We start from the raw sequence: 57671 nt of genomic DNA, 5'->3' as shown, positions 1-57671 counted from the left end.
ATTGCAGGCCCGGATCAGGGCGCGGTGGACCGTCAGGTCTGCATAGCGGCGGATCGGCGAGGTGAAGTGCGCATAGCGGTCCAGGTTGAGACCGAAATGGCCGAGATTGTCGGTGTCGTAGATTGCTTGGGACTGGCTCCGCAGGACCACTTCGTTGATGGTCTCGTAGTGTTCGCTGCCCTTGGCCTGTTTCAGCAGTTTGTTGAAGCGGCCGGTCTGTACGCGCTCGCCGCGGGTCCATTTCAGTCCGACGGTTGGCAGGAAGCTGGAGAGCGATTCCAGCTTCTCTGCGGAAGGCTGCTCGTGAACCCGATAGATCAGCGGCGTGCGCTTCTGCTCCAGCGTTTCGGCCGCACAGACGTTCGCCTGGATCATGAATTCCTCGATCAGGCGGTGCGCGTCGAAGCGTTCGCGGATCTCGACGCCGGAGACCCGACCGTCCGGACCGACGCGCACACGTCGCTCCGGGCTATCGATTTCCAGCGGCTCGCGGCGGTTCCGCGCCTCGCGTACGGCGAAATAGGCGCCCCAGAGCGGCTTGAGCACGCTGTCGAGGAGATTGTTGGCCTTTTCCTCGCCCTTGCCGTCTATCGCGTCCTGGGCCTGCGTATAGGAGAGCTTGGCGGCAGAGCGCATCCAGCCGCGCAGGAAGCGATGGCTCTTCTTGTTGCCGTGCTTGTCGAACACCATGCGTACGGCGAGGCAGGGCCGGTCCTCCAGCTCGCGCAGCGAACAGAGATCATTGGAAAGGCGTTCGGGCAGCATCGGCACGACGCGGTCCGGCAGATAGACGGAATTGCCGCGCTTGAAGGCGCCTCGGTCCAACGCGCTGTTCGGCTTCACATAGGCGGCCACGTCGGCGATGGCGACGATGACATGCCATCCGCCCTTGTTTTTGGGATCCGTGTCCGGCGCCGCCCACACCGCATCGTCATGGTCGCGTGCATCGTCCGGGTCGATGGTGATAAGCGGCAGGTCGCGCAAGTCCTCGCGGCCTTTCTCGGACCCGCGCGGTGCGTCGTCCGCCTCTTTCTGCTCTGTGTCGGAGAAGCCCTGGGGTACGCCGTGGGAATAGAGCGCGATAATGCTGCCCGCGCCCGGTGACGAGGCGTCGCCGATGACTTCCACTATGGATGCGGTCTTGAGGCCGTGCCGGCGCTCCTTGGCGATCTGGCAGAGGACGAGATCACCGTCATCCGCCTTTTCGGCTTCGCCGCGAACCGGTACAAGCTCGTGCCGCGAGCGGCGGTCGACAGGAACCAGCCGCATCGGGCCGGATTTTGGCTTTCGCAGCACGCACAGGAGCTTGTGAGCGCTTTGCCCGAGCTTCTTTATCAGGCGCGCTTCGTAGCCGCCTTCGCCGTCCTCGTTCAGGCGGACCAGAGCACGATCGCCGATGCCAAGTGCGGGCTGACCCTTGCCGCCGGCGCCCTCGCCTGGGGCGAGGCGGATGACGGGAGTATCGCGGTCCTTGCGGACCGGTTCGGCGAGGAGTTCTCCATCCGTGTCCCGATCGGTGATCTCGATCACGGTGACCGGCGGGAGCACACCGGCGAGCGCATAGCAGCGCTTGGCATCCTTGCTTATCGTGCCGTCTTCGAGCAGCTGGGCGAGGAGGGCATTGAGCGTGCGCTTGGCGTCGCTGCCCTTGAGTTTCAGGGCGCGGGCGATCTCGCGTTTGCCGAATTCGCCTTCACCGAGGCGGACGGCCTCGATCACCGCGTCGCGGGTGAGGCCGGCGGTTTCGTCGTCATGGCCGGCCATTGCGATCAATCCGCCTCGTCGGTCTTGGCTGTGGTCTTCTTCTTCGTCGTGGATTTCTTGGCCGCTGTCTTCTTGGCCGGAGCCTTCTTCTTAGGCGCGGCTTTCTTCTTGGCCGGGGCTTTCTTCTTGCCGCCCTTGGCGGCCTTGGCCTCGACCCATTCCATGGCCTGTTCGAGCGTCACGCCCTCCGGGTCGGTGCCTTTGGGAATGGTGGCGTTGATCTTCTCGTATTTTACATAGGGGCCATAGCGGCCTTCCATGATCCGGACGGGCTTGCCGTCATGTTCGCCCAATTCCTTGAGCGCGGTGGCGGTGGAACCGCGGCGTCCGCCGCTGGCGCGCTTGTCGGCGATGACCGAGACCGCGCGGTTCAGGCCGATTTCGAAAACCTCATCCACGTTCGGCAGGTTGGCGTAGGTTTTTTCGTGATGAACGTAGGGACCGTAACGGCCGATCGCGGCCGTGATGGGCTGGCCGTCATCAGGGTGCTCGCCGACCAGCCGCGGCAGGTCGATCAGCTTGATCGCCTGTTCCGGCGTCAGTTCCTTGGCGTCCCAGCCTTTCGGGATGGAGGCGCGCTTGGGCTTGTTCTCGCCTTCGATTTCCATCTCGAGATAAATCCCGAAACGGCCATCCTTCATGATGATCGGCTTGCCGGTTTCCGGATGGACCGTGATCTCGCCATCGCCCTCGATTGCGGGCTGGGCATCCTGCTCGCCCATCTGGCGGGTGAACTTGCAGTCCGGATAGTTCGAGCAACCCAGGAAGGCGCCGAACTTGCCGAGGCGCAGGCTGAGCGTGCCTTCGCCGCAAGACGGGCACTGGCGCGGGTCGGAGCCGTCTTCCTTTTCCGGGAAGATATGCGGGGCCAGCACTTCGTTGAGCGTGTCCAGCACCTCGCCGATCCGAAGATCGCCGATCTCGTCGATGGCCGCGCGGAAATCCGTCCAGAAGTCGCGCAGGAGCTGCTTCCAGTCGAGTTCGCCGGCAGAGACCTTGTCGAGCTGCGTTTCCAGCGCGGCGGTGAAATCGTATTCGACGTACCGCGCGAAGAAGTTCTCGAGGAAGGCCGTTACCACGCGGCCCTTGTCGAGCGGTTGGAAGCGGTTCTTTTCCATCACGACATAGTCGCGGTCCCGCAGTACCTGAAGCGTCGAGGCATAGGTTGAGGGGCGGCCGATGCCGAGCTCTTCCATCCGCTTGACCAGCGAGGCTTCGGTGAAGCGCGGCGGCGGTTGAGTGAAGTGCTGGTCGGCATGCGTCTTAGCCACGTCCGCACTGGCACCCTGGCTGATCTTCGGAAGGCGGTTCTCGCCTTCGTCCTCCTCGTCGTCCCGGCCTTCCTGGTAGAGCGCGAGGAAGCCGTCGAAGAGCTGGACCGAACCGGTCGCGCGCAGGGCGGTCTTTCCGTCGGCGCTGGCGATGTCGACCGTGGTGCGCTCGAAGCGGGCACTTTCCATCTGGCTGGCCACGGCACGGCGCCAGATCAGCTGGTAGAGACGCGCCATGTCGTCGTCGAGCGATAGATCCTTCGGCAGCCGCGAGAAACTGGTCGGGCGGATCGCCTCGTGCGCTTCCTGAGCGTTCTTGGCTTTGGTGGAATACATGCGCGGCGAGGAGGGCACGTAAAGCGCGCCGTGTTCCTTGCCGATCACGTCGCGGGCCTGGCTGATCGCCTCGGGCACCATGGAGACGCCGTCGGTACGCATATAGGTGATGAGACCCGTGGTCTCGCCGCCGATCGTCACGCCTTCATAGAGCTTCTGCGCCGTCTGCATGGTGCGCGTGGCGGAGAAGCCCAGCTTGCGGGCGGCTTCCTGCTGCAGGGTCGAGGTGGTGAAGGGCGGCGGCGGATTGCGCCGGGCCGGTTTGGCCTCGACAGCGCTGACGTTCAGGCTGGCGGACTTGATCGCCTCGACGGCCGCATTGGCCGCGGCGCGGTCCTTGATGGAGAGTTTCTGGAGCTTCTTGCCGTCCAGCGTGACCAGCTTGGCGCGGAAGGGATCGGAACCGGCCGTGATGTCGGCATCGACGGTCCAGTATTCCTCCGCCTTGAACTTCTCGATCTCCAGCTCGCGATCGCAGATCAGGCGCAGCGCCACCGACTGGACCCGTCCGGCGGAACGCGAACCGGGGAGTTTGCGCCAGAGAACAGGCGAGAGCGTGAATCCGACGAGATAGTCCAGCGCGCGGCGCGCCAGATAGGCGTTCACCAGTTCCATGTCGACGGCACGCGGATGCCGCATGGCTTCCTGGACGGCCTGTTTGGTGATCGCGTTGAAGGCGACGCGTTCGATCGTCACATCTTTGAGGACCCGGCGTTTGGCCAGCGCTTCCAGCAAATGCCAGGAAATGGCTTCGCCCTCGCGATCCGGGTCAGTAGCAAGGATGAGCCTGTCCGACTCCTTCACGGCATCGGCGATGGCCTTGACGCGCTTGGTGGACTTGGCGTCCACCTCCCAGGCCATGGAGAAATCCTCATCCGGTTTTACCGAGCCGTCTTTCGGCGGCAGGTCGCGGACATGGCCGAAACTGGCCAGAACCGTGTAGTCGGATCCCAGGTACTTGTTGATGGTTTTGGCTTTCGCCGGGGATTCTACGACGACAACATTCATCGGGTTTCGCATCCAGACATGAGGCAGGGGCCGCCAGGCTGCGGCCAAGGCGCGCGAAAGTGTTCGAGGGGGAAGGTTGTGTCAACCGACCGGAAGATTCCAGTGCAACGCGCAGGAAAGCCCGTGAATTGCCGCGGATGCGGCAGCGATCAGCGTCCAGGTGCGACCGTGAAGCAGGGTTGCTGACGCGAATTCAGCTCCCGGCAGGCCTCGCGGGCCTCAGGTTCGGTCAGGGCTTCGAAACGGGCGCGCCATAGCTGCCCGCCATTGATGTCGACCGAGCGGGCCGCCGGTTCGGCGGCGCGAAGACCACCATGCAGCCCGAGTACGCGCTCGAGACGATCGCGCGCATCGTCGGCCGTATTGTAGGCACCGACCTGGACGGCCCAGTCGCCGCGGATCAGTGACGGTTCGACCGAGGCAGTGCGGAGTTCGCCGTTCAGTGCGCCTTCGTCCGCGAGAACGACACGAACCGGCGGCGTGGGCTCCGCGTCGCCCATCTCGGTCGGAGCCGCCAGATTGAGCGCGGCAACGTCGCGCGCGATCAGGTCCTGCTGGCGAACCGGGCTGATACGAGGCGTTTCCAGCGAAGCGAAGAGGCGCGTGTCCTCACGCTGCTCAAGCGTGCCGAAGGCGGCCTCGAGCAATTCCTCGGCATGGGCGTCGCGCGCCGCAGCGCTGGGACCGCCCATGACCACGGCGATTAGGCGATTGTCACCCCGCTCGGCCGACACGACGACATTGAATCCCGAAGCACGGATATAACCGGTCTTCAACCCGTCCACGCCGCGCACGCGGCCCACGAGCGAATTGTGGTTGCGATAGGTTCGGCCGTTATAGGTGAAACGCTCTTCCTCGAAATAGTGGTAGAATTGCGGGAAGTCGCGGTGGAGTGCGATGGCGAGCCGTGCCATGTCCCGCGCCGTTGTCGTCTGGCGCGAATTGGGCAGTCCGGACGCATTCCGGAACATCGTATTGGTCAGGCCGATCTCGGCAGCACGTTCGGTCATCATCTCGGCGAAGCGGGACTCGCCGCCGCCGAGGCGCTCGCCGACAGCGACCGCAATATCATTCGCGCTTTTGATAACGAGGGCCCTGATGGCGGTCTCGACCGAGATCGTGTTGCCGGCGCCGACTCCAAGCCGCGAGGGCGTCGCATTGGCGGCGTGGGCGGAGACGCGGATACGGTCCTGCAGGCCGATTTCCTCGCGCTCGAGGGCGTCGAACAGCATGTAGAGCGTCATCATTTTCGTCAGCGACGCAGGATAGCGCTCGGCCTCCGATCGACGCGAGTGCAGCACGACACCCGTGTTCTGCTCCACCACGAAGGCGGCGTAGCGAGACGATTGCGCCTGCGAACTCCCTGCAAAAACAAGGACTCCCAGGGCGAAGGCGGCGGTCGCGAGAATGCGGTGTAAACCATGCATGGCGAACAGCCTGCCTGCCGGCCGTTTCCAGCTGGTTAAGCCTGCCGAGACAGTCATACGAAATAATTGTGCGCTGCACAAAATACCGCTTGACCAGAGCGGTTGTGGTGGTAGGTTTGCTGCGACTGCGAAGTGCAGTTGCAACAATTGCTGGATTGATGAGCGACGTCAAAACACCCCCCACCCAAACGCCTGCGACCGCTGCTCAAGCGGACGCCACGGCAGCCGATAAGGCGCCGAAGACGGCGGAAGCGGTGAAGACGCCCGTCAAGACACGCGCAGCCCAGGCGTCAGCCCGCAAGGTCACGCCGAATACGGCTGGCGGCAAGAAGGCGGGTACGAAATCCGCGGCGCCGAAGGCGGCCGCGCGTAAAACCAAGTCTGCCAAGCCGGCCAAGAAGGCTGCAGCGAGCCCCAAGGTGAATACTATGAATGATACGATCGAAAGCATGACAGCCGCGAGCAATGAAGCGCTCAAGGAAGGTTTCGAGAAGACCCTGAAGTCCGTCACGGAAGCGACCAATTTCCAGAAAGAAACGGTCGATGCGCTGATCGAGTCCTCGACGATTGCCGGCAAGGGCATCGAAACGATCAACTCCAATGCCGCCGCCTACGCCAAGTCGGTGATGGAAGAGGGCGTGACCACATCCAAGAAGCTGGCCACAGCGAAGTCGGTCCAGGACCTCTTCGAGATCCAGTCCGATTACACGAAGACGGCGATGGACACCTATCTGGCCGAGCTGAACAAGTCGTCGGACCTTATCTCCGAACTCTTCAAGGAGTCGCTCAAGCCGCTTAATGCGCGCGTCTCGGCAGCCGTCGACCTGGCCCAGGCCCAGCGCTGACGGAATTACAAGTTTTCCTCCCCGACTGGGCCCGGTGTCGATCACCGGGCCCTTTTTTTGTCCGTTTTCCCCGCGCGGTCAGCGGGAGGCAGTGACCGGGTACTGGTCCGCCATCGGATGTCCTGGCCATTCCAGACGAACCCAGTTGCGGTGCACGTCGATCTGCATGCGCATATCCCGCGTTTCGTCGATCAGATAGACCGACCACTGGTCGCGATGGGTTTCCCGGAAGGCGTAGGTCGCCTGGCCCTGCGCGTTGTATTCGCGCCACTGGCCCGGGCTGACCATCCGGAAGGAGCCGCCATTATGGCCGACTTCGGTCACCAGTCGGCCGTTCACGCGCTCGTCCGCTTCGGTGATGCGGTATTGGTCCGCCATTGGATGGCCCGGCCATTCCAGCCGAATCCAGTCGCGATGCATATCGATCTGCATGCTCATCTCACGGCTGTCGTCACGGAAATAGATGGACCAGTCGTCGCGCCCGGTCACCCGCCATCGGAAGCGCGGCTCATTGCTGCCGTCGCCGAACTCCAGCCAGTCGCCGGACCAGGTCCGCTCGAAGGTACCGCCGTCGAAGCGCACGAAATTGGTGGTGTAGCCGTTCGGTTCGGCATGGGCCGTCGAGAACAGTCCGATCGTCAGAATGACGAGCGCGCCGAGTATGTGTGCCGGTTTCATGCTTGTTCCCCCTCTGCGCCAGGGTGCACCGGGCACCTGATGCGAGACCGTTCTGTGTCGTCTCCCGGGAGACCGCATCAGCGAAGCATTTTTCGAGCGCGGCAACCAGCATAAAGCAACCAGGCGTGGCGCACGCGGAGGTCCAGCTGTTCGGTGTGAGGACGATGAGGAGGTCGGTCGGCTGAAAGCGGCGGCTGTCCCGACGCTTGCGCATCGGGACAATCCACCATTGGTTCCGGGCATTATTCCGGACTGCCGCGATCCGATCTCGTGCGTCGGTGGCGTTTCGCCTTCAACGCGGCAGGCTTTTCTCCCCGACCGGGCCGGTTACGAGCCGGTGGTTTCCGCCACAGGGGCGGGATAATCTTCATATGCGTTCCACGGGGAAACGGGAAGAATGAATCGTCCTCCCGTGCTATATTTCGCCTCGAAGCCGTTAGCAGGACAGGTCTTTCCGGTGCCGATATGGTTACCTATCTGGGTTAACGGGGACGGCGTTTGGTATTTGGGCATGATTAAAAAATGACCGAGAAGAAACATCAGGATACGGGCATTGAAGAGGAAACTGGGCTGGCAACAAAGACCCGTCCGGCAACCAAGAAACCTTCGCTTTACCGTGTCCTGTTACTAAATGACGACTACACGCCCATGGAGTTTGTGGTCGAAATCCTTGTCGGGATTTTTCGCAAGTCTCCCGAAGATGCCGCGAGAATCATGCTGCATGTTCATCAGAACGGTGTCGGTATGTGTGGCGTGTACACGTTCGAGGTTGCCGAGACGAAGGTAGCCCAAGTGATGGACACGGCACGGCGGGCGCAGCACCCGTTGCAGTGCACAATGGAAAAGGAATAGACGGTGCCCTCTTTCTCATCTGACCTGGAAGACTCCCTGCACCGCGCTCTGGGCTACGCCAATGAGCGTGGGCATGAATTTGCCACTCTGGAGCACCTTCTTCTCGCCCTTGTGGACGACCAGGACGCAAGTGCCGTGATGAAGGCGTGCGACGTCGATCTCGACGAGCTGCGCGCCACCCTTATCGAGTATGTGGACAGCGAGCTGTCCGAACTGGTGGTGGACGACGACGAGGACGCGAAGCCGACCGCCGGCTTCCAGCGCGTGATCCAGCGTGCCGTAATCCACGTCCAGAATGCGGGCCGCGAAGAGGTCACGGGTGCCAACGTACTGGTCGCCCTGTTCGCCGAGCGCGAAAGCCACGCCGCCTATTTCCTCGCCGAGCGCGACATGACGCGCTACGACGCGGTGAACTTCATTTCCCATGGCATCGGCCGCAAGCCGGGCGCCTCAGAGGAGCGTGCGGTTCGCGGTGTCACTGACGAGGCCGAGGAGCCGCAGAAGGATGGCGACGCGCTCACCGCCTATTGCGTAAATCTGAACGACAAGGCCCGGAAGGGCGGCGTCGACCCGCTGATCGGCCGTGAGGCCGAGGTCGAGCGCTGCATCCAGGTCCTGGTCCGCCGCCGCAAGAACAATCCGCTTCTGGTGGGCGATCCGGGCGTCGGCAAGACCGCGATCGCGGAAGGCATTGCACGCAAGATCGTCGAGGACGATGTCCCCGAGGTTCTGGCCGGTGCCACCATCTACTCGCTCGACATGGGCTCGCTGCTGGCCGGTACGCGCTATCGTGGCGATTTCGAAGAGCGTATCAAGCAGGTCGTCAAGGAACTCGAGGACAAGGAGAACGCAGTTCTCTTCATCGACGAGATCCACACGGTGATCGGTGCCGGTGCGACTTCGGGCGGCGCCATGGATGCGTCCAACCTGCTGAAGCCGGCCCTCCAGTCGGGCGGTCTGCGCTGCATGGGATCGACGACCTACAAGGAATACCGTCAGCACTTCGAGAAGGATCGGGCTCTGGCTCGCCGCTTCCAGAAGATCGACGTCTCCGAGCCGTCTGTGCCGGATGCGATCAAGATCCTGCAGGGGTTGAAATCCTACTTCGAGGACTTCCACGATGTCCGCTTCACCAATGACTCGCTGAAGTCCGCCGTCGAATTGTCGGCGCGCTATATGGGCGACCGCAAACTGCCGGACAAGGCGATCGACGTGATCGACGAGGCCGGAGCCCAGATGCGCCTGCAGCCCGTCTCCAAGCGCAAGAAGACGATCGGCGTGAAAGATGTCGAGGCGGTCGTGGCCACCATGGCTCGCATCCCGCCGAAGACGGTCACCAAGGACGACGAGCAGTCGCTGAAGAATCTGGACGCCGACCTGAAGCATGTCGTGTTCGGCCAGGACGAGGCGATCGCCCAGCTGGCCACCGCGATCAAGCTGTCGCGGGCTGGACTGCGCGAGCCGAACAAGCCGATCGGCTGTTACCTGTTCTCCGGCCCGACCGGTGTCGGCAAGACCGAGGTTACGCGTTCGCTCGCCGATATCATGGGCGTCGAGCTGCTTCGCTTCGACATGTCCGAATACATGGAGCGTCACGCCGTATCCCGGCTGATCGGCGCGCCTCCGGGCTATGTCGGTTACGACCAGGGCGGCCTGCTCACCGATGCCGTCGACCAGCATCCGCATTCCGTGCTCCTGCTTGACGAGATCGAGAAGGCGCACCCGGACCTGTTCAACATCCTCCTGCAGGTGATGGACAACGGCACGCTGACTGACTCTAACGGCAAGAAGGTGGACTTCCGCAATGTCATCCTCGTGATGACCACGAATGCGGGAGCCGCCGACGCACAGAAGGAAGCGATCGGTTTCGGTCGCGGCAAGAAGACGGACGAGGCCGACAAGGCCGTGGAACGCCTGTTCACGCCGGAATTCCGCAACCGTCTCGATGCCATCATTCCGTTCGCGCCGCTCTCCGCCGAGTCGATCAGCCGCGTGGTCGAGAAATTCGTCCTGCAGCTGGAAGCCCAGCTCATCGATCGCGGCGTGACCTTCGAGCTGACGCCGGATGCGACGGCCTGGCTGGCCGAGCGCGGCTATGACAGCAAGTTCGGCGCTCGCCCGCTCGCCCGGGTCATCCAGGAGCACATCAAGAAGCCCCTGGCCGACCAGATCCTGTTCGGCGAGCTCAAGAAGGGCGGGCTGGTCAAGGTCGATGTCGATGAGGCCGATCCGGAACGGCTCGACTTCCATGTCACTCCGGGCGACCGGCTCCTGCCGCGCAATGCCAAGGGCAAGAAAAAAGGCAAGAAGGAAGAGGTCTGATCCTCTTCGTCTTCGAGCAAACGGAAACGGCGCCCCGCGGGGCGCCGTTTTTTGTTTGGGGTATTCGCTAGCCGGTGCGAAGGCTGGGTCAGGCGGTGCGGACAGCCGGGGCGGATGGGGCCGAAGCTAGAGCCTGCCGGCGATACTCGCGCGGCGTGGTGCCCGTCTCGGCCTTGAAGGCCCGGTTGAACGGGCCGAGCGAGGCAAAGCCGCTGTCCAGAGCGATAGTGAGAACCGGCTCGCGCGCATGCGCCGGATCGGCCAGTTTCCGCTGCGCTGCCTGGACCCGGTAGGCGTTGACGAAACGATTGAAATTGCTTTCGCCCAGCCCGGCCGTGATGGCCCGGGATACCCGGTAATCCGGCGTGTGAAGCCGCCGGGCGAGATTGCCCACTTTCAGCCCCGGGTCGAGATAGGGTTCTTCGGAGTCCATCAGGGCACGGATGCGCCGCGCCAACTGGCGTGTCTCCTCGTCGACCTCAACTGGTCGGGATCGCATATCGTCTGGCAGCTTGAGCGGGTGAAGTTCGCGATAGCGAACCGCGACGGAGGTGACGGTGAGGATGGACAGGGCGCAGGCCGCCTGGATACCGGCCATGAGTTCGGGCGACAGGTTTGCCTCGCCATGGTCCAGCAGCATCACGCAGGTCGAGACGCACAAGCCGAACGTCGCCAGATACAGGCCTCGCATCCGCTTCTCGTTGATGCTCAGCCCTGGGGTCCAGCCGCGTATGCCCTCCCAGAAGGAAAGAACCAGAACGGTCGAGCTGAGCAGGGTCACCAGGCCGCCGAGCGCTTGGTCGAGCCCGGCATAGCCGGCTGCTCCCATCCAGGTGTCGACGCCCGTCGATTCCAGCCCCTGGCGCAGGGCCGTAGGCGCGAAAATTCCGCCGACCAGTGCGATCTGGGGCAATCCGATCGACGCACCGGGCCGGAAAAGGGCGCGGGCGACCAGCCAGAACATGCCGCAGGTACAACAGCTAGCTATGACCAGCCATGGCTGGAAGACGCCCAGGCTGTCGCCGCTGATCTCGCGAACCATGAGCGTAGCCAGTCCGCCGCAGAACACGGCCCAGGTGAGATGAAGTGCCGATCTGCGCCGCATCAGGGTGATACGCAGGATCCAGATTAGCGCCACGCCGATGACGGCAAGCTTGGTGATCAGTGCGATGTCCGACATGGCATCCCGCGCTCCTCAGCTGTCTCCAGTTACACAAATACCGGTCGATTTCCAAATCGGCAGGACGACCGAGGGCGTGCTGCGGCAGGGGAATGTATCCGCTGGTGTCCCGCATGGGTTGGGGCGCCATTCAGACAGTGAAGAAGGATATATCGATGAGTGATGTTGCCGCCCCCGGCGCATTTTCGCCCGCAGCCGGCACTGGCCGGTCCCGCCTGCCGCATACGTTGCTTGGCGGTTCTGCCAAACTCTGGTTTCTCGCCGTCGTGGCGGGGCAGTGGCTGTTCGTTTACTACATCCTCCTGGCCTACGTGCCCCCGACTGCATCAGGGGACTGGGCGTCCTGGGATCGCGTCGGTCTGATCGAGGGGTATACGGAGGGCGATCTTCTGGGAAACCTCGGCTTCATCAGCCACGTACTGATGGCTGCAATCATGACCGTCGGCGGGACGATGCAGCTCACGCCCCCGCTTCGCAAACGTTTCCCTCTGGTGCACCGGATGACCGGACGGACCTACATGCTGGTCGCTGCCTTCCTGGCGATCGGCGGTATCTCTCTTGTCTGGATCCGTGGTTCGCGCATCAACGACATCGGCTCTCTCGGCGTCACCATCGACGGGATACTGATCCTCGTCGCGATCAGTTTTGCCCTGCGGCATGCCATTGCGCGACGGATCGACCAGCACCGTCGATGGGCCATGCGGCTGTTCATTTTCGCCAGCGGCGTGTGGTTTACCCGGATCGGCTATATGGGCTGGGCGATATTGACCCAGGGAGCTGGTATGAGCCGCGACATGAGCGGCCCCTTTGACCTGTTCATTTCCTTCGGAAGCTGGGCGGTTCCATGGGTGTTGCTGGAGCTCTACCTGAAAGCGCGCGACAGCAAGAACACCGCATTCAAGCTGACGATGGCGGGCATGGTGACGGCGGGTGCCGCATTCACTGCTCTGGGAGCATTCGGCGCCTGGATGATGATGTGGAGCCCCCACGTCTGATCTTGCCCTCGACGGCGAACGCGCGAGAGGCGCCGTTCTTTGGACACCGTCTCTGCACCGGGCGGGCTGCCGCCCGGTGCCGGGCGCGCTAGGGTGGGGCATGTCCGATTCCGCGCCCGACCAGATACTCCAGTCCATCTTCGGTTACCCGGAATTCCGCCCCGGCCAGCGTGATATCGTCGATCACATCCTGGAAGGAACCCCGACCCTGTGCGTCATGCCGACAGGGGCTGGCAAGTCGCTGTGCTATCAGGTGCCGGCGCTCGTGCTGGACGGTTTGAGCGTCGTCGTGTCGCCGCTGACCGCATTGATGGACGATCAGGTGGCGGCGCTCAAGGCGAACGGCGTCGCGGCAGTCGCGATCCACTCGGGCCGGGACCGGGAGGCCAATATCGCGGACTGGCGCGCGGTTCAGGCCGGTGAAATCAAGCTCCTATACATGTCGCCCGAACGACTCATGACGGGCCGCATGCTGGCGGCGCTCGATGCGGTTGCGCCCGCGATGTTCGTGGTGGACGAGGCGCACTGTATTTCCAAATGGGGCGCCAGCTTTCGCCCTGAATACGAGGACCTCTCCTTCCTGAAGGAGCGTTTCCCGAAAGCGCGTCTTGCGGCCTTCACGGCGACGGCGGACGCGGCGACGCGTAGCGATATCGCAGCCAAGCTTTTTGGAGAGGGGCGCGGCGAAATCGTGGTGCACGGATTCGACCGCCCCAATCTTTCCCTGGCCGTCTCGCCCAAACAGAAATGGAAGCCGCAGCTCCTCGATTTCCTCGATACGCGGCGCGATCGGTCCGGCATCGTCTATTGCCTTTCGCGCAAATCGACGGAGGAGGTCTCGGCCCTTCTCAATGCCGAAGGGTACAGGGCCTTGCCTTATCATGCGGGCCTGCCCGCCGAGCAGCGACGGGAGAACCAGGAGGTCTTCATGGCCGAGGAGGGCGTGGTCATGGTCGCCACGATCGCCTTCGGCATGGGTATCGACAAGCCGGATATCCGTTATGTTTTCCATCTCAGCCTGCCCGGCTCGATGGAAGCCTATTACCAGGAGATCGGGCGAGCGGGCCGCGACGGCCGGCCCGCCGAGGCGATGATGCTCTACGGGCTGTCTGACGCACGGATGCGGCGGCAATTCGTCGACCAGGACGGCGGCGCGGAGGATCACAAGCGGCGCGAGCACAAACGCCTCGACAGTCTGCTGGCTTATTGCGAAGCGACCCAGTGCCGCCGGCTGGCCTTGCTGGCCTATTTCGGCGAGAGCGATGGGGCGCCCTGCGGCAATTGCGACATCTGTATCGATCCGCCGGTTCTGATCGACGGAACGCGGGTCGCGCAAATCCTGTTTTCGGCGATCGCGCGGACCGGCCAGGTTTTCGGCGGAGCGCACATCATTGATGTGATCCGCGGTGCGGATACCGAGAAAATCCGCGAGCGGGGACATGATCAATTGCCGACCTTCGGCGTGGGTGCCGACAAGCCCAAAACCTTCTGGCAGAGTCTGATACGGCAATGCGTCGCCGGCGGGCATGTCGAGATCGATGTCGCCGGCTATGGCGGATTGCGCCTGACCGCGAGCGGCGAACGTATCCTGAAGGGCGGGGAGAGCCTGGAAATACGTGAGATCGACACACGTTCCGCCCGCGCAGCCAAACGCGAGCGACGTGTCATCGAGGCCGCGGCAGCCGATGCCGACCCAGAATTGCTGTCCGCCTTGAAGGCATTGCGTCGGGACCTTGCGGCCGAGCGCGGGGTGCCGGCCTATATCGTCTTCTCCGACGCGACCTTGCTCGACATGTGCCATCTGCGCCCGCAGAGCCTGGATGACATGGCGAATGTCAATGGAGTCGGGCCGAAAAAGCTACGCGAGTACGGCGATCCCTTCCTCGAAGTCCTGCGGAATTGAGATCAGGACCTGTCCGTCAGTGCGATGTCTTGGCTTTTTGCTTTCGCGATACGTCATTATGAGGATATCGCGAAGAATCGTAGTTTTATTGAACCTGTCCCTGGAGGCTGTTAGCGGGAGTAATGCACGGCGTGAAGACGAGCTCGAAAGTCCTGTACTATTCGGCGGTCATTCTGGTGCTCGTCCAGGTCGCCTATAGCTTGGGTTGGGCGTGGCATGACGTGTCCGCCCGTCTGGGGCTCTGGTCGAATCCCGACCTTGCCGACGCCTTCATCCGGTCGCTGACGCTTGTGCAGGAAGTCCTGTTCTTCTCGCATGTTGGGATGAATATCGTCACGCTCGGGCTCGTTACGATGCGTCGCTGGTGGGCCTTGCCGGCCTTCATCCTGTCCTTCGCGCTCGATCGGTTCGAATGGGTCATCATGAGCGGAAACGACATTTTTCAGATCCTGGTCGATACCGATCTGTGGGCGCTCTTTTCCTTTACCCTCCAAGGGCTGATCATCACCGTTTTGATGGTGATGGTGTTTAGCGGTGAATTGCAGGGCAGCCCTTGGCGGGACGTGAAAAACGAACGCTGACCTCGACGCCTAGAGCGCAGCCTTGATCTTGCCGGCGAGCACTTTCAGCTCCTCCACATCGGCCTGCCTGCCGGCATGTTCGCCCAACGGACGGCCCTCATAGCGCGGGATGATGTGAAAGTGGACGTGGAAGACGGTTTGCCCGGCCGGAGCGCCATTGAACTGGGTGAGCACTATCCCGTCGGGATCGAGGGCGGTCTTCACGGCATTGGCGATCCGCTGCACTCGCACGATAGCCTCTTTCAGCCCGTCCTCGGACATGTCCAGCGCGTTCCGGACGGGCTCCTTGGGAACAACGAGCGTATGCCCCGGCGATTGCGGGAAGAGGTCCATGAAACAGAAGACATGATCGTCCTCATGGACTTTCACGCAGGGCATCTCGCCGGCGATGATCTTGGCGAAAATATTCTCCGGATCGTAGCTGCCTTCGAGGCTCATGGCGTGTCTCCCGCGGGCTCTGGTACAATGATCTTCAGGCCGGCAACGCCGACCCGCTATTGGTAACGACTGGCAAACAGGTTCGCCAACCACTCATTCATCCTGCTTCCGGATCGTACCCGAGTTCATCGGCAGTGAAGGGAACCGGGGCGGGGGGGGTGAACGTCAGCTTGCATGCCCCGCAGCGCCGTTTGCGCCGGAAGAAAGGGAAGAAGACATTGTACAGGACGTAGAACCCGAGCATCAGCCAGACACGTCGCTCCCTGCGGGTCTGGCCGCCGCACTTGGGGCACGGATAGCACGGCTCGACCTCGCGGGCTCGCATGTCGTTGATTAGCTTCTGGGCTTCATCCCGGCAGGCATGCGGAATCAGGATTCGCGGACGCGACGACCCGAATTCGAGGTTCGGAAAGGCATGGTGCAGATGGAAATCCGCCAGTATCGCGGGGATGCCGGCGGCGCGCAGTGCGGATACGGTGACCATGGCATGCCGGGTCCAGGGCTGCGACGAGCCGGAGGTAGCGGAAGAAGTATTCGTCACGAGCGGCCCAACGTCGCAAAGTTACATTATTCCTGATGCTTAAACGGCGTCTCTTCGTCCTGCAAGGCGATCTCCTGTTCGACCGCGGCGCGTTCCCGGTCGAGATAGTCGGCGATGGCGCTGCGGAAGCCGGGATCGGCGATCCAGTGCGCGGAATAGACCGGGGAGGGGCGATAGCCGCGCGCCAGCTTGTGCTCGCCCTGGGCGCCTGCCTCCACGCGCGATAGTCCGCGCTCGATCGCGATCTCGATGGCCTGGTGGTAGCAGAGTTCGAAATGCAGACAGGGATGGTCGTCGAGCCGTCCCCAATAGCGTCCGTAGAGCGCCTCCGAGCCAACGAGATTGAGCGCGCTGGCGATATAGCGCCCCTCCTTCTTCGCCATGACGAGTACGACCCGGTCAGCCATGCGCTGGTGCAGGAGGTCGAAGAAGGCGCGATTGAGATAGGGGAAGCCCCATTTGCGCGATCCGGTGTCCTGATAGCACTCGAAGAAGACGTCCCAATGCAAGGGCTGGAGGTCGGGACCGCTCAGGCGTTCGATCTCGATCCCGTCCCGGGCCGCACGCCGTTCCTTGCGGAGGGCCTTGCGCTTCCGTGAGGACAGGTCGTCGAGGAAGGCGTCATAGCTGGCGTAGTCGCGATTGTGCCAGATGTATTGCCGGTCCATGCGCTGCAGCAGGCCCTGACCGGCAAAGACGTCCCTTTCAGCGCGTGTGGGGAAGTTCACATGCCAGCCCGAGACGCCCCACTGCTGTGCGATCTGAATGGCGCCGGTCGCCAGCGCGCGCCGGATAGCCGGGTCGGGTGAGAGCAGGCGCCGACCCGTCACCGGCGAGAAAGGAATCGCGGTGAGCAGTTTCGGAAAGTATTGCCCGCCCGCGCGCTCCCAGGCGTCCGCCCAGGCGTGGTCGAAAACGTATTCGCCCATGGAATGCAGCTTGATGTAGAGGGGCAGGGCGCCCCGGATCATGGCTGTCGCGTCTTCCACCACCAGATGCCGCGGCAACCAGCCCGTATCCTCGCCCACACAGCCTGATGCTTCCAGGGCCTCGAGGAAATCCCAGCTGAGAAAGGGGTCGCAGGCGGCGCCGGGCGGATTGGCCACGGCGTCCCAGCCATCTCGGCTGATATCAGAGAGCTGTTCGACAGCCCGCAGAGACAGTGTGCCGGGCTCGTTTCCGTCATCGGCGGCTGGTGGCATGACGGCGGTCAGTTGCGTCGCTGCTGGCGGCGTTCGCGACGTTCCCGTCGCAGATCCTCGGCGGTCGGCTGCGACACGGACTCGATCTCGGTCGCACGGATCCAGGCCGGGCTGCCGGGCTCAAGTTCGTCGCGGGCACGAGAGGCGAATTGCAGCGCCCGGGCGCGATTGCCCGACGCGAAAGCGTGCTCGGCGGTCGCCAACTCGGCCAGCGCCGTATTGCCGTTGCGTTGATGGACGATGGCCATCTCGTACCAGCCGAAGCCGTTATGCGGTTCGATATCGAGGGCGATCCGCAAATGCTCCTCGGCCTCTTCGAGATAGTCGGGGTTTTCGGTCGCGATCAGGGCGCTGGCGAGATTGATGCGAAGTAGCGGCGCTGTGGGTTCCAGCTCGACCGAGCGACGGTGCGGCGCGATGGCGTCCTCGGCATGCCCGCTCTCGAACAGCATCTGGCCGTGCAGCTCGTGGAAATAGGGATTGTCCGGTTCCTCGCCGATCAGGCCGAGGATTTCCTCTTCGGCGCGTTCCAGGCGCGCATCATGATAATAGGCCACGGCCCGGGCATAGCGCGCCGCGATCGAGGTGTCGCTCTCCGGATATTGGTAGAAGACGTATTCCGGTTCCGCGAGGAAGCCGTAAATCTTGGCCTGGACGCGCTGCAGACGTTCCATTTCTTCCGGCGTCGAGGTGACATCGGCATGGGGCGAGGTTGCAGCCGCCTCGCGCAGATAGCTGATCCGCTCGGAGGAGAGCGGGTGGGAGCGGAAATAGGGGAAACGCCGCGCCTGCGACATGACTTCCTGGTAGCGGAAGCGCTCGAAGAACTCGACCAGCCCGTCCGCCGGTTCGCCAGCCGTTTCGAGAAACTGGAGCGCGGCCTGGTCGGCCGAAGCCTCCTGGGCGCGCGAATAGGTGAGGAAGGAAAGGGCACCGAATTGCTGGCTCGAGGCCATCAGCGCACCGGCCGCACCGCCTTCGCCTGCAAGCGCCGCCAGCACGCCGAGACCGAGGCTGATGAACATGGGGGCCTGGGCGGCGGATACGCCGTCGCCGACGCGCGCGAGGTGAGCGCCCGAGATATGGCCGGTCTCGTGGGCGATTACGCCCTCGAGCTGGTTCGGGTTCTCAGCTTCGACGATGATCCCGGTATGCAGGAAGATGTTTTGCCCGCCGGTAACGAAGGCGTTCAGGCTGGGATCGGCAACGATGTAGATATCGACATCGGCCGGTTCGAGGCCGGCAGCCTCGATGAGGGGATCGGAATAATCGCGCAGCAAATGCTCGATTTCCGTATCCCGGATCAGTGACTGGCCCCAACCGGGAGCCTGGGTTGCCACCACGAGGCTGACGGCCGCGGCGACGGATTTCAGGACAGACATCCTGCCTCCACTACTCAACCCCCGCAGTCCCATGATAGCAGCGCGATCCCGTGACGCCACCGTCAAAGCGAAGCGGGCCGCCGTTCGCCACGGCGGCCCGTTCCGTTTAGTCAGTTGCCGAAGAGGCTGCGGTTCCACCAGCCCTTGCGTTTCGGCTTGCCGTCATCCTCGACCGGCTTCTTCTCGGCCCCGGCCTTGCCCGAATCCGTTTCGGCAGCGACCGGTTCCGGCTCACTCGGCTTGGCGGGTTTACGGGCGCGGGACTTCGGCTTCGCCTTGGGCTTTTCAGCCTTGGCGTCATCCTTGGAGTCTGCCTCCGCCGCCGGTTCGGTAGCGGGCTCGTCGGCCTTTTTGCGGCGCGTACGGCGTTTCGGCTTGGCTTCGGCTTCAGCCTCGTCGCCCGCCTTGGCCGTCTCCGGAGCCGGTTCGGCGAGAGCTGCGTCATCGGCCTTTTTGCGCGGACGGCGCGTGCGGCGCTTCGGCTTTTCTTCAGACTCGGCAGCTTCGGCAGCCGGTGCCTCGGCGCCGTCGGCAGCTTTTCCAGCCTCGTCCGATTCTGCGCCGGTCTCAGCGGCCGTTTCGGCTTCGATATCGGCCTTGCGGCGGCGCGGTGCACGCTTGCGCTTCGGCTTTTCTTCCTTGGCTTCCGTAGCGGCAGCATCCTCGGTCGGTGCGGTTTCAGGCGTTTCGGATGTGGTATCGTCGCCCTCTGCGGAATCCTCGGCCGGCGTTTCGGCCGGAGCCTCGCTACGGCGGCGACCACGGCCACCCCGGCGGCCGCGCCGCCGGCGTCGGCGCGGAGCCTCATCGCCATCGTCAGACTGATTGTCGGCGCGATCGCCGTCCTCGTCTTCGTCGTCGTCCGAGCTGCCCTCGACCTTGACCACATCCATGGCGGACGCGCCGTCCTCGGAGGACGGCTTGCGGCGCCGGCGGCGACGGCGGCGACGGCCGCCGCCTTCACGGGCTTCCGTATCGGTGTCGTCGGTATCGTCTTCCGGCTCGTCCGTGTCGACATCGTCCACCGACTCGACGGTCAACGGAGCCATTTCGATCTGGAGCTCCTGACCCGGCTCACGGCTTTCGACGGCCTCGATGGAGAATTCCGGCGCCAGGATCGTATCGTCGGCCGCGACCGAGATATTCATCTCGAAGCGCTGTTCGATCATCAGCAGATGGTCGCGCTTCTCATTGAGCAGGTAGAGCGCGACAGAGGTCGGCACGGAAATGCGGATGCGCTTGGCGCGACCCCGCGTGCCTTCCTTTTCCAGCCCGCGCAGAGCGACGAGAGCGCTCGATTCGGTGGAGCGGAGATGACCGGAGCCCTTGCAGGTCGGACAGGTCGTCGTAGAGCCTTCGAGCAAGCTGGTGCGGCGGCGCTGACGGGAGATTTCCATCAGGCCGAACTGGGAGATGCGCCCGACCTGGAGGCGGGCTCGGTCGCGCTTGAGCACGTCCTTCATCTTCTTCTCGACCGCGCGGTTATTCTTGTTCTCATCCATGTCGATGAAGTCGATCACGATGAGACCGGCGAGGTCGCGCAGGCGCATCTGGCGGGCCGCTTCCGCGGCCGCTTCAAGATTGGTCTTCAGGGCCGTCGCCTCGATATTGCGCTCACGCGTGGAGCGGCCCGAATTGACGTCGATGGAGACCAGGGCCTCAGTCGGATTGATGACGAGATAGCCGCCGGACTTGAGCGGTGCCACCGGCGAGTAGATCGCCTCGAGCTGGCTCTCGACCTGGAAGCGCAGGAAGAGCGGAACTTTTTCCTTGTAGTGCTGGACCTTCTTGGCATGGCTGGGCATCAGCATGCGCATGAAGGCCTTGGCTTCCTTGTAGGCGTCTTCACCTTCGACGAGGACGCTGTCGATTTCCTTGTCGTAGAGGTCGCGGATGACCCGTTTCACCAGGTTCCCTTCCTCGTAAATCATTGCTGGAGCAACGGATTTTAGCGTCAGCTCGCGTATGTTTTCCCACAGCCGCAGCAGATAGTCGGCATCGCGCCGGATCTCCGTCTTGGTGCGCTTGGCACCGGCCGTGCGGATGATGAGGCCGACGCCCTTGGGCAGGTCGAGCTCGTTCACCACGCTCTTCAGGCGCTTGCGGTCGGCTGCGTTGGAAATCTTGCGGGAAATGCCGCCGCCTCGCGGCGTGTTCGGCATCAGCACGCAATAGCGGCCGGCCAGGGAGAGATAGGTGGTCAGGGCTGCGCCCTTGTTCCCGCGCTCTTCCTTGGCGACCTGAACCAGCAGGATCTGGCGGCGCTTGATGACTTCCTGGATCTTGTACTTGCGGAACATCTGACGGCGGCGGCGGGCAGCCTGCGCGTCGTCGATATCGTCCTCGTCGGAATCGTCGCCGATCGATTCGGGCGCTTCGCCGGCAGCATCCTCGTCATTGGCGTCATCACCGCCATCTGCCTCGGTGTCGTCCTGTCCGGACTCTGCGGCTGCCGTAGCGGTCTCGTCTTCCTTGTCGTCGCCTTCCGCGTCCTCCCGAACGGCGCTGGCTTCCTCTTCTGCCAGCGCGAGCCGGTCCTCATGAGGAATCTGGTAGTAGTCGGGATGGATTTCGTTGAACGCGAGAAAACCGTGACGGTTTCCGCCATATTCGACGAAGGCGGCCTGGAGCGACGGCTCTACGCGCGTGACCTTGGCGAGGTAAATGTTTCCGCGAATGGGGCGGCGTGCAGCCGCTTCGAAATCAAAATCCTCAACTTTGGAACCGTCGACGACGACGACGCGGGTCTCTTCCGGATGACCCGCATCGATCAACATTTTCTTGGACATTAAAAGTGTCTCCTGCGCGCGCCGGCAAGCGCGTCCGGCCCGGGGGGGCGTGACGGATAGCGTGCGGCGGCGGGGGTGCGACGGACGAGGGGATGCCCGCTGTCACGGCGCTGACCGATTCCCGAAAACAGGAGATCGTCAGGGGACTTGGCATCAGGCGCTCCTCGCGCATCAGCAGTTACCATATGCGCCCCGGGATCGCTTCAGGATGGCGGGACGCGGCGGTCGGGGCCCCGGACAAATTGAGTTTCCAGGGCGGTGATCAATGAGTTGGCAGGTGTCGATAACGACCCTGCCTGCCTGCCCCGGCAGCGACTTTCAGCGATCGCTGATTGCGCGGATATGCCAAGGCGTTGGCAACATGCAACATTCGGATGCGGAAGAAAAGGCTCTCGCGCGGTGAATTCGCGCTGTTGATTTCTCCGCTGCGCATCAACCAAACGTCAAGTTCCGGCGTTTATGGTTACCGAAAAGCCGTGGACAGAATCACGGCGTATGCGATGGTGTAGCGATGCGAATTCCAGCGTTGATATCGGTACTGGCGGCAATGATTGCAAGCTCTGGCGCGGCTCTGGCCGACCAGGAAGTGCGCGATGTGCGCTTCGGTGTCGACGGCGTGCGCACCCGGGTGGTGATCGAAACCACGGAGGCGGCCGAATTTCGTGCGTTTACCCTGGAAGGTCTCGCCGACCGTCTTGTCGTCGATCTGCCGGACTCAGACTGGCGGGTTTCCGGTCTTGAGAGTGGCGAGGGCGTCGGTCATGGCCTGATCGAGGATTTCCGCTTCTTCAACAATTCCGCGAGCAGCTCTCGTATGGTGTTCGAGCTTGAGCATCCCGGCGTGATCGTCAGCCAGTTCGCGCTCGACCCGGCACAGCCCGGCGGCAATCACCGGCTTGTCATCGATGTCGAGCGGGCCAGCGGAGCGGCGGCAACCGCTGCCGTGCCGAGCAGCACGCAACATACTTCGGTGAGTTCGCTCGATTCGCTGATCGCCGAGCGCGTGGAAGCTGTTTACGTGCCGCCGCAGCGCGAGCGCCGCGTCATCGTGATCGACGCCGGTCATGGTGGTCGCGATCCGGGCTCTATCGGTCGATCCGGCACGCATGAGGCCGATGTGACACTCGCCGCGGCTCGCGAATTGCGCCGCCAGCTGGAGGCGACCGGGCGCTACGAGGTCCTGCTGACGCGCGATAGCGACGTCTACCCGTCCTGGACCGAGCGGGTTCAGGTCATGGCCGATGTGCGCGCCGACCTGTTTCTCTCCCTGCATTCGGATTCCTCGCCCAACGGCAATGTCCGCGGCGCGGCTGTCTACACACTCAACGACCGGGCCGAGAACCGGGCGCGTCAGCGTGCTCGCGAGGATTCGAACCACACCGAGCGCGCCGACGTGAACAACATCCTCGTCGAGCTCGAGCTGCGTGAAAAGCGCAACCAGTCCTCGGCCTTCGCAGAGGTTCTGCTGGAGCATCTCGACGATGCCAGCCCACTCCTGTCTAACCCCCATCGACAGGCTAACCTCTTCGTGCTGCTCGATCCGCGCGTACCGGCCGTCCTGCTCGAGATGGGGTTCCTGACCAATCGCACGGACGAGGCCAATCTGACCTCAGCATCCTTCCGGCGGCGCCAGATGGCGACCGTCACCAGTGCGATCGACGATTATTTCGCCCGCCGCGGCGATGACGGCGAGATCATGGCCGGCACGGCGATTGCATCCCGGGCACGCTGACAGGCTTTCAACTCATGCCATGGGCGGTCATAATGCGGCCCAGTTGGCATGGTTCCAATCAGGGCAGTCCTGCAGAAGGTGCGGCCAGAGGGCGTAATGAAAATTCTGACTTTGCGTAACATGATGCGTGCCGTCCTGTGGGGTGGTGCGGCGGCCGCCGTGCTGGCTGTTGCGGGCTTCATTGCCGTAGCGGTCTATGTCGTGCGCGTGACCGACGATCTGCCGGACTACCAGCAGCTCGCGGAATACGAGCCGCCGATCATGAGTCGGGTCCATGCCGGCGACGGCCTGCTGATCGCAGAATATGCCCGAGAACACCGCGTCTTTGTTCCGATCGACAATATTCCCCAGAACGTCGTCCACGCCTTCATCTCGGCCGAGGACAAGAATTTCTACGAGCATGGCGGCCTCGATCTGCGCGGTATCATGCGCGCGGCGCTGTCCAATGTGGGTAATGTCATCAATGGCCGGCGTCTCGAGGGCGCCTCGACCATTACCCAGCAGGTCGCCAAGAATTTCCTGCTCTCTTCCGAGCAACGCATCGAGCGCAAGGTGCGCGAAATGGTGCTGTCGCGCCGTATCGAGCGGGCTTTCACCAAGGATGAGATTCTCGAACTCTATCTGAACGAGATTTATCTGGGTAATCGCGCCTATGGCGTCGCGGCGGCGGCGTTGAACTATTTCGGCAAGTCGCTCGACGAGCTGGACCTGCATGAGATTGCCTATCTCGCCGCCCTGCCGAAAGGGCCGGCGAACTATCACCCCGAGCGTCACCGGGAGGCTGCGATCGCCCGCCGGAACTGGGTGATCTCACGGATGGCCGAGAACGGCTACATCACCGAGGCCGCAGCCGACGAGGCAGCCGCGCAACCGCTGGAAATGGTCGACCGCCTGTCCGGCGCGACCTACACGGCAGCTGAATATTTCGTCGAGAACGTCCGCCGCGAAGTCTTCTCCATTTATGGCGAGGATGAGCTTTATGATGGCGGCCTTTCGATCCGCACCACGCTTGACACGTCCATGCAGCTGTCTGCGCGCCGCGCGCTTCGCGACGGGCTGGAAGCCTATGACCGTCGCCACGGTTATCGTCGCGGGGCACTCGGTTCGATCGAGTTGGGCGAGGGGTGGGAAGAGCGTCTCGCCGATGCCGATATTCCGCGCGATCTCGATGAGGGCTGGCTTCAAGCGGTCGTGCTCGAGACAACGGCCGATGCGGCTCGTATCGGGCTGCTGAACGGCGAGGAGGGACGGATCCCGCTTTCCGCGCTCGCCTGGGCCCGTGAACCCCTGGAGGACGGGCGGACCGGCGATGCGGTCGAGCGTCCTTCCGACGTGCTCATTGCCGGTGACGTGATTCTCGTCGAGGCGATCGAGGAAGAAGAGGATTACCAGGAGGGCGATTACGGCCTGCGGCAGGTGCCCGCAATCAATGGCGGCATTCTCGCCATGGACCCGCACACGGGCCGCGTGCTCGCCATGGTCGGCGGCTATTCTTTCCAGCACAGTCAGTTCAACCGGGCCACGCAGGCTCGCCGTCAGCCGGGCTCGTCCTTCAAGCCCTTCGTCTACGCTGCTGCCCTGGACAATGGTTATACGCCGGCCAGCCTGATCTTGGACGCGCCTTTCGTCGCCGCTGGCGGTGCGGACGAGCGCTTCTACATGCCCTCGAACTATTCCGAGCGCTATTACGGCATGTCGACCCTGCGCCTCGGGCTGGAGCTTTCCCGGAACGTCATGACGGTGCGCCTCGCTCAGGAGATGGGCATGCAGCCTATCGCCGAATACGGCGAACGCTTCGGCATTTATGACGAGATGGATCCGGTGCTCGCCATGGCGCTGGGTGCCGGCGAGACGACTCTCTACCGCCTGGTCTCGGCCTATGCGACACTGGTCAATGGTGGCCGCCGGGTCGAACCGACCATTATCGACCGCGTTCAGGACCGGTCGGGCGATACGATCTACGCGCACGAGGTTCTGCCCTGCGAGACCTGCGACGTCGAAGAGTGGCACGACGCGCTGCTCGAGCCGATCTTCCCGGAAACGCGTGAAGAGGTCGTCGATGCGGTGACAGCCTATCAGGTCGTGCACATGCTCGAGGGCGCAGTCCAGCGCGGGACCGGCACGGCGCTGCGTTCTCTCGGACGACCGCTGGGCGGCAAGACCGGCACGACAAATGATTTCCGAGATGCCTGGTTCGTCGGCTTCGGCCCTGACATCATCGTCGGTGTCTATGTCGGATTCGACACGCCGTATCAGCTCGGCGCCGGCGAAGCCGGTGGCCGCGTTGCCGCGCCGATCGCCCGCGACTTCCTGAGCAGCGCCCTAGAGAATTATCCGGTCGCCCCGTTCCGCGTCCCGCAGGGGGTGCGTCTCGTTCCGATCCATCACGATACCGGTGAGCCGGGCGTGCTGGGTCAGCCGCGTGTCATTCTGGAAGCCTTCCGGCCGGGAACGGAACCGTCGCGCCAGACCGAGGAAGAGGAGAGCGGTCTCAGCTTCGCGCGTGACTCGGTCAGCGATGACCCGCTGGCTTTCCTCCTCGATGACGGCGGGGAAGACGGCGAGGGCGATAACGGGGATGATGCCCAGGAAGACGATGAGGAACTCGGGGGTCTGTACTGACCGGCTTGTCTCGGCGCAGCCCTCCCTCTATCTCACGGACATCACGATTTGAATCAGCAGGGGTCACGCTCGCATGCGCGCAGACATCCAGACCTTGTCCGACGAAATCCAGCAGGCAGTTGGCTTGCTGAGGAGGCGTCTTTGACTGGGATACAGCCAGTAAACGCCTAGACGAACTCAACGCCCGCTCGGAAGATCCCGACTTCTGGAACGATCCCCAGAAGGCGCAATCCCTGATGCGCGAGCGCAACCGCCTGGAAGCCTCCATCAAGACCATCGAGACGGCCGAACAGGAATTGGCCGATACGCTCGAGCTCGTCGAACTTGCCGAGATGGAAGACGACGGCGCGATGGTCGAGGAAGGCCATTCCGCGCTCAGGAAACTCAGCGAGACCATGCGCAGGGCGGAGCTGGAAGCCTTGCTGTCCGGCGAGGCCGACAGCAATGACAGCTATATCGAAATTCATCCTGGTGCGGGTGGGACCGAAGCCCAGGACTGGGCCTCCATGCTGTCTCGCATGTACACGCGCTGGGCCAATGCCCACGGCTACAAGGTCGAGGTGATCGAGGAGCAGGCAGGGGAAGAGGCCGGTCTCAAATCGGTGACGCTTCTGGTCAAGGGCGATAATGCCTATGGCTGGCTCAAGACCGAAGCCGGCGTGCACAGGCTGGTCCGTATCTCGCCCTACGATTCGAGCGCGCGCCGCCATACCAGCTTCGCCAGCGTCTGGGTCTATCCGCTCGTTGATGACACGATCGATGTGGAGATCGAGGAGAAGGATGTCCGAGTGGATACCTATCGCGCGTCGGGGGCGGGCGGTCAGCACGTCAACAAGACCGACAGTGCGATTCGCCTGACTCACGAACCGACAGGCATCGTCGTGCAGTGCCAGAACGACCGGTCGCAGCACAAGAACCGTGCGACCGCCTGGAACATGCTGCGTGCGCGACTCTACGAGCTGGAACTCCAGAAGCGCGAGGAGGCGGCCCAGGCCGAGGCTGAGAGCAAGACCGAGATCGGCTGGGGTCACCAGATCCGGTCCTACGTCCTGCAGCCCTATCAGATGGTCAAGGACCTGCGGACGAATGTGGAGACGTCCAATACCTCCGGTGTGCTCGACGGTGATCTGGATGCCTTCATGGCCGCGGCCCTGGCCGCGCGCGTTGGTGGCGACGAGGCCGTTAGCGAAGACTGAGCTTCACGCGGTGCGTGACGTCAGAACGAAAAAGGCCGGCGACACATGCTGTCGCCGGCCTTTTCCTGTCGATCAACCCGGGATCAGAAGCTGCCGGACTTTGCTGCAACCGGCGGCTCGAGCGATCCGAGATCGTCGGATTTCGGCGCGGGCGGCTTGCTATCAGCCTTCGCTGCGCCCTTGTCAGCGGACGCCGGCACTTTCGGCGCGTCCTTGAGCGGGTCGGACGAATGACGGCAATGACCGTCGAAGAAGGCACCGCTTTCGACGGAAAGGCTGGCATGCACGATGTCGCCGTCAATGCGGGCGGTCGAGGCGAGCTGTACCTGGCGGGCGCGAACGCTGCCGTTCACCTTGCCGCGGACCACGACGGTTTCGGCAAAGACTTCACCATTGACCGACGCGTCTTCGCCGATGATGAGCGAGCCTGCGCGAACATCGCCTTCGACCGTGCCGTCGAGCTGAATTTCACCGTCGGAGACAATGCTGCCCGTGAGGACGAGGTCACCGGAGAGGATAGAGGGGGCTTTCGATTTCATGGCAGTCCTTTTCGGTGCGGAGCTTTGCTGCCCCCCGGCTTCGGGAAGCGAGACGTCTTTATTACCCTTGTTGAACATATTGGCCGGCTCTCAGTAAGCGTTCGGGATCAATGGCGGTCCCGTTATACCAGACTTCATAGTGCAAGTGTGTGGCGGTACTGCGGCCCGTCGAGCCCATCCCCCCGATACGCTGGCCACGCTCCACGGTATCACCACGCCTTACCGCGATTTCGTGGAGATGGCCGTAGCGGGTCACAAGGCCAAAGCCATGGTCGATCTCCACGCAGCGACCATACCCGCCTCGCCAACCGGCGTAAATGACGCGGCCCGGACCTGTCGCAAGGATAGGCGCACGGCGATAGGCCGCGAAGTCCATGCCGCGGTGCGGTGTGAGACGTCCGTTGAACGGGTCGAGGCGTGGTCCGAAATCACTCGTTTCGCGATAGGTGTCGCCGATCGGTACGCCGAGCGGGCCGTTCTGGGCGAACTCCTCCAGCTCTTCCACTTCCAGCATGCGTGTTGCGATCCGCGCAATGCGTGCGGAAAAGTCCTGGTCGACGTCGATATCGGTCGAGAACAGGCCGCCCTCGGAAATCGGAATGAAAGGACCACCGCGTTCTTCGCCCTCGCGGTTCTCGGCGATCACGGTCTCGATATCGAGACCGGTCAGCCGCAGCACGGCGCGTAGATTCTGGAGGCGGGCCTCCGTGGCGTCCTCCGCCTGCGCCAGGACAGCGTCCTGTTCGCCCATTAGGTAGGATATCTGGTCTTCCGGTGCGTCGGACAGCGCAGCAATATTGACGAGCGGATCCCGAGCCTCGCGCGGTGTCGGATCGGCAGGCGTGGCGGCCATCAGGACGCTGCCGTCATCCAGCGCCGGCGAGGGTTCCATTTCCTGGCCGGTCAGCTGTTCGGCGAATTCGACAAGCTGGCGCAGCGTCTCGTGCCGCATCTGAAACTCGTAGGCAGTCCGGTCGAACTCCTCCATGCGCGATTCCATGAAGGAGCGCGCCGTGGCTTCGCTGGCCCGCGCTTCGGCAACCATGCGGTTATAGTTCACGCGCTCGCGCTCGAGCTCGGCATCCTTGGCGGCAAGCGCACGGCCATGGAAGGCGACCGAGACGGTCGAGAAGCACAGCCAGCCGGCCAGTACTGTCGCGCTGAGCAGCGCGCTTATCTGTATTCCGGTCGAGATCGCGAAATAGCGGACCTGCCCATCGCTGCGATGGTAGATCTGCCTGTCAGGAAACCAGCGCTGAGCCGTGCCCCAAACCGCGTCTTTCACTCGTGTGAACATGCGTAATGCCGCTCAGATTCAACTTGCCCCTGATCCCCGGACGGCATGTGACACAAAAGTCCGGGAAAATTCAATACAAACCCATGCAAGAGATGCGCCGCATCATGCTAATGGGCGATAAAAATCAGCGGGCAAATCCGCACGATTTCGGGCCTCGATATTGAAGGGTGGTTTGAGATTGCCCTTAAAGTGCGTCTTTACAAGGGCTTGGAAGTAGTCTGCCGGATTGCGGCTTTCTTGCTCGCAGAGTGCGTGAAACCAGCGGCACCCCGCTGCGACGTGACCGACTTCTTCCGTATAGATTATTTCAAGTGCGGCAGCGCTTTCCCGGTCGCCGGCAGATATGAGCCTCTGGATCATGGCCGGGGTCACGTCGAGCCCGCGGGCCTCAAGGACCATGGGGGCCACCGCCAGACGGGCTGCGAGATCATGGGACGTTGCGCGTGCGGCATCCCACAGGCCGTCATGTGCTGGCAGATCTCCATAACCCGCATCCATTGCGGCGAGTCGGTCGCTGACGAGCACGAAGTGCCGGGCTTCGTCGTCGCCGACACCGATCCAGTCTCCGACGAATGACCGCCGGTCCTGATCGCCGAGGCGCGAATCATGGGCGAAGCGGAGCACCAGGTCGAAAGCCAGATCGATCGCATTGAACTCGATATGGGCGACGGCGTGCAGAAGCGCAATCCGCCCTGCCGGCGAGCTCAGCCGTCGACGCGGTACCTCGCGCGGCGGCACGAGTTCCGGGGCGTCCGGGCGGGCTGGTCGATCCGGCGCGGCGGGAATTGCGGTGGGCGTCAGCTCGGTTTCAGCCTCGCCATCCCGCCATGCCCGCGCGGCTTCGTGCGCCGCGGCGACCTTGTCGGCGGGAGCGGCGCTCTTCAGAACGCGTAGGGCGAGGTCCTGGATAGAAGGCATGGAATCAGGCCCGACCGGTCAGGTCAGTCCCTGGACGACGCCGAGAACCTTTTCGACATGGCCCTTGACCTTCACCTTTCGCCAGATTTCGGCGATGCGGCCTTCCGGATCGATTACGAAGGTCGATCGCTCGATGCCCATATATTCGCGACCATAGAGCTTTTTGAGCACCCAGGCGCCATAGGATTCGATCATCTTGCCGTCCTCGTCTGAGACGAGCGCCACGGAAAGGTCATGCTTGGTCTTGAATTTATCGTGCTTTTGCACGCTATCTTTGGAGACACCGATCACGACCGCATTGGCCGCTTCGAACTGCGCGGCGGCTGCGGTGAAGTCGAGCGCTTCGGTTGTGCAGCCGGGTGTATCGTCCTTGGGATAAAAATAGAGCACAACAGTTTTCCCGCGCAGCGCCTCGAGGTCGATCTCGCGGCCGCCATCGGCAGGAAGTTTGAAGGTCGGAGCAAGGTCACCGGTTTTGAGTTCGCTCATGTCATCCCCTATTCGTTCCGGAAGGCCCGGCGGGCCGATGAGCGTTAATGTGCGACTTCACACCGTCGCGTCCAGAGGGGCGACTGCGGGAGGTCGTCTCCGATGATCCGGAAATCCCTCAAATGGAGCGTGATCTACACGCTTGAGGCCATCGCTATCGTGCTGGCACTCGCGATCTTCGGCATGGGCGCTGTTCTGTGGCGGCTGTCGAGCGGTCCCGTCGAGCTCGATTTTCTGCGGGAAGACGCTCAGCAAATGCTAGCCGACGCATTTGAGGGCGATGTTGTCGCACTCGGGACACTGGAAGCCCGCTACGATCCGTCCCAGCAGGCGCTGATCATGAGGGCTCTCGATGTGACCGTCGCTGAAGCGTCGGGCGAGGTCGTGACGCGCGCGCCGCTGATCGAGGCCGGGCTCGCCGTGGATGCCCTCGTATTCGGGCGAATCGAGCCGGTCTCGCTCACTATCGAGGGGGGGTCCGTTTCGATTGTTCGGCGTGCGGACGGCGCTGTCGGAGTCGGGCTGGGGACGGTCGAAAGGGTGGCGGCAAGCGCCCGGGTTCCGGCGAGGGGCGGTGACGAAAGCGCCAGCCTGTTCGAGATTCTTGCCGACCCGGATGACCCGACCCGGCGCATCGGTCGCTTGCGGCGGATCGAAATCGAGCGGGCCGCCGTTCGTATCGTCGACGAGATTGCAGGCATCGCCTGGCTGGTCGATGATGCCGGCGTCAGCTTCGATCGCGACGATCGGCGCGTGCTGGCCGAAATCGAGGGACGCTTGGCCACGCCGTCCGGATATGCCGGCATCGGGTTAAGATTGCAGGCGGGCGCACAGCTGGATTCCTTGTTGCTGGAAGCGAGTCTCGACGATCTTTCACCGGCAGGCGTGTTGCCCGGCTCCGGGCCATTGTCGAATCTGCGCGGGCTGGATGCACCGGTTCAGGTCGACTTCGCCGTGGATGCGACCCGGGAGAGCGGCATCCGTTCCGCTTCCTTCATCCTCGAGATGGGCGAGGGGCGATATTTCTCGGATGGCGAGCCGACAGAGGTATACGGCGGGATTCTTGCGGCCGAATTCGACCCGGTCGAAGGCGTTCTGATCGTGCGCGAGGGAGAGATTGACACGGAACTCGCGGCCCTGAGCATTACCGGCCAGGTTTCCGAACTTGGAGCCTATGTCGGCGCGCTGCCGACGGAAGGCCAATTCGATATTTCCATGGGGCAGGGGTTTGTCGATCTCGGCGAGGTCTTCGAGCGCCCGCCGCGTTGGGAATCGCTTGAGGTCGCAGGCCGGTTTTCTGCGGCCGACTACCGGATTGATATCGAGCGGATGGAACTCGCCATCGATACGATCGCGGCAAACATGTCCGGCGCAGCCTGGCTCTCCCAGGCCGAAAGCGGTAGCTGGCTACCCAATCTGCAGCTGTCTGGCCCGATCGCCGGCGATATCGAGCCGGAAACCGTGCTGGCTTACTGGCCTGTCGAACTCGCCGATGGCGCCCGCGAATGGGTCGTGGACGGCATTCTCGACGGGCGTTTCTACGGTGCCAACTTCGAGATCGATCTCGACGCCGACTCGATTGAAGCCGGCAGCCTTGCCAATGATCGCATGACACTCGGCTTCGAATTCGAAGATGCGGATGTGCGCTATATCTCGACCATGTCGCATCTCACGCGGGCCAGCGGACATGCGGTATTGCGAGGCAATGCATTCGAGGTGGACCTGGAGACGGGCTGGATCGGCGATATCGAGCTCACCGAAGGCTATGTCGATATTCCGCGTCTCAATCCGAAAGGCGCCCTGGCACGCTTTGGCGGCGTTGCGCGAGGTCGGGCTTCGGACATTCTGGCCCTGATCGACGAACCTCCGCTCTATTTGCCTTCCGATTACGGGATCGAGCCAGCTCTCGTTTCGGGCGAGGGGGAAATGCGCTTCGAGATCCGGCGCCCCATGCTGTCCGACGTGCCGCCGGAAGATATTCCCTTCTTCATCGAAGGCGCTTTCACAGAAGCATCTCTCAATATTCCTGGAAGCGACGCCGCGCTGACCGACGGCACTGTCTACATTACCGCAAGCCAGGAAGGCCTGTCGGCGACGGGCGATGCCCGTCTCTTCGAGACGCCGGTCGAGATCGAATGGACGGAAACCTTCGGCCTGCCCGACGATGCGGCGTCGACGCGTATTCGCGTCGGTGCTCAGGTCGGCACCCGAACGCTCGATGCTCTCAACCTGCCTGCCAGGCGCTATCTCGACGGTATCGTCGGCATTCAGGCCGAGGCAATCTCCGACGGGCTCGATATTCATTCGGTCGAGATCCGAGCGGATCTGGGCGAGGCCTTGCTTGAGATGCCGCTGGGCCTGTGGAGCAAGGAAATCGGTGAGCCGGGCGAAGCCATGATGTCGATCGAGGCGGATGCGGCTGGCACATTCCTGATCAATGAAGCCAGTCTCAGCGCTGAGGGACTCGATGTTCGTGGCGATGCGCGTTTTACGGGCGAAGGGCGCTTGCTGGATGCCAATTTCGAGCGGCTTTTCGTAGACGGCCTCGCGGACATCGAAGGCCGTATCGAGGTGCCGGGCAATACGGATGAACCGATCCGGTTGCGGCTTTCAGGGCGGTATGTCGATGGCAGTGCGCTCGTTCCGCAATTCACCTCTTTCGGTGAGGGGGGAGACGGTCTGCCGGTTTCGGCAGATATCGATATCGCACGTCTGATCATCACAGAGAACTATGTGCTCGACAATTTCAGCGTGATCTGGCGGAGCGAGGCTGCAGGTATTCGGGCGGTCTCGGTGTCCGGCCAGACAGTAAGCGGTCCGTTCCAGAGTTATTTCGGTGCGGTGGAAGAAGGCGATGCCCGGGAATTCCGGCTCGATTCTCAATCGCTGGAGACTGTCGGTGCCCTGTTCGGGCTGGAGGAGTATCTGCTCGGTGGGCGACTTTCTATCCTCGGCTCGGCGCCGCCGCTGGGAACCGAGGGCCCGCTGACGGCCCGGGTGGAAGTCGATGACGTCACGGTCATCCAGCTGCCCATCCTCGCCCGTATTCTCGCGGCGGGTTCCTTTCAGGGACTGGCGGCCCTGCTCAATGGCGACGGCATAAGCTTCGATCTGGTCGAAGCGGACATCGCCTGGGAGGACGGCTTGCTGACCATCGGCGATGCCAGGGCGGGCGGCAGTTCGCTCGGCGTGACCGCAGCGGGCACGGTCGATTTCGCGTCGGAGCATGCCGCGATCGACGGAAATCTGGCGCCGTCCTACGTCGTTAATTCCCTGCTCGGCGATGTTCCGGTGATCGGCGAGCTTCTGGTCTCGCGTCCGGGCGAGGGCGTGATCGGGATCACCTATTCGGTGGAAGGCCCGTTCGACAGTCTGACAGTCTTTGCGAATCCGCTCTCGGCCCTGGCTCCGGGCGTGCTCCGCCGGCTCTTCGAGGGCACGGCAGCCGATCGTGCCGCCCGCGAGCGTGCGGAAGATGCGGCAGACACGCAGGCCGACACGTCCGAGGAGGCCGAAGGGCCGGATGAACCACAGCCGCAATCCGTGCTCCCGGAAGTCCGCGTGCCAGAAACTGGCGAGGCTGATGATAACGCTCCGGAGGCGGGTGAGCCGCAACCCGGCGGTAGTCCTGAATAGTAGATCAGGCCGGCTTGGCGAGGGCGTGGCGCTTCTTGCCGACAGACAGCTTGATCGCACCATCGATCAGCAAGTCAGCCGATGCCGTGGCGAAGGGGTCCGTCAGCGGCTGGTCGTTCACCTTGGCAGCACCGGCCTTCATGTGCCGGCGAACCTCGCCATTCGAGCCGGCCAGGCCCGCTTCCACGAACAGGCTCACGAGGGTGACCTCGCCATCGGTCAGGCCGGCTACCTCCACCGTGGGAAGTCCGCCGCCGGCACCGCCCTGGGCGAAGGTCTCGCGCGCTGTCTGTTCCGCCTCCCGAGCCGCGTCGACGCCGTGCAGAAGCGTCGTGGCCTCATTGGCCAGACGCACTTTCGCATCGTTGATCTCGGCCCCCTCCAGGGCTTCGAGACGGGCGATTTCTTCGAGCGGCATATCGGTGAAGAGCCGCAGGAAGCGGCCCACATCGGCGTCTTCGGTGTTGCGCCAGAACTGCCAATACTCGTAAGCGCTCAGCATGTCTGGATTGAGCCAGACGGCGCCGTCAGCCGTCTTGCCCATCTTGGTGCCCGATGCGGTCGTAATCAGCGGCGTGGTGAAACCGTAGACTTCGGCCTGGTCGACTCGGCGGCAAAGTTCGACACCATTGATGATATTGCCCCACTGGTCGCCGCCGCCCATTTGCAGCGTGCAGCCTTCACGTCGGGAGAGCTCGAGAAAATCGACGGCCTGGAGCAGCATGTAGTTGAACTCGAGGAAGGTCATCGGCTCCTCGCGCGCCAGGCGCTGCTTCACAGACTCGAAGGTGAGCATGCGATTGACAGTGAAATGCGATCCGTAGGCGCGCAGGAAGTCGAGATAGCCGAAGGTCGAGAACCACTCGTTATTGTCTACAACGACAGCGTCGGACGGGCCCTCGCCGATGGTAAGAAGTTTCTCGAAGGGTTTCAGGATACCCGCCTTGTTCTGCTCGATCTGCTCGTCGGACAGCATGGAACGCATCTTGTCCTTGCCGGTCGGGTCGCCGATCTTGGTGGTCGCGCCCCCCATCAGGATGATGGGTTTGTGTCCGGCCTGCTGCAGGCGGCGCAACATCATGATCTGGACGAGCGAGCCGACATGGAGACTGGTCGCGGTCGCATCGAAGCCGATATAGCCCGTCAAGACGCCGGACGCCGCGGCTTCGTCGAGGCCGTCGAGATCGGTGGACTGGAAGTGGTAACCGCGCTCGACAAGCGTGCGAACCAGATCGGACTTGTAATCGCTCATGAAAGTGTCTCCTGATAAGCCGCTTCTAGGTCGACATTCGGCGCGAGAAAAGAGGGGGAGCGCATGCAGCGCGTGATCGGATTGATGAGCGGGACCTCGCTGGACGGTATTGATGCTGCCCTGATCGAGACAGACGGTACCGCGATCGAGCGATTCGGACCCGGCGAAACGATCGCCTATACCGCCGGGGACCGGGCGGTGCTCACCGACGCCGTAAAGCAGGCGGTAGCATGGGGATTTGATGGGCCGCGACCGGATTTCGCGGAGGCCGAAAAGGTCCTGACACGCCGGCATGCCGAAGCCGTTCGGGCGGTGCTCGAAAGTGCGGGACTCAGCCCTGGCGCAATCGATCTGATCGGTTTTCACGGACAGACGGTGCTGCATCGTGCGCCGGAGGGCGGGCAGCTCGGACGTACTTTGCAGATCGGCGATGCGCGGGCCCTCGTGGAGGCAACAGGCGTCTCCGTTGTCTCCGATTTTCGGTCGGAGGACATGCGTGCTGGCGGGCAGGGCGCGCCTCTGGCGACTCTTTATCACGACGCGCTGGCACGTCAGGCCGGGCTGGAACGTCCGGTCGCCATTCTCAATCTGGGCGGCGTCGCCAATGTCACCTGGCTAGCACCTGATGCGGACCCGGTCGCTTTCGATACAGGTCCGGCCAATGGGCTGATCGATGCCTGGTGCGAGCGGGAGGCCGGTGAGCCCTTTGATGAAGCAGGTCGACACGCCGGGGCCGGACGCATTGATGAGAGTGTGCTCGCCAAGCTCCTGTGCCATCCGTTTTTCGAACGGCGACCGCCGAAATCGCTCGACCGATGGGATTTCTCGCTAGACCCGGTCAAGGGGCTTTCGCTCGACGACGGCGCCGCGACGCTGACCGCTTTCACGGCGCGCACTGTTGCCGATGCCATCTCGGCGCTCGGTCGTCCCGAGCGTCTGCTGGTGACGGGTGGCGGCCGGCACAATCCGGTTCTTCTTGGGATGATTGGCGATTGGAGCGGAGTCGTGCCCGAGCCTGTCGAAGCTGTCGGCTGGCGCGGAGACCTTATCGAGGCAGAGGCTTTCGCCTGGCTTGCGGCCCGTGTCGCTGCAGGACTGCCGACCAGTCTTCCGTCGACCACGGGCGCGGAGCGGCCCGTTTGTGGTGGCTTGCTGACCCAAGCAAAAGGTTGAAACAAAAAAGCCCCCGGCAAGCGGGGGCTTTCAAGTTCTATCGCGAGGACCGCGACTAGCGCTTTCCCGTAATCTGGCGTTCGGAGCGCTCTTTCTCGACGATCGGCAGGCGATCATCGAGATAGGTTTCGACGTGACGCTCCAGCTCTTCGAGGTGCTCGGTGAACAGGTGGTTGGCGTCGGGGACGATCTCCGTCGTGATCTCGATGCCTTTCTGTACTCGCACCTTGGACATGACGCGCTCGACATCGTCCGGCGGGACGATCTTGTCGGCCGATCCGTGCACGATGATGCCCGAGGCCGGGCAGGGCGCGAGGAAGGTGAAGTCGTACATGTTGGTCGGCGGTGCGACCGAGATGAAGCCGGCGATTTCCGGGCGACGCATCAAGAGCTGCATGCCGACCCAGGCGCCAAAGGAGTGCCCGGCGACCCAGCAGAAGCGGGCGCCCTGGTTATAGCCCTGGACCCAGTCGAGCACGGTCGCTGCGTCGGACAATTCGCCGAGGCCCTGATCATAGCTGCCCTGGGAGCGTCCCACGCCGCGGAAATTGAACCGCAGCGTCGCGAAGCCGCGCTTGCGGAACACGTCATACATCATCTCGACGGTCGGGTTTTCCATATTGCCACCGCCGAGCGGGTGGGCATGGAGAATCAGCGCGATCGGCGCTGTTTCGTCGTCGCTCGGGCTGTAGCGTCCTTCGAGCCGGCCGGCCGGGCCGGGAATGATCACGTCAGGCATTCACACTCGCCTTTATCGGTCTTTATGTCGTTTCTGATGAAATATGCGGCAATTTGCCCATTGTCTCAGACATGAGCCATGCCCATATTCCTGACTGTTCTACTCGGATAATGGATCCGCGCCCCTGTTGCCAGGAGAGCCGCCCCCTCCGGAAAGGCGGGTCTTAGCATGATCGATAGCCGGGATGCGAGCGTTTAAGGAGGTAATCGCATGAAGCTGAGCACAAAGGGCCGCTATGCGGTGATGGCCATGGCTGACCTCGCCGGTGCGGCGACGGACGGACCGGTTACGCTGAGCGATATTGCGTCACGGCAGTCGATCTCACTGTCTTATCTCGAGCAGCTTTTCGCCAAGCTGCGCCGCGCGGACATCGTGTCTTCGGTTCGCGGCCCCGGCGGCGGGTACAAGCTGAGCCGGGATCCGGGGTCGATCCGGATATCCGACATCATCCTGGCGGTCGACGAACCGCTACACGCGACGCGGTGCTCGGAAGCCAAGGGTTGTCTCGCTGACGGACGCCGCTGCATCACGCACGATCTCTGGGATGAACTGGGTCGCCACATATTCCTCTTCCTGTCCTCCGTGACGCTGGAGGACGTGCTCGAGCGACGCCTGCTGGGGGCGGCGAGTGGCGCCAATGAACGCGGCCGGCCAGCGGAAACAACCGCAGCGGTGGCCGAATAGCACCATGCGCAATTATCTCGATCACAATGCCACCACGCCGGTACGTCCGGACGTGATCAAGGAGATTGCCGAAGTCATGGCGCAGGTGGGCAATCCGTCCTCAGTGCATGCGGACGGGCAGGCTGCGAGACGTCGTGTGGAGGTCGCCCGCCAGCAGGTCGGGCGAGCGGTGTGTGCCCGGCCGGAGGACGTGATATTCACGTCGGGCGGCACGGAGGCGCTCAATCTCGCCCTGCACAGCGTTACGCAGTCGGTCCCCGATGCCCGGCTTTTGGTGTCCGCCATCGAGCACGAGGCGGCTTCCCGGACGGCCCAGCATTCCGGTCATCCGGTCGAAGAAATACCTGTCACATCCGACGGTGTCATCGACCTCGTCTGGCTTGAATCGCGTCTGGGTCGCTGGGATGAGTCCGTCGACGGGCGCCCTGTGCTGGTCCTCATGCTCGCGAACAACGAGATCGGGACGGTCCAGCCGGTTGCCGATGCCGCACGCCTGGTGAAGGCCCGGGACGGTCTGGCCATCGTCGATGCCGTGCAGGCGATCGGCAAGATTCCGGTCGACTTTGCAGGTCTCGGTGTCGATTACATGGCTGTGTCCGCTCACAAGTTCGGCGGACCGCAAGGTGTTGGCGCACTAGTCGCGGCCTGTGACGCGCCGGTGGTGCCGCACCATTACGGTGGCGGCCAGGAGAAGAACCGGCGCGCGGGTACTCTGAATGTGGCGGGCATTGCGGGTATGGGCCTCGCCATCGAACAGGCCGTCGCCGAACTGGATGAATTCCGGGCGCTCTCCGAATTGCGCGACAGGATGGCTCAAGCCGTGAAGGCGGCCGCGCCGGGCACTATCGTCCTCGGCGAGAGCGCCGAGCGCTTGCCCAACACGCTCGGTCTTGCAGTGCCGGGGTGGGAAAGGACCACCCAGGTCATGGCCATGGATCTGGCGGGCGTATCTATCAGTGCAGGTCCGGCTTGTTCGTCCGGGACCCCCAAGGGGTCGCGTATCGGTGCGGCTCTCGGACTGGACCAGGGTGCGGCGAATGGCGTCATTCGTGTCAGCCTAGGTTGGAATTCAACACCAGATGAGGCAGACGCCTTCGTGACTGCCTGGACGGAGGCCTACGCGCGTATCGCCTCCACACTCGAAGCAACGGCCTGAAAGCGGTGAACTGATATGGCTGCGGTCAAGGAAACCATCGAAGACGTCAAGAACCTCGAAGCCGACAAGTACAAGTACGGCTTCACCACGGCGATCGAGCAGGACCTCGCGCCCAAGGGGCTGAGCGAGGAGACGATCCGTTTCATTTCGGCCAAGAAGGGCGAGCCCGGCTGGATGCTGGACTGGCGCCTCGAGGCGCTCCAGCGCTGGCAGGCCATGAAGGAGCCGGACTGGGCGAAAGTGAAATATCCGCCGATCGATTTCCAGGACATTCACTATTACGCGGAACCCAAGGCCGGCGCGAAGTATGACAGCATCGATGATGTTCCGGAGGAGATCCTGAAGGACTTCGAGAAGCTGGGCATTCCTCTCAAGGAGCAGGAAGTCCTGCTCGGCGTGAAAGGCTCTGAAAACCGCGTCGCGGTCGACGCGGTCTTCGACAGCGTGTCTGTGGTCACCACCTTCAAGAAAGAGCTGGCCAAAGCCGGTGTGATCTTCTGCTCGATCTCCGAAGCATTGCGCGATCATCCCGATCTTGTGCGAAAATACCTCGGTTCGGTCGTCCCGGCCTCGGACAATTTCTTCGCGACGCTCAATACGGCAGTCTTTTCCGACGGGTCCTTCGTCTATGTCCCGCCGGGCGTACGCTGTCCGATGGAGCTCTCGACCTATTTCCGTATGAATGCGGAAGGCACGGGCCAGTTCGAGCGCACGCTGATCATCGCCGACAAGGGCGCCTATGTCTCCTATCTGGAAGGCTGTACGGCGCCGATGCGCGACGAGAACCAGCTGCACGCCGCCGTTGTGGAACTGGTCGCGCTGGACGATGCGGAGATCAAGTATTCCACCGTCCAGAACTGGTGGCCGGGCGACGAGAACGGCAAGGGCGGGGTGTATAATTTCGTGACGAAGCGCGGCGATTGCCGCGGGAAGAATTCCAAGATTTCCTGGACCCAGGTCGAGACCGGCTCCGCCATCACATGGAAGTATCCTTCGTGCGTGCTGCGAGGCGAGAATTCGCGCGGAGAATTCTACTCGATCGCGGTCACCAATGGCTGCCAGCAGGCAGATACCGGCACCAAGATGATCCATCTCGGCAAGGGCACGACCAGCCGGATCATCTCCAAGGGTATTTCAGCCGGCCGCTCCGACCAGACCTATCGCGGTCTCGTCTCTGTCCATGCGAAGGCTGAAGGCGCCCGCAATTTCACGCAGTGCGACAGCCTGCTGATCGGCGATCAGTGCGGGGCGCACACCGTGCCCTACGTGGAGTGCAAGACACCCAAGTCCGTACTCGAGCACGAGGCGACGACGACCAAACTCTCCGAAGACCAGCTATTCTACGCCCGCCAGCGCGGCCTCGACGAGGAAGCGGCGACGGCGCTCCTGGTGAACGGTTTCGTGCGGGAGGTCCTGCAGGAACTCCCGATGGAGTTCGCAGTCGAGGCCCAGCAGCTGCTGAAGGTCAGCCTTGAGGGGAGTGTGGGCTGATGAGCGTGAAATCACCTGTCACTCATATTGACGACCTGACGATGATGGAATTCGGGCATGGCGATGGCTTTGCGGCGCGGCTTGGTCGCATCGGTCCTGTCGTCGGCATGGAAAAGCTTGGCTGCATGCTGAGCATCGTGCCGCCTGGCAAGACGGCTTTCCCGCGGCACAATCACCATGCCATCGAGGAAGCGATTATCGTACTGGAAGGCGAGGGCGAATACTGTTTCGGCGACCAGCGACATCCGGTGCGCTCCGGCTCCGTTATGGCGGCCCCGGCAGGTGGACGGGAGCGCGCGCACCAGCTGGTCAACACCGGTATGAGTGATCTGAAATATATCTGTTTTTCGACCATGGAGCAGGTCGACATCGTCGAATACCCGGACAGCAACAAGATTGCCGCGACGCGCTGGTCCGGTCCGGAAGCCATGAAGCCGGACTTCGTGCATCGCGCCCATGCCGGCGAACCCGTGGATTACTGGGAAGGTGAAGAGTAATGCTGAAGATCAATGACCTTCATTGCAAAGTCGATGCTCAGGACGGCGACGAAAAGCCGATCCTGAAAGGTCTCTCGCTCGACGTTCCGGCCGGCGAAGTTCATGCCGTAATGGGACCGAACGGGGCCGGCAAGTCGACCCTTTCCTACGTCCTGACGGGGCGCGAAGGCTATGACGTGACCGGCGGGACGGTGGAATTCTCAGGTGAGAACATCGGTGAACTGGAGCCGGAGCAGCGTGCCGCTAAAGGGCTCTACCTGTCTTTCCAGTACCCGATCGAAATCCCCGGCGTTCCGACCATCACCTTCCTCAAGGAGGCGCTCAACGCCCAGCGTGCGGCGCGCGGCGAAGAAGAGGTTTCCGCACCGGACTTCATGAAGCTGATCCGCGAGAAGGCGAAACAGCTCAACGTGTCGATGGATATGCTCAAGCGACCGGTGAATGTCGGCTTCTCAGGCGGCGAGAAGAAGCGGATGGAAATCCTCCAGGCGCTTGTCCTGGAACCCAAATTTCTCATTCTCGACGAGACCGATAGCGGGCTCGATATCGATGCGCTGAAAACCGTTGCCGAGGGCGTGAACACCTTGCGAGCCGCAGATCGCGGCATGCTGGTCATTACCCACTATCAGCGTCTGCTCGATTACATCCAGCCCGACGTGGTTCACGTCATGGTGGACGGAAAGATCATGGCGTCCGGCGGGCCGGAGCTGGCCAAAGAGCTCGAGTCCGAAGGTTATGACAAATATCTCTCGGAGGCCGCCTGAGGCATGAATGCGATCACGCATACTCCCGCGGAAACTGTCCTGCTCGATCTGCTCGAGGGCGCTGAGGACTGGCGTGCATCCGCCCGCAAGGCCGTCGAGGAGCGCGGTCTCCCGACCCGCCGGTCCGAGGCCTGGAAATGGTCGGATCTGCGTCGGGCTTCGCAGGGCATCGAGGCCGCCGGCCATGCCGCCTTCCTGCTGGATGGCAAGGCGATTGGGGATACTGCCGAGCTGACGAACGGTTGCTACGAGCTCGATTTTACCGCGACGACCGGCGTGTCGGTTGCCTCGCTGGTCGTGACCATTCCTGCGGGCGCGAGTGTCTCGGTCTTGGAACGCCAGACGCTTGAAGCGGGTGCTTTCGCCACCGTCCGTACCGAGTATCATCTTGGTGAAGGCGCGGCGCTGGAGCGGATCGTGCTTCCCGAAACGTCTGCCGATGCGGTGGCGGCCATCCGCACGCGCATCGAACTCAATCCGCTATCCCGGCTTAATCAGGTGGCTCTGAATTTCGGTTCGCGATTGTCGCGCCAGGAAACGCACATCACACATCCCGGCGAAGGGGCGGAAGTTCGTCTTGGCGGCGTTTATCTGCTTGAGGAAAGCCGTCACGCCGATTTTACCTCGACCGTGACCCATACCGGCCCGGGCGGCGTAACCCGCCAACTGGTCAAAGGCGCGGCTGCTGCACATGCTCAGGGTGTTTTCCAGGGTAAATTCGTCGTTGAGCGCGCTGCCCAGCAGACCGACGCGAAAATGACCCATCGCGCGCTCTTGCTGGACGACCGAGCGGAGATCGATGCCAAGCCGGAGCTGGAAATCTACGCCGACGACGTTCAGTGCGCGCACGGAAACGCTCTTGGAACCATTGACGAAACGGCACTTTTCTACATGCGGCAGAGAGGTATTCCGGCTGCCAAGGCACGCGCCCTTCTGATCGAGAGCTTTCTCGCGGAGCCGCTGGACGCGATCAGCGATGAAGCACTGCGCGAACGGCTCAAGGACGAGTTGCGGGCCCGACTGGAGACGCTGTCATGACTGCCCAAGGCCAGATCAAAGCGCCGCTGAACCTCGCCGCTATCCGTTCCGAATTTCCGATCCTGCAACGAGAGATCAACGGAAATCCGTTGTGTTATCTCGACAATGCCGCGTCGGCACAGAAGCCGGAATTCGTGATCGAGAGCGTGGCCGGCGTCTATCGGGCCTCCTACGCCAACGTGCACCGGGGGCTTCACACCCTAGCTAACGAGGCGACCGAGGCCTTCGAACTGGCGCGTGATGATATTCGCCGCTTTCTCAATGCCGAGCGGACCGAGGAGATCGTTTTCACGCGTGGCGCAACCGAGGCGATCAACCTTCTTGCCCACTCTTTCGGCCAGTTGTTGAAAGAGGGCGATGAGATCGTCATCAGCCAGATGGAGCACCACTCCAATATTGTACCTTGGCGCCTTCTTGCTGATTTAAAGGGCATAAAGCTTCGCTGGACTCGCGTCACGGACACGGGCGAGCTGGATTATCAACACCTGGCGGATTTGGTTAATGAGCGAACCGGACTGATTGCGCTCGCTCACATGTCCAATGTGCTCGGCACGGTCAATGACGTGAGACGTATCCGGGAAATCGCGCAGGCTCATGACGTCCCGGTGCTTCTGGACGGCTCTCAGTCGGCCGTTCACCTGCCGGTGGATGTGCAGGCTCTGGGATGTGACTTCTTCGTCTTCACCGGCCACAAGCTCTACGGCCCGTCTGGAATCGGTGCGCTCTACGCCCGGGGTGACTGGCTGGATCGCATGCCGCCCTATATGGGAGGCGGCGAGATGATCGCCGATGTTTTCGAGGACCGCGTCACATTCGCCGACCCGCCCGCCAAGTTCGAAGCCGGCACTCCGGCGATTGCCGATGCCATCGGTCTGGGGGCGGCGATCCGCTGGCTCGAGCGGCATGACCGAATGGCGATCCTGGAGCATGAGCGGGCCTTGATGGACCGGGCGCTGACGGGGCTTGCCGACATCGAAGGCGTCCGCGTGATCGGGACCGCTCAGGAGAAGGGTGCGATCATCAGTTTCGACATGGAGGGGGCGCATGCCCATGATGTCGCCCAGATCCTCGACAAGTACGGAGTCGCTGTAAGGGCAGGGCACCATTGCGCCCAGCCGTTGATGCGGCGTATGGGCGTCAGTTCGACCGCCCGCGCCAGTTTTGCGATCTACAACACGATGGACGAGGCCGATGCGTTCGTGGACGCATTGAAAAAGGCCCGCAGCTTTCTCATCTAGGGACTGTCATGAGTGAAATGCCCGAAAGAGACATGATCGATCTGAGCGGCCCAACCGCCGCAACTCAGGCACCGGAAGCGGCTCCCGCGAGCGTGCCCGAGGCTGCAAGCGCGATTCCGGCGGATGAGCTGGCGCGGATCACCGATGACATCGTGACCGCATTGAAGACCGTCTATGACCCGGAAATCCCTGTGGACATCTATGAGCTTGGCCTGATCTACAAAGTGGATCTCGAAGATGACCGGACGCTCAAGGTCGACATGTCGCTGACGGCTCCGGGGTGTCCTGTTGCCGGAGAGATGCCGGGCTGGGTCCAGGATGCCGTCGAGAAGGTCGACGGGGTCGAGCGGGCACGGGTCAATCTGACCTTCGAGCCTCCCTGGACTCCGGACCGGATGTCCGACGAAGCGCGCCTAGCGCTCAACATGTTCTAGAGGTGAGTAATATGGCTCAGCGAGAACGTCCCAAAGCAGTAACCCTGACGGATGCTGCGGCCGAGCGGGTCAAGACGATCATGACCGATCGTGGCGCCGGTTTTTTGCGAGTCGGCGTCAAGAATGGTGGCTGCGCCGGCATGGAATACGAAATGGAATACGTCGAGTCGCCCGGAGCGCTGGACGAGCGTGTCGCGGACAAGGGGGTGGAGATTGTCCTCGAATCCAAGGCCCTGCTTTTCCTGCTCGGCACCGAGATCGACTATGAAATCACGCCGCTTCATGCCAAATTCGTCTTCAACAACCCCAACCAGACCGATGCGTGCGGTTGCGGGGAGAGCGTGACGATTGTTCCCGTGAAGGAAATCTGACCGGTCATGAAGCTTATTATTTCCACCACCTCTCCTTATTCGCGGAAGTGCCGCGTCCTGGTTCAGGAATTCGGGCTCGAGCGCGAAGTGGAGGAGATGGAATCTCACCCGTTCGAGGATGATGAAGCCCTGCTTCAGGCTAATCCGCTCGGCCGTGTGCCATGCCTCCTTCTGGATGACGGCCAGGCTCTCACCGAGAGCGGACTTATCGCGGACTATCTGGCAGAACAGGCGGGCAATCCCTGGCCGCGCGGTTGGGATGACCGGCGGCTGGAAGCACTCGCCAGCGGTCTCCTGGATCTCACTGTGGCGCGACGTGTCGAAATGGTGCGCGACGAGCATATCCGGTCGGATTACTGGATCGGGCGGCGTGAACGCGGGATCATTCGCGCGCTCGACGAAGTCGAAAACCTCATGGGTCACGTCGAGAATCCCCTTGCACTCGGTCCGCTGACCATGGCGACCGCGATGAGCTATCTCGATTTCCGCTATCCGGAGAGCCGATGGCGGGAAGGGCGGCCGGAACTCCAGGCGCTCGTGGAAGCGTGGGAGGGGCGAGCCAGCTTCAGGTCGACCCGTCCGCCCTCCGGTTCCTAGATACAAAAAAGCCGCCCTGCAGGCGGCTCTTTTTTGCGCTCTGATGCTGTCGGTCAGGCAGCTGCGCTTTTGGTCGAGTCCGCATGGTCGGTGGAGGTCCGGTTGCGGCCCCGTGTCTTCGATTTGTAGAGGTTTGAATCCGAGCGCTGAATCAATTGCTCGACGGATTCGCCGTCGCGATAGCTGGCGATACCGAGCGAGACGGTGATATTGCCCAGATCTTCATTGGTCGACTTGCGGAGGAGTTTCTTCGACTCCACGGTCTTACGAATTCGTTCGGCGATGCGTTCCGCCGTTTCCGCCGGCGTGTTCGGCATGACGATCGCAAATTCTTCGCCGCCATAGCGGGCAACGACGTGATGCTCGGCTGAGTGCCGGGTCAGGCAACCGGCCACGAAACGGATGATTTGGTCGCCGGTCTGGTGGCCCCACGTATCATTGAAACGCTTGAAGAAGTCGATGTCGCAGAGGGCGAGGCTGAGCGGCTTGCCGGTATTCTCGGCCTCGCGGCGGGCGCGGCGCAAGGTTTCGTCGAAGCGTTTGCGATTGGCGATGCCGGTAAGGGCATCCGTCATGGCTTCTTCGCGGACTTTTTCGAGATGTGAGCGAAGCTGGGTCACCTCGTTGGAGGTTTCCTGGAGACGGTTCTCGAGGTCCTGGCTGCGACGCTGCATGCGTGCCGTCGCGGTTACGAGCGACTCGACGAGTTTCTGCATCGACTCGGAATCGGCAACCGCATGCAGTTCGTTCCCGACGCCCGCAAGGGCCTCGCCATAGGCTGCGGTGTCACGGCCGGCAGCTTCGAGGGTTTCCTGGACGGCACCGAGCTCGCGGCACATGGCGCCGCCGCTTTCAAGGATCGCGTCCTGAATAGCCTTCCATTGGAAATACTGCTCGAAGAGCTCGCTGTTCACCTCATCGGTGAACGCATCCTTCGACTCGATACGCTTGCGCAGACTCTCGCAGAGTTCGGGATTGGTGTCGCTGGCGAAGCAGCTCCATACAGCATAGTTTTCCGGCGTTGGCGGAACGTCGAAATCTTGCATGAGCTCCAGCGCCTTGTGCGCGAACTCATGGCCTTCTTTACCAAGCAGTCGACCGTTCACCGGGAAACCCTTTCCTGCCCAGGCATCGCTTCTGAGCCTGTCATGCTGATCACCCTAGTGGGGAAATGAAAAGAAGAGGTAAAAATGCCTCATACGGTATGACTAATTTTCATTGACCCTAGTGCTTGCATGGCTATTCCGCTGCAATTGGCGGGCAAGTTTGCTAGGCCCGTTGAATCTCACCCCGCGGAATTGCTCATGAAGTCGGGGACGTGGTCGCCGAAGCCGACAACGGCACCGCCATTGCCGCCATCCTGGCGCTTGTCCCGCTTACCCCCACCGCGACGGCGGGACTTGGGCTTCTGTCCGCTTTCCTCTTTCGGGGCAGACGTCGCAGGTGTTTCGTCCTTTTCGGCGGGCTTCTCCGATTTCAAAGCGGCCGTTTCCTTGTTCGCATCCGCCGGTTTGCGGGAGCGCGACCGCTTGGGCTTGCTCTTTGCGTCTTCACCGGAACCGCCGCTCTGACCGTCCAGATCAAGGACCGGAACATCCTTGCCCGTCAGTCTGAGAACCGCAGCCAGCGCCTTGTCGTCACCCGGGGTGACGAGGGTGATGGACTCGCCAGTCTTCCCGGCACGACCTGTGCGGCCGATACGGTGGACGTAATCATCGGCATGATGGGGCACGTCGTAATTGAAGACGTGGCTCACATTCGGAATGTCGAGGCCGCGTGCGGCAACGTCGCTGGCGACGAGGAAGCGGAGCTCGCCGGATTTGAAGTCGGCGAGGGTCGCGGTACGGGCAGACTGATCCAGGTCGCCATGGATTGGCGCTGCGGAAAATCCGTGCCGCTGGAGCGAGCGCGCCACGATATCGACGTCGCGCTTGCGATTGGAAAAGATGATGCCGTTTCGGACGTTCTCACGGTTCATCGCGGCGCGCAGCGCCTCGCGCTTTACCTTTGGGGTGCTGTTCGGAATCTTGACCAGAAATTGCTCGATATTCGCGCCCGTCGTGGCTGGTCGCGCAACTTCGACGCGCTCCGGGTCCTTGAGGAAGCGATCGACGAGGCTCTGGATTTCCTTCGGCATGGTAGCCGAGAAGAACAGCGTCTGGCGGCGGGGCGGAGGGGGCGTGAGCGAGAAAATACGCTCGAGGTCCGGAATGAAGCCCATGTCGAGCATGCGGTCTGCCTCGTCGACGATCAGCATCTGCACGCCGGTCATGAGGAGCTTGCCGCGTTCGAAATGATCGAGCAGGCGCCCCGGTGTCGCGATCAGGACGTCGGCGCCGCGATTGAGGATTTCTTCCTGTGGACCGAAGGCGACGCCGCCGATCAGCAGTGCCATCGTCAGCTTCTGACCCTTGGAATAGGTCTCGAAATTCTCCGCGACCTGGGCGGCAAGTTCCCGCGTGGGTGTCACGATCAGGGAGCGGGGCATGCGTGCCTTGGCACGTCCACGCGACAACCGCTCGATGAGGGGAAGGGTGAAGGAGGCCGTCTTGCCGGTACCGGTCTGGGCAATGCCCAGCACATCGCGTCCCGCAAGGGCCGGCGGGATGGCGCCGGCCTGGATCGGCGTCGGCTCGGTATAACCGGCCGCGTCGATGGCTTCGAGTAGTTTCGGGCTTAGTCCGAGTTCCGCGAACGTCATGGCGTCCTTAGGTTTGAGCACAAGCAGTACGGCCGCGCCGTGAAGGCGCGGCCGCGAGTTGGGCGCAAAATACGGCCCCATGCGGTCAAGTCAACGCGCATGGGCTGAAACGCTAGCGCCGATAGGCGAATGGCGTATCGTCCGTGATATTGATGTAACGGTCCCGCAAGCGAGTTTGCCGTGATTCCATCTCGGTCGGTTCGCCGTCGATGAAGACCGCGGTGGTTGAGGTCATCAGCTCCAGCGGATCGCCGCTCCAGATCACGACATCGCCTGCATAGCCGGGTGCGATCGCGCCATAGCGGTCGCCGACGCCGAAGATTTCAGCCGGTGTCAGCGTGATGGAGCGGAAGGCCTGGTCCCAGGCTACGCCGTTGGCCACGGCATTGCCGGCATGCTGGGGCAGCAGGCGGGCATTGAAGTACCCGTCCGATGTACGCGTAGTGTAGGCCACCGTAACGCCAGCGTCGTGAAGACGACCGGCCGCATCCAGAGTCGAGCCGAGTTCGTCGAAGGAGGCGGGCAGGTTGCGGAGCGGGTCCAACAGCACCGGAATGCCGGCATCAGCCAGTTCGTCCGCAACGAGCCAGGCTTCCGCGCCACCCTCGATGACCAGCTGAACCGGAGCGTTTTCCTCCTGGAAGCGGATCGCACGGCGGATATCGGCTGCGCGGTCCACATTGATGATGAGCGGAATCCGGCCCCGGACGACGGGCAGGAGTGCCGCGGCATCGTATCGGCTCAGTGCATCGCCGACATGGTCCGCCGAGAATCGGCCGGGATAACCCCGGGCGTCCGCGAAGGCCGCCGTCAGGAAGGCCCAGGCCGCCGGACGGGAACCGCCGGCACGGCGAGCGCCGGACTGGCTGAGATCGGCATAAACGAAGCTGTCGGACACGAAGAGCGAGTCCGAATCACCGCTGGTTTCGATCAGCGCACCCTGGCCCGCGAAGATATTGTGGCCGGTCGACGGGAAGAGCGCGGCGCGTGTCACGCCCTCGATTCGTGTCGAGGGAATGTGCGTTCCGGCCGGGTTGAAGCCGTCGGACACGTTCAGCGCGACCGAAAACTCCGACTCGTCAGCGGAGTCATCCGTCGTCGAATCCTCGAGCGCGACTTCGATCAGGCCGAGCTGGGAGCAGGCCGCGAAGAGACCCGGCGTGACCCAGCCTCCCTGAGCGTCGATGACCGTCGCGTCCTCCGGCACCGTCACGCCGGCACCAACAGCGACGATGTCACCGTCACGCATCACTACGGTTCCGTTCTCGACGATACCGTTTCCGGAGTTCGTCACGATCCGCCCGTTTGTAACGGCGTAGGTCTGGGCGGCAGCCGGCACGGAGCAGGCAAGACCCAGGGCAATGGCGGGAATGAGCTTGTTCATTACTGTTCTCCCTCGCCGGGTTGACCGAGCATGAAGTCGCGGACGGGCTGGAGGGCCTCGTCGCGGCGATCAAAGGACAGGGCACCGTCGATCCAGACCTGGTCGGCCCGGGTGTAGACGGAGTAGGGATTGCCAGACCAGAGCACGACATCCGCACGCAGGCCTTCGGCCAGGGCGCCGGTTTCGTCGGCAATGCCGAGGGCCTCGGCGGGATTGGATGAGACCCATCTCCAGGCTTCCGCCTCGGAGATATCGAGGCCGGCCGCCTGTCCGTCAGCGAGTGCCTTGGCGATCTCCTGGTTGAGCCGCTGAATGCCCATGTCGCTGTCCGAATGAATCATCGCACAGGCGCCGTTGGCGTGAGTCATGGCCAGGTTTTCACGGATGGAATCATAGGCTTCCATCTTGAAACCACCCCAGTCGGCCCACACCGCCGCGCAAGCATTGTGCTCGGCCAGGAGGTCCGGGATCTTGTAGGCTTCGACGGCGTGGTGGAAGGTCGTCACCTGGTAGCCGAACTCCTCTGACATATCGAGGATCTGCGCCATCTGGTCTGCACGATAGCAGTGCATCTGGATCAGGATTTCGCCGTCCAGAACGCCCATCAGGGTTTCCAGCTCCAGATTGCGAGTCGGCGGATCGACGTCCTCGCCGTCCTCGGCGGCCTCCCAGTATTCATGCCAGCTGTCGCGATAGTCGGACGCCTCGATCCAGGCGGAACGATAGCCGGCCATATTGCCCATATCGGTGGCCGGAGAGCGGCCGCGATTGCCGTAGACGCGGGACGGGTTTTCGCCGCAGGCCATTTTCAGCGTGTAGGGCGCGCCGGGGAATTTCATATCCTGGACCGTACGGCCGGACACATTGCGCAGGGTCACGCCGCGTCCGCCCATAAGGTTGGCGGAACCGGGCAGGATGTGGAGCGTGGTCACGCCACCGGCGAGTGCGGCTTCGAATCCAGGATCCTGCGGCCAGACGCTGTGCTCGGCCCAGACTTCAGCGGTCACCGGCTGGGTTGCCTCATTGCCGTCGCTGTGTGCGCTGACGCTCGGCGACGGGTAGACGCCGAGATGCGAGTGAATGTCGATGATGCCGGGCGTCACATAGCGTCCCGTGGCATCAATCACGGTGGCACCGTCCGGAGCCTCCAGATCGGTCCCGACGGCAGCGATACGGCCATTCTCGATGAGAACATCGCCGTTTTCGATCTCGCCGCCACGACCGTCGAGCACCGTACCGCCGCTGATCAGCGTCACGCCGCTCGGACGGGGCGTATAGGTAGACGGATAGGGATCGGTATCCGGACGGACGATGCCGGTATCGCCGTCGCTATTCGCGGTCTGCGAGCCGGACTCGCCGGAGTCCGTTCCACCACCGCACGCTGCCAGCGCAAAGGCGGCCGAAACGGCCATCGCCGGCATCCATGCCTTCAGTTTCATCTTGTTGTTCCCCTGTTGTGCCCGCTGAGTCTCTCCCCGGGCAAGAGATTTCGATTGAACGCTTTCGCGTCTGAGACGTCAAATGCCGCGGCCGGATTTCCGGCCGCGGCGTGACGGGTCATTCCTCGCGATAGTCGCCGCGGGCATTGTCGATCAGTCCGCCGAAGAAGATGGCATTGAGGAACATCTTCTCGGTTCCGCGGAAGGTCGCACGGAAATTGGGATTGTCGGCGAACATGATGACACTGCCCTGGCCAAGCCGTTGGGCGATGACCGCGGGCGTACCCGCGATTTCTTCTCGGCGGCGCTCGGATGCATAGCCGGAGAGAAGCGGGTTCTCGTCATACTCGACCACGACGGCGAACGGATCGTCCTCGGGCCGGTCGAGGGTGAGCGTGGTGTTTCGGTGCAGGGAAATGGAGCGGTTCGAATAACCGAAACCGATCGGATGGCTCGGATCGAGATCGCCGCCGAAGATGGCGCCGCCGATGACGTGCTCCGCCTCCGAGATGGGCATGGAGGAATAATTGCGGCGCTCCAGCGGGCCATCTTCCTCCCCATTCTGCTCTGCATCATCAGCGCCATCTTCCCCGGTGCCGAAGAAGGCATCCTGGGCCATCTCTGCCGCTTGCCGGGCCGCGACGACGACACCACCGTTCTCGCGCACCCACTGACGCACACGCTCGAGGTCGTTCTCGGCCAGCTCGGTATTGCCGCCGCCGACGATGACGAGATGCGTGTAGCGCGACCAGTCGAGCCCGCCGAGCTCGTCCTTGCGGCGCAGGGTGACGGGGATGTGCATGCGGTGATCGAGCTGGTGCCAGACTTCACCGGCGTCATAGAGAGACAGGCCGTCATCGAAGAGGACGAGGACTTCCGGACGCTCGATGGAGCGGAACCCATTGCGGTCGCCGAGGTCCGGCGTCCCGCCGTCTGTGGAGCCGGACGTTACGGCCCGTACCGGAACGCCGTCTTCCTCGGCGATGCGGGAAACCATTTCATGGATGGCCTCGCGGTCGGCATCCTGGCCAACGAGCGGAATGAACACCGTCCCGGGGCCGTAATCGAGGGCGCCGGCATCGGTCGAGATGCGGACAGGCTCCGTTGCCACCCGGACACGGATTTCCGCATCCAGCAGGCGGTAGAGGGAACGCGGTGCATAATAATCGGACCAGCGCATGACATAGCCATAGCTGCCACGCGGGGGCGCGGGCTGGGCGATGTGACCCGGCTCGACGGCCTCGCCCAGCAGGTTGGCGTTGAAGCCCCGTCCCAACGCCGCATAGTCAAGATCGTAGGCGAGGGGCAGGGTCCAGCCCGATACGTCGTAGAAGACGTTCTCCTCGAACTCGGTCACGCGGTCGAAGAGAGACCGGATCATTGTGTACTGGGGCTGGGCCAGTTCGACCACGAAGGACTCGCCGGCGCGATAGGTGCGGCCGTCGGCGCGGACGTCGCGGGCGAGGGCATTGACGCGGATGTCGTGCCTGTCGAGCAGGTCCACGAAGAGGTCCGCGCGGGCCGGGTCGCCTTCGGCCGTGAAGATATAGGCCCGGTCGCGATCGCTGCGACCGGCTTCAAGCGAGTTGGCGAAGAATTCGCGCTGATAGCCGGCAATCTCGTCGGCCGCCGCACGGGCGCCGTCGATCGTCGTCAGCGAGGTGCGGAAATGGGTGCGGATATTGTCGGCATAGCTGACCAGACCGCGCTCGCTTTCGATCAGGCCGCCGCGGGCGGCACCGACCTCGAAGAGTATGCCGAGCGAGCCGTTGACCTGCGGATAGGTCGACCCCTTGCCGACATAGAAATTGTCGAAGCCTTCCTCGGACGTGTAGAGGCGCGCCTCGCTGTCAAGGAAATCGACATGGTGCCGGGCGATGCCGAGCGTCAGGTCGCGCGCGCGTTCGGGGATCAGCGGGTTGAGCCGGTTCGGTTCGCCGGGGTGGAAGTAGAAGGTCGCTTCCGTCCCCATCTCGTGGAAGTCCGCGGAAACCTGCGGCTTCCAGCGGTGCCATTGGGTGAGCCAGGCTTGCGGTTCGGGCTGGGTCTGCAGCAGCCATTGGCGGTTGAGGTCGAACCAATAGTGATTGGTACGGGCTTCGCCCCAGATATTGTGCTGCTCATGATCGGGATCGGTGACGGGCACGGTGCCGCCGAAGGTCTCGACATGGTTCACGCGCCGGGAGTGTCCGTCCGGATTGAAGATGGCCGTGATCAGGATGACGCTGTCGTCGAGCATTGCGTCGACCTCCGAACCCTGCGCGGCGGCCAGGTGATAGAGGGTCGGGATGGAAGCGTCCATGCCAGCCGATTCCGCGCCGTGTACGCCGTAATTCAGCCAGACCACGGACGGACCGTCGGTCGGCGCCGCGCCCGGCTCGAGCGAAGCCAGATGCCGAGCACGGATGTCGTCGATACGGGCGTGGTTATCAGGCGAGGTGACCACGAAGAAAAGGATGGGGCGCCCTTCATGCGTATGTCCGATCGTCTCGACGGAAATCCGGTCGGACCCGTTTGCGATCTCGGTGAGATAGCTGACGAGCTGGTCGTGGCGGACGGGGCGGTCGCCGAGACCCCAGCCGATCCGGTCTTCGGGGGCCGGAACGCTCTCGTCGTACTGGACGCCGTCGACCTGAAAGAACTCGATCGGTTCCGCGAGGACATTCGCGGGCAGGGCGGTCGTCGCCAGCAATGCGCCGGCGAGCGCGGACGTCCGCAGATCCTTTCGACGGCCGGTCGGATTACGGTGATGGCTCATTCGGATACCCCTTCTTCGATGTTCGTTTGCGGGAAAGCTAGCGCGCGTGCCCGCCCTCGCCAATACGCCTGACACGTGTTGCCTCGGGGGACCGATAAGGCGCGAGGGGAAGGGTGACGGGCCCTGGCGAATTGTGGAGACTGGCGCTGGGACCGGTGGTGGATTTCACCTCGGGAGAACGGGAAAGCCCGCATGCCGACCATCACGCTCGACGCGCTTGCGATCTGCCTTTTGCCTTGCCTCGCTATTGCCTGGCTCGGTCAGCGCTGGGCCGGCGGGGGCTGGGAGATGTTGCGGGCTACCGGCCGTATGGTCGTGCAGCTCCTCGTGATCGGATTCGCGCTCGTATTTCTGTTCGAGACGCCCGATCCCTGGATCGGGGCCGCTGTCGTCGCCGTGATGATCGGCGTCTCAGCCCTGATCAGCGTGCGAGTCGTCAAACAGGGAAAGCGCAACGCTCTGGTCCGGGCCGCGATTGCCCTCGGCCTGGGCGGCGGGCTCGTCCTCGCCTTCATTCTCTTCGCGGTACTGCGTCTGTCCGATCCGGTCTATCAGCCGCGGGTCATCATACCGATCGCCGGAATGGTGTTTTCCAATGCGATGACGGCGATCACCCTCGCGACAGAAAGGTTCTCGAGCGCGACGGAGTCCGGCGAGGGTTTCGACTCAGCCCGTCGGGCCGCCTGGACCGCCGCGCTGATACCGCAGGTGAACGCGTTACTCGCGGTCGGGCTCGTTTCGCTGCCGGGCATGATGACCGGCCAGATACTGTCCGGCGTCGATCCGCTCATTGCCGTACGCTACCAGATCGTGGTCATGGCCATGATCCTGCAGGCGTCCGGATTTTCCGTCGCGATCTTTCTGTGGCTGTCGCGTCCGGGCGGGATTAGAGGTCCAGCTCGTCCGTAACGAAGCTGGCATGCTCCTGGATGTACTGGAAACGCGCTTCGGGCTTCTTGCCCATCAGCGTTTCCACCAGGGCTTCCAGCGACGGCAGTTCCGCTTGGTCGATGGTGACGCGAGCGAGCGTGCGCTTGCCCGGATCCATCGTGGTTTCCTTGAGCTGTGACGGTGTCATCTCGCCGAGACCCTTGAAGCGGCCGATCTCGACCTTGGCGTTCGTCTTGAACTCCTCCTTCAGGATCTGGTCGCGGTGCGCCTCGTCGCGGGCATAGAGCGTGCGGCTGCCTTGCGTCAGCCGGTAGAGCGGCGGCTGGGCGAGGAAAAGGCGTCCGGAATGAATGAGTTCCGGCATGGTCCTGTAGAAGAATGTGATCAGCAGGGCGGCGATGTGCGCTCCGTCGACGTCGGCGTCCGTCATGATGACGACGCGCTCATAGCGCAGATCGTCCAGCTTGAACCGGCTACCGGTCAGGCAGCCGAGCGCCTGAAGCAGGTCGCTGATTTCCTGGTTCGCGGCGATCTTGTCGGCGGTCGCCGAGGCGACGTTCAGGATCTTGCCGCGCAGGGGCAGGATGGCCTGGGTCTCGCGCTTTCGGGCCTGCTTTGCGGAGCCGCCGGCCGAGTCGCCCTCGACGAGGAAAAGTTCAGTTCCGTCGGAGCCGGCGCGCGAACAGTCCGCGAGCTTGCCGGGCAGGCGCAGACGCCGCGATGCCGTCTGTCGCTTGACGTTCTTTTCCTTGCGCCGGCGCATCCGGTCTTCCGCGCGCTCGATGACGAACTCGACAAGTTTGGCGGCTTCCTTCGGCGATCCGGCGAGCCAGTGGTCGAACTGGTCGCGTACGGCCGTTTCCACAAGTTTGGCCGCTTCCGGCGTGGCGAGGCGTTCCTTGGTCTGACCCTGGAATTCGGGGTCGCCGATGAAGACCGAAACGAGCGCACCGGATCCGCCCATGACGTCGTCCGGCGTGATCAGCGAGGCCTTCTTCGCGTTCGAATGTTCGGCATAGGCGCGTAAACCCTTGGTCAGCGCAGCCCGCAAGCCTTGTTCGTGGGTACCGCCCTGGGGCGTCGGCACGGTGTTACAGAAGGACTGGCAGAAGCCGTCGGCATCGCTGCCATAGCCATTGCCCGACCAGGTCACGGCCCATTCGACGCCGCCGCCGCCATCCTCGCGCTCGACGCGGCCGGCAAAGGCCTCAGCCGTTATGAGCGCCCGCTTGTCGGCCAGCTCGGTCATGCGGTCAGCGAGGCCGCCCGGGAAGCACAGAATATCCTCGGCAGGGATATCGGTGCCCTCGACGAGAGAGGGCGCGCAGCGCCACTGGATTTTCACGCCCCGGCGCAGGAAAGCCTTGGCCCGTGCCATCTGGTAGACGCGGGCAGGTTTCACGCGGGCGCTCGGTCCGAAAATCTCGCGGTCGGGCAGGAAGCGGATCTTCGTGCCGCGGCGGTTCGGCGCTGCGCCGACCTTCTGGATCGGCCCCTGCGGCAGGCCGCGCGAATAGGATTGTGCCCAGAGGGTCTTTTCGCGCGCGACTTCGACCTCGAGCGATTCCGACAACGCGTTCACGACCGAGATACCGACGCCATGCAGGCCGCCGGAGGTCTTGTAAGCGCTGTCTGAGAACTTGCCGCCGGCATGCAACACGGTCAGCACGACTTCGAGGGCCGACTTGTCCGGGTATTTGGGGTGCGGATCGACCGGGATGCCCCGCCCGTTATCGGTCACGGTGATATACCCGTCCTCATCGACCACGACTTCGATCCGGTCGGCCCAGCCGGCGACCGCCTCGTCCATCGAGTTGTCGAGAATCTCGGCGAAGAGGTGGTGATAGGCCCGCTCGTCCGTGCCCCCGATATACATGCCCGGGCGGCGGCGAACGGCTTCCAGCCCTTCGAGAACCTCGATGTGGGCAGCCGAATAGCCCGGAGCCGGCGCCTTCTCGGGCGTCGGAGCGGGGCTGGCGGAAAACAGGTCGGATTCGGAGCTTTGAGACGACATGCCTCAAGCATGCACGAGTCGGAGCGATTTTGGGAAATTCAAAACAGCCCGAAGCGGCGGGAAAGGCGCCTTTCGCAGCGACCGATCTGCGCGTCGTAGCGGGCGGCGTCTCGTGCGACCTCGTTGGCCGCGCGGATCAGCCAGTCGTGGCGCCGGTAGGTTCCGCGATTATAGCCGCCATGACCTTCATGGTAGGAGAGGTAGAGTTCACGCGCATTGCTCGGATGAATACCGGAAAGCTCGCGGCTCTTGTTCGCATACCACCCCACGAAATCGACCGCATCGCGGAAATTGTCGCGATCGGCACCGCGATTGCCGGTGTCCCGCCTGTACCAGTCCCAGGTCTCGTCCAGCGCCTGGGCATAGCCGTAGGCGGAGGAAGGGCGTCCACGCGGTATGATGCCCAGCAGGCGGCGTCGCGCCGGTCGCGCATGGGCATTGAAACTCGACTCGCGTTTGAGAATGGCCAGCTGCACGCCCGGGGGGACACCCCACCGGTCTTCCGTGCGCTGGAGCGCCCGCCACCAGGCACGATTGTCCTCGAGAATGAGGCAGGCGTCATTGACCTGATCCGGCGGTCTGTGACCGCAGGCAGTGGCGCCGATGAGGACGCAAACGAGAACGAGGCTTGCACGCATCATGCGTGCAAGCCTCGCGCTTTAGGGTTAACCGCCGGTTGCGGAGCCAACCGGATGCGATGTTTGACTAGAAGACCAGTCGAATGACCAGGCGGCCCGTATGCCGGATAAAGTCGTCCCGGATATCGGCGTCATAGTCGAACGAGAAGGTCGAGTAGCCGGAGCCCGCACTTACGCCGAAGCCGAAGATCATGCCCGTACCCGGCATACGCTGAGATCGAAGCGTGAAGGTCTCGTCGTAATCCACGAAACCGGCTTCGGTTTCCATGATTTCGTCGCTGAACTCGTTGCGATAACCGACGCGCAGGGTCGGGGACCACCAGCTCTGTCCATTATCGAACATGGCGCCGAAGGAGAGCAGGCCCGTGCTGGAGAAGCTCGTTGAATCGCGCTCGCCGACGAAGAGGTCGACCCCGGTGCCGCCACCGGTTTCCGTATAATCGGACTCGAACAGGGTCAGATAGTCGAC

Annotated in this window: 46 protein-coding genes (2 of these 46 cut by a window edge); 22 read left to right on the top strand and 24 right to left on the bottom strand. The window is 63.0% G+C overall.

Annotated features, from left to right (window positions below):
- The 3 genes from rnr to AC13HB_RS13090 all read right to left on the bottom strand — a co-directional run.
- A protein-coding gene (gene rnr / locus AC13HB_RS13100) for a ribonuclease R (RefSeq protein ID WP_482950215.1) crosses the window boundary here: on the bottom strand, positions 1-1764 show its 5' portion. Its footprint begins 495 nt before the window's first position; only the first 1764 of its 2259 coding nucleotides appear in the window; its start codon is at positions 1762-1764; its stop codon lies off the left edge, out of view.
- A 5-nt stretch (positions 1765-1769) separates the two neighbouring features.
- Positions 1770-4379, bottom strand: a complete 2610-nt coding sequence (topA, locus tag AC13HB_RS13095; RefSeq protein ID WP_482950214.1) for a type I DNA topoisomerase — start codon at positions 4377-4379, stop codon at positions 1770-1772.
- Positions 4380-4528: 149 nt separating this feature from the next.
- The gene (locus tag AC13HB_RS13090) at positions 4529-5806 is read right to left on the bottom strand and encodes a D-alanyl-D-alanine carboxypeptidase (protein ID WP_482950213.1); all 1278 of its coding nucleotides are present in this window, start codon (positions 5804-5806) and stop codon (positions 4529-4531) included.
- A 158-nt stretch (positions 5807-5964) separates the two neighbouring features.
- Between AC13HB_RS13090 and AC13HB_RS13085 the strand changes: the two genes are divergently transcribed.
- Positions 5965-6651, top strand: coding sequence for a phasin family protein (locus tag AC13HB_RS13085; protein WP_482950212.1), 687 nt, complete (start codon positions 5965-5967; stop codon positions 6649-6651).
- A 78-nt stretch (positions 6652-6729) separates the two neighbouring features.
- On the opposite strand, the gene AC13HB_RS13080 is transcribed toward AC13HB_RS13085, so the two are convergent.
- Complete coding sequence (locus tag AC13HB_RS13080) at positions 6730-7329, bottom strand: hypothetical protein (protein ID WP_482950211.1); 600 nt, start codon at positions 7327-7329, stop codon at positions 6730-6732.
- Positions 7330-7851: 522 nt separating this feature from the next.
- On the opposite strand from AC13HB_RS13080, the gene clpS reads away from it, so the two are divergent.
- A complete protein-coding gene (gene clpS / locus AC13HB_RS13075; RefSeq protein WP_482950210.1) occupies positions 7852-8181 on the top strand; it encodes an ATP-dependent Clp protease adapter ClpS in 330 nt (109 codons plus the stop codon).
- 3 nt (positions 8182-8184) lie between these two features.
- Positions 8185-10503 (top strand): ATP-dependent Clp protease ATP-binding subunit ClpA, encoded by a 2319-nt coding sequence (gene clpA, locus AC13HB_RS13070; protein WP_482950209.1) that lies wholly within the window; start codon positions 8185-8187, stop codon positions 10501-10503.
- Positions 10504-10591: 88 nt separating this feature from the next.
- Here clpA and AC13HB_RS13065 read toward each other — a convergent pair whose 3' ends face one another.
- Positions 10592-11683, bottom strand: a complete 1092-nt coding sequence (locus AC13HB_RS13065) for a helix-turn-helix domain-containing protein (RefSeq protein ID WP_482950208.1) — start codon at positions 11681-11683, stop codon at positions 10592-10594.
- Between the two features lie 155 nt (positions 11684-11838).
- On the opposite strand from AC13HB_RS13065, the gene AC13HB_RS13060 reads away from it, so the two are divergent.
- From AC13HB_RS13060 to AC13HB_RS13050, 3 genes are all read left to right on the top strand, one after another.
- Positions 11839-12678, top strand: coding sequence for a DUF2306 domain-containing protein (locus tag AC13HB_RS13060; protein WP_482950207.1), 840 nt, complete (start codon positions 11839-11841; stop codon positions 12676-12678).
- Positions 12679-12778: 100 nt separating this feature from the next.
- Positions 12779-14581 carry a DNA helicase RecQ gene (gene recQ / locus AC13HB_RS13055; protein WP_482950206.1) on the top strand — a complete coding sequence of 601 codons (1803 nt, stop codon included), beginning with the start codon at positions 12779-12781 and terminating at the stop codon, positions 14579-14581.
- A 131-nt stretch (positions 14582-14712) separates the two neighbouring features.
- Positions 14713-15162, top strand: coding sequence for a hypothetical protein (locus AC13HB_RS13050; RefSeq protein ID WP_482950205.1), 450 nt, complete (start codon positions 14713-14715; stop codon positions 15160-15162).
- 9 nt (positions 15163-15171) lie between these two features.
- Here AC13HB_RS13050 and AC13HB_RS13045 read toward each other — a convergent pair whose 3' ends face one another.
- The 5 genes from AC13HB_RS13045 to AC13HB_RS13025 all read right to left on the bottom strand — a co-directional run bounded on the left by AC13HB_RS13045 (position 15172) and on the right by AC13HB_RS13025 (position 21514).
- Complete coding sequence (locus AC13HB_RS13045) at positions 15172-15600, bottom strand: HIT family protein (RefSeq protein ID WP_482950204.1); 429 nt, start codon at positions 15598-15600, stop codon at positions 15172-15174.
- A 97-nt stretch (positions 15601-15697) separates the two neighbouring features.
- Positions 15698-16084, bottom strand: coding sequence for a hypothetical protein (locus AC13HB_RS13040; RefSeq protein ID WP_482950203.1), 387 nt, complete (start codon positions 16082-16084; stop codon positions 15698-15700).
- Positions 16085-16167: 83 nt separating this feature from the next.
- Positions 16168-17343, bottom strand: coding sequence for a GNAT family N-acetyltransferase (locus AC13HB_RS13035; RefSeq protein ID WP_482950202.1), 1176 nt, complete (start codon positions 17341-17343; stop codon positions 16168-16170).
- A gap of 8 nt (positions 17344-17351) precedes the next feature.
- Positions 17352-18725, bottom strand: coding sequence for a M48 family metalloprotease (locus AC13HB_RS13030; RefSeq protein WP_482950201.1), 1374 nt, complete (start codon positions 18723-18725; stop codon positions 17352-17354).
- A 110-nt stretch (positions 18726-18835) separates the two neighbouring features.
- Positions 18836-21514 (bottom strand): Rne/Rng family ribonuclease, encoded by a 2679-nt coding sequence (locus tag AC13HB_RS13025; RefSeq protein WP_482950200.1) that lies wholly within the window; start codon positions 21512-21514, stop codon positions 18836-18838.
- Positions 21515-22061: 547 nt separating this feature from the next.
- On the opposite strand from AC13HB_RS13025, the gene AC13HB_RS13020 reads away from it, so the two are divergent.
- The 3 genes from AC13HB_RS13020 (at position 22062) to prfB (ending at position 27064) form a co-directional block, all read left to right on the top strand.
- The gene (locus tag AC13HB_RS13020) at positions 22062-23246 is read left to right on the top strand and encodes an N-acetylmuramoyl-L-alanine amidase (RefSeq protein ID WP_482950199.1); all 1185 of its coding nucleotides are present in this window, start codon (positions 22062-22064) and stop codon (positions 23244-23246) included.
- Between the two features lie 96 nt (positions 23247-23342).
- Complete coding sequence (locus AC13HB_RS13015) at positions 23343-25868, top strand: penicillin-binding protein 1A (RefSeq protein ID WP_482950198.1); 2526 nt, start codon at positions 23343-23345, stop codon at positions 25866-25868.
- A gap of 73 nt (positions 25869-25941) precedes the next feature.
- A protein-coding gene (gene prfB / locus AC13HB_RS13010) for a peptide chain release factor 2 (protein ID WP_482950197.1) occupies positions 25942-27064 on the top strand; the annotation gives its coding sequence in 2 pieces (ribosomal slippage) (positions 25942-26010 and positions 26012-27064; 1122 coding nt in all).
- Positions 27065-27147: 83 nt separating this feature from the next.
- Here prfB and AC13HB_RS13005 read toward each other — a convergent pair.
- The 4 genes from AC13HB_RS13005 to bcp form a co-directional block, all read right to left on the bottom strand.
- The gene (locus tag AC13HB_RS13005) at positions 27148-27603 is read right to left on the bottom strand and encodes a bactofilin family protein (RefSeq protein ID WP_482950196.1); all 456 of its coding nucleotides are present in this window, start codon (positions 27601-27603) and stop codon (positions 27148-27150) included.
- Positions 27604-27664: 61 nt separating this feature from the next.
- A complete protein-coding gene (locus tag AC13HB_RS13000; RefSeq protein WP_482950195.1) occupies positions 27665-28888 on the bottom strand; it encodes a peptidoglycan DD-metalloendopeptidase family protein in 1224 nt (407 codons plus the stop codon).
- A gap of 114 nt (positions 28889-29002) precedes the next feature.
- Positions 29003-29818 carry a ferritin-like domain-containing protein gene (locus tag AC13HB_RS12995; RefSeq protein ID WP_482950194.1) on the bottom strand — a complete coding sequence of 272 codons (816 nt, stop codon included), beginning with the start codon at positions 29816-29818 and terminating at the stop codon, positions 29003-29005.
- Between the two features lie 18 nt (positions 29819-29836).
- Positions 29837-30307: a thioredoxin-dependent thiol peroxidase gene (gene bcp / locus AC13HB_RS12990; RefSeq protein ID WP_482950193.1), complete on the bottom strand. Its 471-nt coding sequence runs from the start codon at positions 30305-30307 to the stop codon at positions 29837-29839.
- Between the two features lie 102 nt (positions 30308-30409).
- Between bcp and AC13HB_RS12985 the strand changes: the two genes are divergently transcribed.
- Positions 30410-33943, top strand: coding sequence for a YhdP family protein (locus AC13HB_RS12985; RefSeq protein ID WP_482950192.1), 3534 nt, complete (start codon positions 30410-30412; stop codon positions 33941-33943).
- Positions 33944-33947: 4 nt separating this feature from the next.
- Here AC13HB_RS12985 and tyrS read toward each other — a convergent pair whose 3' ends face one another.
- A complete protein-coding gene (gene tyrS, locus AC13HB_RS12980; protein WP_482950191.1) occupies positions 33948-35195 on the bottom strand; it encodes a tyrosine--tRNA ligase in 1248 nt (415 codons plus the stop codon).
- Positions 35196-35258: 63 nt separating this feature from the next.
- Here tyrS and AC13HB_RS12975 point away from each other — a divergent pair, with 63 nt between their 5' ends.
- A complete protein-coding gene (locus AC13HB_RS12975; protein ID WP_482950190.1) occupies positions 35259-36368 on the top strand; it encodes an anhydro-N-acetylmuramic acid kinase in 1110 nt (369 codons plus the stop codon).
- 55 nt (positions 36369-36423) lie between these two features.
- Here AC13HB_RS12975 and AC13HB_RS12970 read toward each other — a convergent pair whose 3' ends face one another.
- A complete protein-coding gene (locus AC13HB_RS12970) occupies positions 36424-37107 on the bottom strand; it encodes an alpha/beta hydrolase (RefSeq protein WP_482950189.1) in 684 nt (227 codons plus the stop codon).
- 210 nt (positions 37108-37317) lie between these two features.
- Here AC13HB_RS12970 and AC13HB_RS12965 point away from each other — a divergent pair, with 210 nt between their 5' ends.
- From AC13HB_RS12965 to AC13HB_RS12920, 10 genes are read left to right on the top strand one after another with little or no spacing between them, the layout of a single operon-like run.
- On the top strand, positions 37318-37791 hold the full coding sequence (locus AC13HB_RS12965; RefSeq protein WP_482950188.1) for an Rrf2 family transcriptional regulator: 474 nt from the start codon (positions 37318-37320) through the stop codon (positions 37789-37791).
- 4 nt (positions 37792-37795) lie between these two features.
- Positions 37796-38947, top strand: a complete 1152-nt coding sequence (locus tag AC13HB_RS12960) for a cysteine desulfurase family protein (protein WP_482950187.1) — start codon at positions 37796-37798, stop codon at positions 38945-38947.
- Positions 38948-38962: 15 nt separating this feature from the next.
- Positions 38963-40438 (top strand): Fe-S cluster assembly protein SufB, encoded by a 1476-nt coding sequence (gene sufB / locus AC13HB_RS12955; RefSeq protein ID WP_482950186.1) that lies wholly within the window; start codon positions 38963-38965, stop codon positions 40436-40438.
- Positions 40438-40935: a cupin domain-containing protein gene (locus AC13HB_RS12950; RefSeq protein ID WP_482950185.1), complete on the top strand. Its 498-nt coding sequence runs from the start codon at positions 40438-40440 to the stop codon at positions 40933-40935. Before sufB ends, AC13HB_RS12950 begins: the two co-directional genes overlap by 1 nt.
- Positions 40935-41699: a Fe-S cluster assembly ATPase SufC gene (gene sufC / locus AC13HB_RS12945; protein WP_482950184.1), complete on the top strand. Its 765-nt coding sequence runs from the start codon at positions 40935-40937 to the stop codon at positions 41697-41699. Before AC13HB_RS12950 ends, sufC begins: the two co-directional genes overlap by 1 nt.
- 3 nt (positions 41700-41702) lie before the next feature.
- Positions 41703-42737 (top strand): Fe-S cluster assembly protein SufD, encoded by a 1035-nt coding sequence (gene sufD / locus AC13HB_RS12940; RefSeq protein WP_482950183.1) that lies wholly within the window; start codon positions 41703-41705, stop codon positions 42735-42737.
- Positions 42734-43975, top strand: a complete 1242-nt coding sequence (locus AC13HB_RS12935; RefSeq protein WP_482950182.1) for a cysteine desulfurase — start codon at positions 42734-42736, stop codon at positions 43973-43975. The genes sufD and AC13HB_RS12935 overlap by 4 nt, the downstream gene beginning before the upstream one ends.
- A gap of 8 nt (positions 43976-43983) precedes the next feature.
- Positions 43984-44409 (top strand): SUF system Fe-S cluster assembly protein, encoded by a 426-nt coding sequence (locus tag AC13HB_RS12930; RefSeq protein WP_482950181.1) that lies wholly within the window; start codon positions 43984-43986, stop codon positions 44407-44409.
- A gap of 11 nt (positions 44410-44420) precedes the next feature.
- Positions 44421-44780: a HesB/IscA family protein gene (locus AC13HB_RS12925; protein WP_482950180.1), complete on the top strand. Its 360-nt coding sequence runs from the start codon at positions 44421-44423 to the stop codon at positions 44778-44780.
- A gap of 6 nt (positions 44781-44786) precedes the next feature.
- Complete coding sequence (locus tag AC13HB_RS12920) at positions 44787-45377, top strand: glutathione S-transferase N-terminal domain-containing protein (RefSeq protein ID WP_482950179.1); 591 nt, start codon at positions 44787-44789, stop codon at positions 45375-45377.
- A gap of 53 nt (positions 45378-45430) precedes the next feature.
- Here AC13HB_RS12920 and AC13HB_RS12915 read toward each other — a convergent pair whose 3' ends face one another.
- The 5 genes from AC13HB_RS12915 to AC13HB_RS12895 form a co-directional block, all read right to left on the bottom strand.
- Complete coding sequence (locus AC13HB_RS12915) at positions 45431-46483, bottom strand: GGDEF domain-containing protein (protein WP_482950178.1); 1053 nt, start codon at positions 46481-46483, stop codon at positions 45431-45433.
- A 179-nt stretch (positions 46484-46662) separates the two neighbouring features.
- Positions 46663-48078 carry a DEAD/DEAH box helicase gene (locus AC13HB_RS12910; RefSeq protein WP_482950313.1) on the bottom strand — a complete coding sequence of 472 codons (1416 nt, stop codon included), beginning with the start codon at positions 48076-48078 and terminating at the stop codon, positions 46663-46665.
- A 112-nt stretch (positions 48079-48190) separates the two neighbouring features.
- On the bottom strand, positions 48191-49462 hold the full coding sequence (locus tag AC13HB_RS12905) for an amidohydrolase family protein (RefSeq protein ID WP_482950177.1): 1272 nt from the start codon (positions 49460-49462) through the stop codon (positions 48191-48193).
- On the bottom strand, positions 49462-50901 hold the full coding sequence (locus AC13HB_RS12900) for an amidohydrolase (protein WP_482950176.1): 1440 nt from the start codon (positions 50899-50901) through the stop codon (positions 49462-49464). The genes AC13HB_RS12905 and AC13HB_RS12900 overlap by 1 nt, the downstream gene beginning before the upstream one ends.
- A gap of 118 nt (positions 50902-51019) precedes the next feature.
- A complete protein-coding gene (locus AC13HB_RS12895) occupies positions 51020-53659 on the bottom strand; it encodes a M14 family zinc carboxypeptidase (protein WP_482950175.1) in 2640 nt (879 codons plus the stop codon).
- A gap of 192 nt (positions 53660-53851) precedes the next feature.
- On the opposite strand from AC13HB_RS12895, the gene AC13HB_RS12890 reads away from it, so the two are divergent.
- Positions 53852-54568, top strand: coding sequence for an ABC transporter permease (locus AC13HB_RS12890; RefSeq protein WP_482950174.1), 717 nt, complete (start codon positions 53852-53854; stop codon positions 54566-54568).
- Here AC13HB_RS12890 and parE read toward each other — a convergent pair.
- The 3 genes from parE to AC13HB_RS12875 all read right to left on the bottom strand — a co-directional run.
- Positions 54546-56564, bottom strand: coding sequence for a DNA topoisomerase IV subunit B (parE, locus tag AC13HB_RS12885; RefSeq protein WP_482950173.1), 2019 nt, complete (start codon positions 56562-56564; stop codon positions 54546-54548). The genes AC13HB_RS12890 and parE overlap by 23 nt on opposite strands.
- A 38-nt stretch (positions 56565-56602) precedes the next feature.
- Positions 56603-57205, bottom strand: coding sequence for a transglycosylase SLT domain-containing protein (locus AC13HB_RS12880; RefSeq protein WP_482950172.1), 603 nt, complete (start codon positions 57203-57205; stop codon positions 56603-56605).
- A 64-nt stretch (positions 57206-57269) separates the two neighbouring features.
- Positions 57270-57671, bottom strand: the final stretch of a protein-coding gene (locus AC13HB_RS12875) for an autotransporter domain-containing protein (RefSeq protein WP_482950171.1). It continues 2961 nt past the right edge of the window; the window shows 402 of its 3363 coding nt (coding positions 2962-3363); its start codon lies off the right edge, out of view — the gene reads right to left on this strand; its stop codon occupies positions 57270-57272.

The sequence above is a fragment of the Maricaulis sp. B-26 genome (assembly GCF_056857855.1).
Note: the sequence above shows the minus strand (reverse complement) of the source record. Positions and strands in the feature narration are given on the sequence as shown.

Coding starts and splice junctions, on each gene's coding strand:
- AC13HB_RS12930 (WP_482950181.1), top strand. CDS start 43,984: ATGAGTGAAATGCCCGAAAGAGACATGATCGATCTGAGCGGCCCAACC.
- AC13HB_RS12880 (WP_482950172.1), bottom strand. CDS start 57,205: ATGATGCGTGCAAGCCTCGTTCTCGTTTGCGTCCTCATCGGCGCCACT.
- recQ (WP_482950206.1), top strand. CDS start 12,779: ATGTCCGATTCCGCGCCCGACCAGATACTCCAGTCCATCTTCGGTTAC.
- AC13HB_RS13015 (WP_482950198.1), top strand. CDS start 23,343: ATGAAAATTCTGACTTTGCGTAACATGATGCGTGCCGTCCTGTGGGGT.
- AC13HB_RS13060 (WP_482950207.1), top strand. CDS start 11,839: ATGAGTGATGTTGCCGCCCCCGGCGCATTTTCGCCCGCAGCCGGCACT.
- AC13HB_RS12995 (WP_482950194.1), bottom strand. CDS start 29,818: ATGCCTTCTATCCAGGACCTCGCCCTACGCGTTCTGAAGAGCGCCGCT.
- AC13HB_RS12900 (WP_482950176.1), bottom strand. CDS start 50,901: ATGAAACTGAAGGCATGGATGCCGGCGATGGCCGTTTCGGCCGCCTTT.
- AC13HB_RS13025 (WP_482950200.1), bottom strand. CDS start 21,514: ATGTCCAAGAAAATGTTGATCGATGCGGGTCATCCGGAAGAGACCCGC.
- AC13HB_RS13045 (WP_482950204.1), bottom strand. CDS start 15,600: ATGAGCCTCGAAGGCAGCTACGATCCGGAGAATATTTTCGCCAAGATC.
- AC13HB_RS12950 (WP_482950185.1), top strand. CDS start 40,438: ATGAGCGTGAAATCACCTGTCACTCATATTGACGACCTGACGATGATG.
- parE (WP_482950173.1), bottom strand. CDS start 56,564: ATGTCGTCTCAAAGCTCCGAATCCGACCTGTTTTCCGCCAGCCCCGCT.
- sufB (WP_482950186.1), top strand. CDS start 38,963: ATGGCTGCGGTCAAGGAAACCATCGAAGACGTCAAGAACCTCGAAGCC.
- AC13HB_RS13020 (WP_482950199.1), top strand. CDS start 22,062: ATGATTGCAAGCTCTGGCGCGGCTCTGGCCGACCAGGAAGTGCGCGAT.
- sufD (WP_482950183.1), top strand. CDS start 41,703: ATGAATGCGATCACGCATACTCCCGCGGAAACTGTCCTGCTCGATCTG.
- sufC (WP_482950184.1), top strand. CDS start 40,935: ATGCTGAAGATCAATGACCTTCATTGCAAAGTCGATGCTCAGGACGGC.
- AC13HB_RS13040 (WP_482950203.1), bottom strand. CDS start 16,084: ATGGTCACCGTATCCGCACTGCGCGCCGCCGGCATCCCCGCGATACTG.
- tyrS (WP_482950191.1), bottom strand. CDS start 35,195: ATGAGCGATTACAAGTCCGATCTGGTTCGCACGCTTGTCGAGCGCGGT.
- bcp (WP_482950193.1), bottom strand. CDS start 30,307: ATGAGCGAACTCAAAACCGGTGACCTTGCTCCGACCTTCAAACTTCCT.
- AC13HB_RS13080 (WP_482950211.1), bottom strand. CDS start 7,329: ATGAAACCGGCACACATACTCGGCGCGCTCGTCATTCTGACGATCGGA.
- AC13HB_RS12970 (WP_482950189.1), bottom strand. CDS start 37,107: ATGCCTGACGTGATCATTCCCGGCCCGGCCGGCCGGCTCGAAGGACGC.
- AC13HB_RS12910 (WP_482950313.1), bottom strand. CDS start 48,078: ATGACGTTCGCGGAACTCGGACTAAGCCCGAAACTACTCGAAGCCATC.
- clpS (WP_482950210.1), top strand. CDS start 7,852: ATGACCGAGAAGAAACATCAGGATACGGGCATTGAAGAGGAAACTGGG.
- AC13HB_RS12935 (WP_482950182.1), top strand. CDS start 42,734: ATGACTGCCCAAGGCCAGATCAAAGCGCCGCTGAACCTCGCCGCTATC.
- AC13HB_RS13065 (WP_482950208.1), bottom strand. CDS start 11,683: ATGTCGGACATCGCACTGATCACCAAGCTTGCCGTCATCGGCGTGGCG.
- AC13HB_RS12965 (WP_482950188.1), top strand. CDS start 37,318: ATGAAGCTGAGCACAAAGGGCCGCTATGCGGTGATGGCCATGGCTGAC.
- AC13HB_RS12920 (WP_482950179.1), top strand. CDS start 44,787: ATGAAGCTTATTATTTCCACCACCTCTCCTTATTCGCGGAAGTGCCGC.
- AC13HB_RS12985 (WP_482950192.1), top strand. CDS start 30,410: ATGATCCGGAAATCCCTCAAATGGAGCGTGATCTACACGCTTGAGGCC.
- AC13HB_RS12925 (WP_482950180.1), top strand. CDS start 44,421: ATGGCTCAGCGAGAACGTCCCAAAGCAGTAACCCTGACGGATGCTGCG.
- AC13HB_RS13085 (WP_482950212.1), top strand. CDS start 5,965: ATGAGCGACGTCAAAACACCCCCCACCCAAACGCCTGCGACCGCTGCT.
- AC13HB_RS12890 (WP_482950174.1), top strand. CDS start 53,852: ATGCCGACCATCACGCTCGACGCGCTTGCGATCTGCCTTTTGCCTTGC.
- topA (WP_482950214.1), bottom strand. CDS start 4,379: ATGAATGTTGTCGTCGTAGAATCCCCGGCGAAAGCCAAAACCATCAAC.
- AC13HB_RS12960 (WP_482950187.1), top strand. CDS start 37,796: ATGCGCAATTATCTCGATCACAATGCCACCACGCCGGTACGTCCGGAC.
- AC13HB_RS12905 (WP_482950177.1), bottom strand. CDS start 49,462: ATGAACAAGCTCATTCCCGCCATTGCCCTGGGTCTTGCCTGCTCCGTG.
- AC13HB_RS13005 (WP_482950196.1), bottom strand. CDS start 27,603: ATGAAATCGAAAGCCCCCTCTATCCTCTCCGGTGACCTCGTCCTCACG.
- AC13HB_RS12895 (WP_482950175.1), bottom strand. CDS start 53,659: ATGAGCCATCACCGTAATCCGACCGGCCGTCGAAAGGATCTGCGGACG.
- AC13HB_RS12975 (WP_482950190.1), top strand. CDS start 35,259: ATGCAGCGCGTGATCGGATTGATGAGCGGGACCTCGCTGGACGGTATT.
- AC13HB_RS13030 (WP_482950201.1), bottom strand. CDS start 18,725: ATGTCTGTCCTGAAATCCGTCGCCGCGGCCGTCAGCCTCGTGGTGGCA.
- AC13HB_RS13035 (WP_482950202.1), bottom strand. CDS start 17,343: ATGCCACCAGCCGCCGATGACGGAAACGAGCCCGGCACACTGTCTCTG.
- AC13HB_RS13090 (WP_482950213.1), bottom strand. CDS start 5,806: ATGCATGGTTTACACCGCATTCTCGCGACCGCCGCCTTCGCCCTGGGA.